This window comes from Gordonia sp. McavH-238-E (assembly GCF_022348225.1).
Classification (GTDB): domain Bacteria; phylum Actinomycetota; class Actinomycetes; order Mycobacteriales; family Mycobacteriaceae; genus Gordonia; species Gordonia terrae.
Window position 1 is genome coordinate 403,701 of record NZ_JAKRFE010000002.1, and the last position, 56,423, is coordinate 460,123.

Annotated in this window: 54 protein-coding genes (1 of these 54 only partly in view); 26 read left to right on the forward strand and 28 right to left on the reverse strand. The window is 68.0% G+C overall.

The genetic code is table 11. The features are described 5' to 3' along the window. Positions 1–128 precede the first annotated feature (128 nt). Together MHN80_RS03990 and MHN80_RS03995 are read right to left on the reverse strand one after the other, a co-directional pair. Positions 129–902 (reverse strand): hypothetical protein, encoded by a 774-nt coding sequence (locus tag MHN80_RS03990; RefSeq protein ID WP_239399677.1) that lies wholly within the window; start codon positions 900–902, stop codon positions 129–131. Next, positions 899–1,774, reverse strand: a complete 876-nt coding sequence (locus MHN80_RS03995) for an exodeoxyribonuclease III (protein WP_239399679.1) — start codon at positions 1,772–1,774, stop codon at positions 899–901. Before MHN80_RS03995 ends, MHN80_RS03990 begins: the two co-directional genes overlap by 4 nt. Positions 1,775–1,849: 75 nt before the next feature. On the opposite strand from MHN80_RS03995, the gene MHN80_RS04000 reads away from it, so the two are divergent. Next, on the forward strand, positions 1,850–3,499 hold the full coding sequence (locus MHN80_RS04000) for a helix-turn-helix domain-containing protein (RefSeq protein WP_239399681.1): 1,650 nt from the start codon (positions 1,850–1,852) through the stop codon (positions 3,497–3,499). Positions 3,500–3,508: 9 nt separating this feature from the next. Here MHN80_RS04000 and MHN80_RS04005 read toward each other — a convergent pair whose 3' ends face one another. Continuing rightward, complete coding sequence (locus MHN80_RS04005; RefSeq protein ID WP_239399683.1) at positions 3,509–4,657, reverse strand: HPP family protein; 1,149 nt, start codon at positions 4,655–4,657, stop codon at positions 3,509–3,511. A gap of 201 nt (positions 4,658–4,858) precedes the next feature. On the opposite strand from MHN80_RS04005, the gene MHN80_RS04010 reads away from it, so the two are divergent. The 3 genes from MHN80_RS04010 to MHN80_RS04020 all read left to right on the forward strand — a co-directional run bounded on the left by MHN80_RS04010 (position 4,859) and on the right by MHN80_RS04020 (position 8,272). Then, on the forward strand, positions 4,859–6,373 hold the full coding sequence (locus MHN80_RS04010) for an aldehyde dehydrogenase family protein (protein WP_004020601.1): 1,515 nt from the start codon (positions 4,859–4,861) through the stop codon (positions 6,371–6,373). A 49-nt stretch (positions 6,374–6,422) separates the two neighbouring features. Beyond that, complete coding sequence (locus tag MHN80_RS04015; protein ID WP_064571951.1) at positions 6,423–7,541, forward strand: NDMA-dependent alcohol dehydrogenase; 1,119 nt, start codon at positions 6,423–6,425, stop codon at positions 7,539–7,541. Between the two features lie 107 nt (positions 7,542–7,648). Then, entirely contained in the window at positions 7,649–8,272 is a 624-nt protein-coding gene (locus MHN80_RS04020) for a Pr6Pr family membrane protein (RefSeq protein ID WP_004020603.1), read from the forward strand. On the opposite strand, the gene MHN80_RS04025 is transcribed toward MHN80_RS04020, so the two are convergent. From MHN80_RS04025 to MHN80_RS04045, 5 genes are all read right to left on the reverse strand, one after another. Further along, a complete protein-coding gene (locus tag MHN80_RS04025) occupies positions 8,269–8,898 on the reverse strand; it encodes a TetR/AcrR family transcriptional regulator (RefSeq protein ID WP_239399685.1) in 630 nt (209 codons plus the stop codon). The two genes, MHN80_RS04020 and MHN80_RS04025, sit on opposite strands and share 4 nt — an antisense overlap. Before the next feature lie 13 nt (positions 8,899–8,911). Next, entirely contained in the window at positions 8,912–10,084 is a 1,173-nt protein-coding gene (locus tag MHN80_RS04030; RefSeq protein ID WP_004020605.1) for an acyl-CoA dehydrogenase family protein, read from the reverse strand. A gap of 57 nt (positions 10,085–10,141) precedes the next feature. Beyond that, positions 10,142–11,308 carry an acyl-CoA dehydrogenase family protein gene (locus MHN80_RS04035; protein ID WP_275447359.1) on the reverse strand — a complete coding sequence of 389 codons (1,167 nt, stop codon included), beginning with the start codon at positions 11,306–11,308 and terminating at the stop codon, positions 10,142–10,144. A gap of 49 nt (positions 11,309–11,357) precedes the next feature. Further along, positions 11,358–12,158: a TIGR03084 family metal-binding protein gene (locus MHN80_RS04040; protein WP_239399687.1), complete on the reverse strand. Its 801-nt coding sequence runs from the start codon at positions 12,156–12,158 to the stop codon at positions 11,358–11,360. A 449-nt stretch (positions 12,159–12,607) separates the two neighbouring features. Then, entirely contained in the window at positions 12,608–13,519 is a 912-nt protein-coding gene (locus MHN80_RS04045; RefSeq protein WP_239399689.1) for a PaaI family thioesterase, read from the reverse strand. Positions 13,520–13,622: 103 nt separating this feature from the next. Here MHN80_RS04045 and MHN80_RS04050 point away from each other — a divergent pair, with 103 nt between their 5' ends. The 3 genes from MHN80_RS04050 to MHN80_RS04060 all read left to right on the forward strand — a co-directional run bounded on the left by MHN80_RS04050 (position 13,623) and on the right by MHN80_RS04060 (position 16,896). Beyond that, positions 13,623–14,084, forward strand: a complete 462-nt coding sequence (locus MHN80_RS04050) for a hypothetical protein (RefSeq protein WP_239399691.1) — start codon at positions 13,623–13,625, stop codon at positions 14,082–14,084. A gap of 101 nt (positions 14,085–14,185) precedes the next feature. Then, positions 14,186–15,775: a fatty-acid--CoA ligase FadD1 gene (gene fadD1, locus MHN80_RS04055; RefSeq protein ID WP_239399693.1), complete on the forward strand. Its 1,590-nt coding sequence runs from the start codon at positions 14,186–14,188 to the stop codon at positions 15,773–15,775. After that, positions 15,772–16,896 carry a TIGR03857 family LLM class F420-dependent oxidoreductase gene (locus MHN80_RS04060; protein ID WP_239399695.1) on the forward strand — a complete coding sequence of 375 codons (1,125 nt, stop codon included), beginning with the start codon at positions 15,772–15,774 and terminating at the stop codon, positions 16,894–16,896. The genes fadD1 and MHN80_RS04060 overlap by 4 nt, the downstream gene beginning before the upstream one ends. Positions 16,897–16,912: 16 nt before the next feature. Here MHN80_RS04060 and MHN80_RS04065 read toward each other — a convergent pair whose 3' ends face one another. Then, entirely contained in the window at positions 16,913–17,776 is an 864-nt protein-coding gene (locus MHN80_RS04065) for a mycofactocin-coupled SDR family oxidoreductase (protein WP_004020612.1), read from the reverse strand. A gap of 268 nt (positions 17,777–18,044) precedes the next feature. Here MHN80_RS04065 and MHN80_RS04070 point away from each other — a divergent pair, with 268 nt between their 5' ends. Beyond that, positions 18,045–19,091, forward strand: a complete 1,047-nt coding sequence (locus tag MHN80_RS04070) for a phosphotransferase family protein (RefSeq protein WP_239399697.1) — start codon at positions 18,045–18,047, stop codon at positions 19,089–19,091. Positions 19,092–19,094: 3 nt separating this feature from the next. Continuing rightward, positions 19,095–20,099, forward strand: coding sequence for an NAD-dependent epimerase/dehydratase family protein (locus MHN80_RS04075; protein ID WP_239399698.1), 1,005 nt, complete (start codon positions 19,095–19,097; stop codon positions 20,097–20,099). 240 nt (positions 20,100–20,339) lie between these two features. Here the strand turns inward: MHN80_RS04075 and MHN80_RS04080 are convergent, their stop codons facing one another. From MHN80_RS04080 to MHN80_RS04115, 8 genes are read right to left on the reverse strand one after another with little or no spacing between them, the layout of a single operon-like run. Then, the gene (locus tag MHN80_RS04080; RefSeq protein WP_239399700.1) at positions 20,340–21,248 is read right to left on the reverse strand and encodes an SDR family NAD(P)-dependent oxidoreductase; all 909 of its coding nucleotides are present in this window, start codon (positions 21,246–21,248) and stop codon (positions 20,340–20,342) included. Then, positions 21,245–22,513, reverse strand: a complete 1,269-nt coding sequence (locus MHN80_RS04085) for a Stf0 sulfotransferase family protein (protein WP_239399702.1) — start codon at positions 22,511–22,513, stop codon at positions 21,245–21,247. Before MHN80_RS04085 ends, MHN80_RS04080 begins: the two co-directional genes overlap by 4 nt. A 6-nt stretch (positions 22,514–22,519) precedes the next feature. Next, positions 22,520–23,065, reverse strand: coding sequence for a hypothetical protein (locus MHN80_RS04090; protein WP_033206330.1), 546 nt, complete (start codon positions 23,063–23,065; stop codon positions 22,520–22,522). 53 nt (positions 23,066–23,118) lie between these two features. Continuing rightward, complete coding sequence (locus tag MHN80_RS04095) at positions 23,119–23,310, reverse strand: ferredoxin (protein ID WP_004022803.1); 192 nt, start codon at positions 23,308–23,310, stop codon at positions 23,119–23,121. After that, positions 23,310–24,677 (reverse strand): cytochrome P450, encoded by a 1,368-nt coding sequence (locus MHN80_RS04100; protein WP_033206296.1) that lies wholly within the window; start codon positions 24,675–24,677, stop codon positions 23,310–23,312. The genes MHN80_RS04095 and MHN80_RS04100 overlap by 1 nt, the downstream gene beginning before the upstream one ends. Then, positions 24,674–25,486, reverse strand: a complete 813-nt coding sequence (locus tag MHN80_RS04105; protein WP_239399704.1) for an SDR family oxidoreductase — start codon at positions 25,484–25,486, stop codon at positions 24,674–24,676. Before MHN80_RS04105 ends, MHN80_RS04100 begins: the two co-directional genes overlap by 4 nt. Next, positions 25,486–26,730 (reverse strand): cytochrome P450, encoded by a 1,245-nt coding sequence (locus tag MHN80_RS04110; RefSeq protein WP_239399706.1) that lies wholly within the window; start codon positions 26,728–26,730, stop codon positions 25,486–25,488. Before MHN80_RS04110 ends, MHN80_RS04105 begins: the two co-directional genes overlap by 1 nt. Further along, the gene (locus tag MHN80_RS04115; protein WP_033206302.1) at positions 26,730–27,311 is read right to left on the reverse strand and encodes a TetR/AcrR family transcriptional regulator; all 582 of its coding nucleotides are present in this window, start codon (positions 27,309–27,311) and stop codon (positions 26,730–26,732) included. The genes MHN80_RS04110 and MHN80_RS04115 overlap by 1 nt, the downstream gene beginning before the upstream one ends. A 64-nt stretch (positions 27,312–27,375) precedes the next feature. Between MHN80_RS04115 and MHN80_RS04120 the strand changes: the two genes are divergently transcribed. The 11 genes from MHN80_RS04120 to MHN80_RS04170 all read left to right on the forward strand — a co-directional run bounded on the left by MHN80_RS04120 (position 27,376) and on the right by MHN80_RS04170 (position 38,231). Then, entirely contained in the window at positions 27,376–28,842 is a 1,467-nt protein-coding gene (locus MHN80_RS04120; protein ID WP_239399708.1) for an aldehyde dehydrogenase, read from the forward strand. Between the two features lie 143 nt (positions 28,843–28,985). Beyond that, a complete protein-coding gene (locus MHN80_RS04125; protein ID WP_101822289.1) occupies positions 28,986–29,726 on the forward strand; it encodes an SDR family oxidoreductase in 741 nt (246 codons plus the stop codon). Next, complete coding sequence (locus tag MHN80_RS04130) at positions 29,723–30,604, forward strand: NAD(P)-dependent oxidoreductase (protein WP_239399710.1); 882 nt, start codon at positions 29,723–29,725, stop codon at positions 30,602–30,604. The genes MHN80_RS04125 and MHN80_RS04130 overlap by 4 nt, the downstream gene beginning before the upstream one ends. Continuing rightward, entirely contained in the window at positions 30,601–30,990 is a 390-nt protein-coding gene (locus MHN80_RS04135; RefSeq protein WP_101822293.1) for a carboxymuconolactone decarboxylase family protein, read from the forward strand. The genes MHN80_RS04130 and MHN80_RS04135 overlap by 4 nt, the downstream gene beginning before the upstream one ends. A gap of 8 nt (positions 30,991–30,998) precedes the next feature. Then, entirely contained in the window at positions 30,999–32,327 is a 1,329-nt protein-coding gene (locus MHN80_RS04140) for an alpha/beta hydrolase domain-containing protein (RefSeq protein WP_239399712.1), read from the forward strand. A gap of 136 nt (positions 32,328–32,463) precedes the next feature. Further along, positions 32,464–33,339 carry an ABC transporter permease gene (locus MHN80_RS04145; RefSeq protein WP_101822296.1) on the forward strand — a complete coding sequence of 292 codons (876 nt, stop codon included), beginning with the start codon at positions 32,464–32,466 and terminating at the stop codon, positions 33,337–33,339. 6 nt (positions 33,340–33,345) lie between these two features. Next, positions 33,346–34,107, forward strand: a complete 762-nt coding sequence (locus tag MHN80_RS04150; protein WP_101822298.1) for an ABC transporter ATP-binding protein — start codon at positions 33,346–33,348, stop codon at positions 34,105–34,107. Continuing rightward, positions 34,100–35,740, forward strand: coding sequence for an FAD-binding protein (locus MHN80_RS04155; protein WP_239399714.1), 1,641 nt, complete (start codon positions 34,100–34,102; stop codon positions 35,738–35,740). The genes MHN80_RS04150 and MHN80_RS04155 overlap by 8 nt, the downstream gene beginning before the upstream one ends. Further along, positions 35,737–36,087 carry a ferredoxin family protein gene (locus tag MHN80_RS04160; RefSeq protein ID WP_004021158.1) on the forward strand — a complete coding sequence of 117 codons (351 nt, stop codon included), beginning with the start codon at positions 35,737–35,739 and terminating at the stop codon, positions 36,085–36,087. Before MHN80_RS04155 ends, MHN80_RS04160 begins: the two co-directional genes overlap by 4 nt. A gap of 48 nt (positions 36,088–36,135) precedes the next feature. After that, a complete protein-coding gene (locus MHN80_RS04165; RefSeq protein WP_239399716.1) occupies positions 36,136–37,170 on the forward strand; it encodes an ABC transporter substrate-binding protein in 1,035 nt (344 codons plus the stop codon). Then, complete coding sequence (locus MHN80_RS04170; protein WP_239399718.1) at positions 37,167–38,231, forward strand: LLM class flavin-dependent oxidoreductase; 1,065 nt, start codon at positions 37,167–37,169, stop codon at positions 38,229–38,231. Before MHN80_RS04165 ends, MHN80_RS04170 begins: the two co-directional genes overlap by 4 nt. A 395-nt stretch (positions 38,232–38,626) precedes the next feature. Here MHN80_RS04170 and MHN80_RS04175 read toward each other — a convergent pair whose 3' ends face one another. The 4 genes from MHN80_RS04175 to MHN80_RS04190 are packed head-to-tail and all read right to left on the reverse strand — an operon-like array spanning position 38,627 to position 43,735. Beyond that, positions 38,627–39,805 carry an alpha/beta hydrolase gene (locus tag MHN80_RS04175; protein ID WP_239399720.1) on the reverse strand — a complete coding sequence of 393 codons (1,179 nt, stop codon included), beginning with the start codon at positions 39,803–39,805 and terminating at the stop codon, positions 38,627–38,629. Continuing rightward, positions 39,802–41,265 carry a wax ester/triacylglycerol synthase domain-containing protein gene (locus MHN80_RS04180; protein ID WP_239399722.1) on the reverse strand — a complete coding sequence of 488 codons (1,464 nt, stop codon included), beginning with the start codon at positions 41,263–41,265 and terminating at the stop codon, positions 39,802–39,804. Before MHN80_RS04180 ends, MHN80_RS04175 begins: the two co-directional genes overlap by 4 nt. A 3-nt stretch (positions 41,266–41,268) precedes the next feature. Further along, the gene (locus tag MHN80_RS04185) at positions 41,269–42,921 is read right to left on the reverse strand and encodes an AMP-binding protein (protein ID WP_239399724.1); all 1,653 of its coding nucleotides are present in this window, start codon (positions 42,919–42,921) and stop codon (positions 41,269–41,271) included. A 16-nt stretch (positions 42,922–42,937) separates the two neighbouring features. Then, positions 42,938–43,735, reverse strand: a complete 798-nt coding sequence (locus MHN80_RS04190) for a 1-acyl-sn-glycerol-3-phosphate acyltransferase (RefSeq protein WP_239399726.1) — start codon at positions 43,733–43,735, stop codon at positions 42,938–42,940. Positions 43,736–43,932: 197 nt separating this feature from the next. Between MHN80_RS04190 and MHN80_RS04195 the strand changes: the two genes are divergently transcribed. From MHN80_RS04195 to MHN80_RS04205, 3 genes are read left to right on the forward strand one after another with little or no spacing between them, the layout of a single operon-like run. Then, positions 43,933–44,574, forward strand: coding sequence for a PaaI family thioesterase (locus MHN80_RS04195; protein WP_004022619.1), 642 nt, complete (start codon positions 43,933–43,935; stop codon positions 44,572–44,574). Further along, complete coding sequence (locus MHN80_RS04200; RefSeq protein WP_239399728.1) at positions 44,574–45,614, forward strand: alcohol dehydrogenase catalytic domain-containing protein; 1,041 nt, start codon at positions 44,574–44,576, stop codon at positions 45,612–45,614. Before MHN80_RS04195 ends, MHN80_RS04200 begins: the two co-directional genes overlap by 1 nt. A gap of 44 nt (positions 45,615–45,658) precedes the next feature. Next, the gene (locus tag MHN80_RS04205) at positions 45,659–46,573 is read left to right on the forward strand and encodes an amidohydrolase family protein (protein WP_239399730.1); all 915 of its coding nucleotides are present in this window, start codon (positions 45,659–45,661) and stop codon (positions 46,571–46,573) included. Between the two features lie 20 nt (positions 46,574–46,593). Here MHN80_RS04205 and MHN80_RS04210 read toward each other — a convergent pair whose 3' ends face one another. The 4 genes from MHN80_RS04210 to MHN80_RS04225 form a co-directional block, all read right to left on the reverse strand. Beyond that, positions 46,594–47,307: an amino acid ABC transporter ATP-binding protein gene (locus MHN80_RS04210; protein ID WP_172622116.1), complete on the reverse strand. Its 714-nt coding sequence runs from the start codon at positions 47,305–47,307 to the stop codon at positions 46,594–46,596. Between the two features lie 91 nt (positions 47,308–47,398). Then, positions 47,399–49,225, reverse strand: a complete 1,827-nt coding sequence (locus MHN80_RS04215; protein ID WP_004022615.1) for an ABC transporter substrate-binding protein/permease — start codon at positions 49,223–49,225, stop codon at positions 47,399–47,401. Positions 49,226–49,804: 579 nt separating this feature from the next. Further along, positions 49,805–50,074 carry a DUF2277 domain-containing protein gene (locus MHN80_RS04220; protein WP_064570998.1) on the reverse strand — a complete coding sequence of 90 codons (270 nt, stop codon included), beginning with the start codon at positions 50,072–50,074 and terminating at the stop codon, positions 49,805–49,807. A gap of 63 nt (positions 50,075–50,137) precedes the next feature. Then, complete coding sequence (locus MHN80_RS04225; protein ID WP_004022610.1) at positions 50,138–51,112, reverse strand: NADPH:quinone oxidoreductase family protein; 975 nt, start codon at positions 51,110–51,112, stop codon at positions 50,138–50,140. A gap of 50 nt (positions 51,113–51,162) precedes the next feature. On the opposite strand from MHN80_RS04225, the gene MHN80_RS04230 reads away from it, so the two are divergent. Next, the gene (locus tag MHN80_RS04230) at positions 51,163–51,861 is read left to right on the forward strand and encodes a class I SAM-dependent methyltransferase (RefSeq protein WP_101822318.1); all 699 of its coding nucleotides are present in this window, start codon (positions 51,163–51,165) and stop codon (positions 51,859–51,861) included. A 21-nt stretch (positions 51,862–51,882) separates the two neighbouring features. Here the strand turns inward: MHN80_RS04230 and MHN80_RS04235 are convergent, their stop codons facing one another. The 3 genes from MHN80_RS04235 to MHN80_RS04245 are packed head-to-tail and all read right to left on the reverse strand — an operon-like array spanning position 51,883 to position 54,964. Then, positions 51,883–52,641 (reverse strand): SDR family NAD(P)-dependent oxidoreductase, encoded by a 759-nt coding sequence (locus tag MHN80_RS04235; RefSeq protein WP_239399732.1) that lies wholly within the window; start codon positions 52,639–52,641, stop codon positions 51,883–51,885. Next, a complete protein-coding gene (locus MHN80_RS04240; protein ID WP_239399734.1) occupies positions 52,638–53,591 on the reverse strand; it encodes an alpha/beta hydrolase in 954 nt (317 codons plus the stop codon). Before MHN80_RS04240 ends, MHN80_RS04235 begins: the two co-directional genes overlap by 4 nt. Next, positions 53,588–54,964: an NAD(P)/FAD-dependent oxidoreductase gene (locus tag MHN80_RS04245; protein ID WP_239399736.1), complete on the reverse strand. Its 1,377-nt coding sequence runs from the start codon at positions 54,962–54,964 to the stop codon at positions 53,588–53,590. The genes MHN80_RS04240 and MHN80_RS04245 overlap by 4 nt, the downstream gene beginning before the upstream one ends. A gap of 193 nt (positions 54,965–55,157) precedes the next feature. Between MHN80_RS04245 and MHN80_RS04250 the strand changes: the two genes are divergently transcribed. Then, positions 55,158–55,766 (forward strand): TetR/AcrR family transcriptional regulator, encoded by a 609-nt coding sequence (locus MHN80_RS04250; RefSeq protein WP_033206310.1) that lies wholly within the window; start codon positions 55,158–55,160, stop codon positions 55,764–55,766. Between the two features lie 113 nt (positions 55,767–55,879). Then, on the forward strand, positions 55,880–56,423 hold the 5' portion of the coding sequence (locus tag MHN80_RS04255; protein ID WP_239399738.1) for an LLM class F420-dependent oxidoreductase. Its footprint extends 314 nt past the window's final position; only the first 544 of its 858 coding nucleotides appear in the window; it begins with the start codon at positions 55,880–55,882; its stop codon lies beyond the right edge, outside the window.

The window sequence follows — 56,423 nt, forward strand, 5'->3', positions numbered from 1 at the left end:
CGCAACCAGCAGGTGAACGGGTCGTGCGCGATCGGCTCCGGCTGACGCTCGTACTCGGCGTACCTCTCCCACTTGTACACCGCGAAACCGCGGGCGTCGAGGGCTCCGGGGGCCGGCACTCGGCCGGGTCATGCAGGTCGCCCGGAACTCCTGAGCTGCTCGATCACCGCCACGGACCGGCTGTCGGGATCGCGCGGTCGGTGCGTCGGCGAGGACTGGCCACCGAACCACCGGTCGACGATCGTGGCCTGGCGTTCCACGTCACCCCGACGCAACGTCCGGTGAGTGTCACCGGCGTCGCGCAGGCCGTAGACGTCCTCACCGAGTTCGTACCGGGCCTGGTCGGCGAGCGCATCGGCGAGGAACTCCGCCGCCGACCGGGCGGTCGTGATCTGCCAGGCGTGCACCAGTTCGTGGATCAGCAGTTGCCCCGGCGCCCGATATGCCCCGGCCCCCTCACCGAGGACGGCGTCGAAGGCCGACCCGAGATTGCAGAGGATGCGTCCGTCGACCGCGGGCAGCGTGAACGCACGCCCACCGCGCCCGGCCAGGTCGGTGAGGACCACGGCGTGGAGCCAGGGCGCCGATCCGAACACCTCCTCGGCAATGCGGCGTTCGGCCTCGGTCAGGCCTCGGTACCGGACGCGACGTCGCACGATGCGCGACGCCACCACGCCCGCACCCAGCGCGGCACCGATCCCCAGCGGACCGAACCACATCGTCACCGCCGACAGATGCACCGCGACGAGCACACCGGCGGTGGCCGCGGGAGTGTCGCCCAGCCGCCCGGCACCGCACCGTCGCGCGACGGACAACATCGTGCCGAGCAGACGTCCGGACGCCCGGGCGGCCGCGATGACCGGCCCCCGCAGGAGCGGAGCAGTCGCCGATCGGGTGCTCACTCCGGTGTCTGCGGCAGCTTCACCTTCGCCGCACCGGGTTTCGCCGGGTTCGACGGCGGCGGGACCACCGGTCCGATGTCTCCGTCGGGAGCGTCGTCGAGATCGACGACGACCGGCGCATGATCGCTGGGTTTGCTGCCCTTGCGCGCTTTGCGGTCGATCCAGGCAGCGGCCACCCGCTCCGCTGCCGACGCACCGGCCAGGATCAGGTCGATCCGCATGCCCAGGTCCTTGTGGAACATGCCGGCGCGGTAGTCCCAGTAGCTGAAGACGCGGTCGTCGGGCCAGCGGTCGCGTACCACGTCGCGCAGGCCCATCGACGCGAAGGTCGCCAGCGCGGCCCGTTCCGCCGGGGTGACGTGCGTGTGTCCGACATACGCGTCGGGGTCGAACACATCGGTGTCGGCCGGCGCGATGTTCATGTCGCCGCACAGAAGCGTCGTGGCCGGGTCGTCGATCGCGCGGGCGAGCGCCGCCAGCCACTCGAGTTTGTAGCCGTAATGGTCCGAGTCCGGAGACCGCCCGTTGGGTACGTACAGCGAGTGGATACGGAGCCCCCCGCACACCGCCGACACCGCCCGCGCCTCCAGGGTCGACGGGTCGGGGTAGCCGGGCATGCCGTCGAATCCGATGCGGACGTCGTCGAGGCCGACCCGCGACAACAGCGCCACCCCGTTCCACTGCCCCTGCCCCGCGTGCGCGATCTCGTAACCCCGCTCGGCGAGGTCGGCGCCCAGCGACTCGTGGAAGGCGGCATCGGAGAGTTTGGTCTCCTGCAGACACACGACGTCGGGTCGGCGTTCGTCCAGCCACGGCAGCAGGCGCGGGATGCGCTGCTTCACCGAGTTCACATTCCAGGTCGCCACGCGCATGCGACCACGGTAGTACGACCCGATCGGGCACCGGGGAGCGCCGAGCGGCGACCCGACCTTCCCTTCGACGGTGATGTGTGTCACTTTGGTGACATCGACACACTGCACCGCACCTCCGACTCCACGCCCCGACGTGCCGTCATCGAGCACTCGTGGCGTCGGTCGGCGCTGTCGGGGGTACGCCCCGGGGACCGGACGCCGACGCAGGTCGAGGACATCGCCGCCGCCGATCCGCTACTCGATGCCGCACGTCCGGTTCTCGACGACGCCGCCGCCCGCCTCGCCGACACCGACGTCTCGCTGCTTCTCGTCGACCACGAGTGCCGGATGGTGACACGGGTCGCGTTCGGCACGACGGTGGAGCGCAGGCTCGATGCGATCGGCGCGTCGCCGGGCGTGCCGTTCGGCGAGGACGTCGTCGGCACCACGGCCCTCGGCACCCCGGCGGAGACCCGGGGCGGGATCGTCGTCAACAGCTCTGAGCACTACCTCGAACAGTTCAAGTCGATCAGCTGCTTCGGACAGCCGATCATCCACCCGGCGACCCGCAGGCTGGCCGGCATCATCTGCATGTCCGAGATCGCCGATCGCATCAACCCGCTCGCGATCCCCGTCGTCAACGGCATCGTCGCCGACATCGCCGACCGTCTGCTCGACCGTTCCCGCGCGCATCAGCGATGCGTCCTCGACGCATTCCAGCGCGCCGCCCCGCGCCGCGACCTGGCCGTCGCCGCCATCGGCGACGATCTCCAGCTCACGAATGCCCTTGCCGCCGAACTCCTCTCCCCCACCGACATCGGCGCCCTGCGGATCGTCGCGACCGATCCCGGGCTCCGCGCGACGGTGCTGCCGCTCACCCTGGTGTCGGGCGCCGAGGTGGAGATCGCGGTCGAACCCGTGCCGGGCGCCTGCGGCGCCGCCCTGTTCCGGTTCCGGCCGGTCAGCGATCCACCCACGACGCGGTCCGCGCCGCCGACGGCCCCGTCCCGCACCAGCGTCGCGATCACCGGGGAGCCGGGCACCGGACGCAGCACCCACGCGGCCGCGCTCGCCGCGGAGGCCGCCCCGTCGGCCGTGATCGTCGACGTGGCCGACGAGATCATCAGCGGACGCCGTCCGGACATCCCCGCGTATGTCGGCCGCGCCCGGTCGATGAATGCACCGCTGGTCATCGACGGTGTCGACCTGCTCGACGCACAGTCGGTCGCGCTGCTCGGGCGCGTGGCGGTGTCGAGCTCACAGGAGTCACCGCTGATCGTCGTCGGCGGCCCTCGAGACCAGGCCGGCCCGGGAGTGGCCGCCCTCGTGGCGCGGTGTGCCACGAGGATCGATCTCGCCCCGCTGCGTCATCGGACCTCGGAGCTCGCCGCGATCGCGAGCAGCGCTTTGACCGGCATCGATCCGGAGCTCTCGCTGTCCGGGCTGGCGACGGATGCGCTGCTGTGCGACGACTGGCCCGGCAACCTCACCGAACTCAACTCCGTGCTCCGGGAGGCGGCGGCGTCGTGCCGAGCTCGCGCCGCACGCGTCGTCGAGCCGTCCGACCTGCCACCCGCCTACCGGACGACCAGCCGGGCCGCGCACCTGTCCGGCCGGGAACAGGCCGAGCGCACGGCGATCGTCGAGGCGCTCGATCGGGCCAGGGGCAACAAGGTGCACGCGGCGAAGGATCTCGGCATCAGTCGGACGACGCTGTACTCGCGGATGCGCGCACTGGACATCTGAGCCGGCCGACTACTGCGGCACGGCACCGGGGGACACGGCACTGGGAGGCACGGCGCCGGGCGGCAGCGGGTCCCGCAGCGTCTGCCGAGCGAGCGCCGCGATGAGGTCGGTCCGGGTCACGATGCCGACCAGGGTCTGGCCCTCCAGTACCGGGACCGCGTCGCATCCGCTCTCCGCGAGCAGGGGCAGCAGGGCCCCGACCGGCGTTCCCGGGAAGGCGACGGCCGGTTCCGGCGACATCACATCCGCGGCGCGCAGCTCGACCCCGTCGGGACGCATCAGCCGGCGCACGAGATGGATCTGGAACACCACCCCGACGAACGTCCCCTCGCCCGAGATCACCGGCAGCGAGGTGAAGCCGTACTCGTCGAAGAGGGCCGCGACGTCCCGCAGCGAGGTCTCGGGGCCCACCGTCACCAGGTCTCGGGACATCACATCCGTCGCGGCGAGCGGACCCGCACGATGCCCGGCGGCCTGGAGCTCCGCAGCCCCGATGAGGCGTGCGAGGTCGGCGACACCGAGGTTGAGCGACTGCTCGTACCGATCGAGGATCCCGGTCAGTTCGTCTTCGTCGAGACCGAGTCGGGCGGCCGGTGGGGGCGCGGCGTCGAAGCGGCGATACGGATAACGCCGCCCGGTCAGCCGTGCGTACCCGGCGGCGAGGACGACCAGCAGGAGTGTGCCGGCAAGGACCGGCGCGAGGACGAAACGGAAGCCCAGCGACTGGATCGTCTCCGGACTGAGCGCAGCCGTCATCGCCACCGCACCGGCAGGCGGATGAACCGCATGACATCCGATCATCAGTGCCACGGACAGCCCCACCGCCAGCGCCACCCGGAGCGCCGGCAGCGGAACGACAAGTGTCGCAGCCACTCCCACCGCCGCCGACACCGTGTTGCCCACCACCGCGGGCCACGGCTGCGCCAGCGGACTGTTCGGTGCGGCGAAGACGAGCACTGCGGTCGCGCCGAACGGTGCGATCAGGAAGAGCCCGGTCCGCAGGTCCACCTCAGACGCGGCGAGCACCAGGCCGACGAGTCCGAGCGCGACCCCGGCGCCGGCCCCCGCCCGAAGCGCCTCACGGACCGAGAGACCCCCGGTCGCCGGACCGAGGCCACGCAGGGCTGCACCGACCCTGCCTGCTGGGCGCACGTTCACTCTGCTCCTCCGGAGGTCGCTGATTCGTCGGCGTCTCACGGTAGCGACGGCACCGATACCGGCCGCCGGGGCCCCTGTACAGCCCAGGTGTTCAGTTTCTGGACACGGCGGCACCTCGGAACGGTGAGAGAAATAAGTCAGGTCGCATATGACCCAGATCACTTCGACCAACCGCCGACTTCGTCCCGCTCAGGAGGCCTCATGACCGCCGTCGCACCCGACACCGCCCAGCACACCGCCCTGCACCCGCGTGTTCGCGACTTCATCTCCGCCGACCGCCCGATGCTGATCGGCGGTGACTGGGTGTCGTCGGCGTCGGGGCGCACCTTCGAGACCATCGATCCCGCCACGGCACGCCCGATCACCTCGGTCGCGCACGGCGACGCGGCCGACATCGACCGCGCGGTCCGCGCCGCGCGCCAGGCCTTCGACGACGGTCCCTGGACCCGGATGAAGCCCAATGAGCGCGAGCGCCTGCTCTGGCGGGTCGGCGACATCCTCACCGAACGCGCCGAGGAGTTCGGTCAGCTCGAGGCGCTCGACAACGGCAAGGCGGCCACCATCGCCGCCGCGGTCGACACCAACTGGTCCGCCGACATCTTCCGCTACAACGCGGGCCTCGCCACCAAGATCACCGGGTCCACGGTCGACGTCTCGATGCCGTTCGTGCCCGGCGGCGAATTCCACGCGTACACCCTGCGCGAGCCGGTCGGCGTGTGCGGCCTGATCGTGCCGTGGAACTTCCCGCTGCTGATGGCCGCGTTCAAGCTGGCTCCCGCACTGGCGGCCGGCAACACCGTCATCCTCAAGCCGGCCGAGCAGACCCCGCTGACAGCCCTGCTCCTCGGCGAGGTGTTCCAAGAGGCCGGCTTCCCGCCGGGAGTGGTCAACATCGTCACCGGTTACGGCGAGGCCGGAGCCGCGCTCGCCGCGCACGACGACGTCGACAAGATCGCCTTCACCGGTTCGACCGAGGTCGGCAAGAAGATCGTCGATGCCGCCAAGGGCAACCTCAAGAAGGTGTCCCTGGAACTCGGCGGCAAGAGCCCCAACATCGTGTTCGCCGACGCGGACTTCGAGAAGGCGGTGGCCGGGTCGGTGGCCGCCTGGATGTTCAACCACGGCCAGTGCTGTGTCGCCGGGACACGACTGTTCGTCGAACGGCCCATCTTCGACGACTTCACCGCAGCCGTCGCCGAGGCCGCGTCCCAGGCCAAGATCGGCCCCGGCCTCGATCCGACGACCGAACTGGGTCCGCTGGTCAGCCAGGAACAGTTCGATCGCGTGTCGGGATATCTCTCGGCCGGCCTCGCCGACGGGGCACGAGCACTGACCGGTGGAAAGCGTTGGGGCGATGAGGGATTCTTCATCGAACCGACCGTCTTCGTCGACGTCGAGCCGAGCTTCTCGATCGTGCAGGAGGAGATCTTCGGTCCCGTCGTCGCCGCCATGCCCTTCGACGCGGACACCGGTGTCGCGGCCGCCGCCAACGACTCCATCTACGGTCTGGCAGCGGGCATCTGGACCACCGACCTGTCCAAGGCGCATCGGACCGCTCGGCAGATCAAGGCCGGCTCGGTGTGGGTGAACCAGTACAACGGCTTCGACACGGCCATGCCGTTCGGCGGCTACAAGCAGTCGGGCTGGGGACGCGAACTCGGCTCGTCGGCCATCGAGCTCTACACCCAGACCAAGGCCGTCAACATCTCGCTCTGACCCCCACGTCGCATTTCCGCACTCCCGTAACACGTTAGGAGCACCACCCATGTCACTCACCACCAAGGCCGCCGTCCTCACCGGACCCGGAAAGCCGTTCGAGATCGTCGAACTCGACCTCGACGAGCCCCGCGAGGGCGAGGTGCTGATCAAGTACACCGCGGCCGGCCTGTGCCACTCCGATCTCCATCTCACCGACGGCGACCTCCCGCCCCGCTATCCCATCGTGGGCGGCCACGAGGGTTCGGGCATCATCGAGGCGGTCGGCCCCGGGGTCACCAAGGTCAAGCCGGGCGACCACGTGGTGTGCAGCTTCATCCCGAACTGCGGGACCTGCCGCTACTGCTCCACCGGCCGGCAGAACCTCTGCGACATGGGCGCCACCATCCTCGAGGGATCGATGCCCGACGGCACATTCCGATTCCACGGCGGCGGTGACGATTTCGGTGCCATGTGCATGCTCGGCACCTTCGCCGAACGCGCGACGATCTCGCAGCACTCGGTCGTCAAGGTCGACGAGTGGTTGCCGCTCGACAAGGCGGTCCTCGTCGGTTGCGGCGTTCCGTCCGGCTGGGGCACGTCGGTGTACGCGGGCGGTGTACGCGCCGGTGACACGGTGGTCATCTACGGCATCGGCGGACTGGGCATCAACGCGGTCCAGGGTGCGGTCTCGGCGGGTGCCAAGTACGTCGTGGTCGTCGACCCCGTCGCGCTCAAGCGGGACACCGCGCTGAAATTCGGTGCGACACATGCCTTCGCCGACGCCGCCGAGGCCGCGGAGAAGGTCAACGAGCTGACCTGGGGACAGGGCGCCGACCAGGCCCTCATCCTTGTCGGCACGGTCGACGCCGAGGTGGTGGCGAATGCGACCGCCGTGGTCGGCAAGGGCGGCACCGTGGTGATCACCGGTCTCGCCGACCCGACGAAGCTGACCGTGCAGGTTTCCGGAACCGATCTGACCCTCAACCAGAAGACGATCAAGGGCAGTCTGTTCGGCTCGGCCAACCCGCAGTACGACATCGTCAAACTGTTGCGCCTGTACGACGCCGGGCAACTCAAGCTCGACGAACTGGTCACGCAGACCTACACCCTCGACCAGGTCAACGACGGATACCAGGATCTGCGCGACGGCAAGAACATCCGCGGGGTCATCATCCACGCGGAGTGAGACCCGGTCGGTTCGCCCGAGGTGCCGTCTCCCTCGGGCGAACCGGCCACCCACCTCGACCGGTGAAGGTCCGGTCGTCGCGGGACGGAAGTGCTTGAATCATCGATGTGACCGCAACCTGGTGGATACGCCTGCTCCGCATCGCCTTCGCCGCACTGGGCGTCAGCGCTCTGGTGTACCAGGCCGCCCTGCGCCACGGCGACGCCGGATTCACCCTCGCGAACTTCTTCAGCTATTTCACGGTGCTGAGCAACATAGTCGCCGCGCTCGTCCTGCTCGCCGGCGGTCTCTTCGCGCCCAGCACGCCGATGTGGGAGTGGCTTCGCGGGGCGGCCACCACCTGCATGGTGATCACCGGCATCGTCTACGCACTACTGCTGCAGGGAATCGACGTCGACGTCACCTACGCCTGGGTCAACGACGTACTCCATCGCGTCATCCCGCTCGTGATGCTGCTGGACTGGATCGTGGTCCGCGCCCGCCGACTACCGGAGCGCGCGTGGCTGACCTGGCTCGCGATCCCGCTCGTGTACGGCGTCTACACACTGATCCGCGGCCCGATCGTGGACTGGTACCCCTACCCGTTCATCGACCCACGTGGACAGGGCTACCTGTCGATGACGATCTCGCTTGTCGTCGTGTTCGTCGGCATGGCGTTCATGTCGTTCGGTGTGTACTGGGCGGGCACCCGGGGTCGGCGACCCGACCGCGACGAGGCCGACGCGGGCTAGTCGCTCCCGAGCGCAGCGACGAGTTGCGCCGACCACGTGTCGACGACCAGTGCTCGCCGGGCCGAGTCGTCGGACAGCGTGTCCGCCAGGCCCAGTCCGCGCGCCATGTCGAGCGTCGCCTGCACGAGTCGAAAGCCGGTGTCGTCGTCCGGGGACACCCCCATCGCGGCCATCGTCCGCTGATGGGCCGCTCGGGCGAACTTCGCCTCCAGGGGCAGGATGAGCCGGCGCAGTGCGGGATCGGACGCGGCGGCGGCCCAGACCTGCAGGGCGGCTTTGAATTCGGTGCCGGTGTAGACGTCCACGGCCCGCTGGACGGCGCGGATGACCCGGCTCGGGGTCACCCCGTCCGCTCGCTCCGACGAGGCGTCGGGCGCCCCGCCGGTCGCACGGGTCATGTCCTCGAAGACCTGCTCGAGCGCGGCGGTGATGAGGGTCTCGCGTGTCGGGAAATGGTGTTGCGCAGCGCCGCGGGACACTCCGGCGCGTTCGGCGACCGCGGCCACGGTGGCGGCCGACCAACCGTCTGCGGCCAGCGCGTCGACCGTGGACCGCAGCAGGCGCTCGCGGGTCAGGCGCGAGCGTTCCTGCTGCGGCGAACGGGCATTCGCCGACGACGCGGTCATCAGACTCCGGACCTCAGTAGGACTTCGGCAGCCCGAGGCTGGTCTGCGCGACGAAGTTGAGGATCATCTCGCGGCTCACCGGCGCGATCCGGGCGATCCGGGCGAGACTCAGCATCGGGGCCAGTCCGTACTCGGTGGTCAGACCGTTGCCGCCCAGCGAGTGCACGGCCTGGTCGACGACCTTCACGCAGGCCTCCGCGGCTGCGTACTTCGCCATGTTGGCCGGTTCCGCGGCGCCCCAGTCGTCGCCGGCGTCGTACAGGGTCGCGGCCTTCTGCATCATCAGCTTGGCCATCTCGAGCTCGACCTTGCCCTGCGCGAGCGGATGCGCAATGGCCTGATGCGCACCGATCGGCGTCTTCCACACCGTGCGTTCCTTCACGTACGACACCGCCTTGTCGAGCGCGAAGCGGCCCATCCCGACGGCCGAGGCCGCGGCCATGATCCGTTCCGGGTTGAGGCCTGCGAACAGCTGACTGAGGGCGGCGTCCTCGGAGCCGACGAGCGCATCGGCCGGCAACCGCACGTCGTCGAGGAAGAGCTGGAACTGCTTCTCGGGATTCTGCAGTTCCATGTCGATCATGGTGTACGAGAAGTTCTCTGAATCAGTGGGCACGATGAACAGCGCGGGCTTGAGATTGCCGGTCTTGGCGTCTTCGGTGCGCGCGACGATCAGCACCGCCTGCGCCTGGTCGACGCCGGAGATGTAGACCTTCTGGCCGGTGAGCAGCCAATCCGAACCGTCCCGGCGGGCCGTCGTGGTGATCTGGTGAGAATTGGAGCCGGCGTCGGGTTCGGTGATGCCGAACGCCATCGTGATCGACCCGTCGGCGAGACCCGGCAGCCAGCGCTGTTTCTGCTCATCGGTGCCGAAACGGGCGATGACGTTGCCGCAGATGGCCGGTGAGACGACGAGCATCAGCAGCCCGGTGCCCGACGCGGCGATCTCCTCCATCACGATCGCGAGTTCGTACATGCCGGCACCGCCACCGCCGTACTCCTCGGGGAGATTGACCCCGATGAAGCCGAGCTTGCCCGCCTCGGACCACAGTTCGTCGGTCTTGCGGCCGGTGCGCGCGCATTCGCGGAAGTACTCCTGTCCGTACTTCGCGGCCAGTCCGGCGACCGCCGCGCGCAACTCGGCGCGTTCGGTGGTCTCCACGAACGGGTTGGTGTCCACGGTCATCTCGATACTCCCTGTTCTAGGCTTCGATGTACTTCGTACTGGCGGTTGTTCGCACGCTCAGGCCTGGTAGCCGAGCCGCTTGGCGGCCAGTCCGTTGAGGATTTCGGTGGTGCCGCCGCCGATCCCGATGATGCGCATGTCGCGGTACTGTCGCTCGACCTCGGTTCCGGTCATGTAACCGAGGCCGCCGTGCAGCTGAACGGCCTTGTTCGCCACCCATTCCCCGGCCTCGACCGCGGTGTTCTTGGCGAAGCACACCTCGGCGATGAGGTCGTCGGTGGAGGTGACCTTGCGTTCCACCAGGGCTCGCGTGTAGGTCCGCGCGATGTCGATGCGCCGGGCCATCTCGATCAGTGTGTCCTGCACCGATTGCCGGGCGATGATCGGTTTGCCGAAGGTCTCCCGATCACGCGCCCACTGCAGGGTGAGGTCGAGGCACCGTTGCGCGCTGGCGTAGGCCTGTACCGCCAGTCCGGACCGTTCGGTGACGAACGCGGTGGCGATCTGCGCGAATCCGGAGTTCTCGGCTCCGACGAGGTTGGTGACCGGCACCCGTGCGTCGACGAAGGACAGTTCTGCGGTGTCGGAACTGCGCCAGCCCATCTTGTCCAGCTTGCGGGTGACCGAGAACCCGGGTGTGCCCTTTTCGACGACCAACAGCGAGACGCCGCCTGCTCCCGGGCCGCCGGTGCGGACTGCGACGACGACGAAATCTGCCCGGACCGCCGAGGTGATGTACGTCTTGGAGCCGTTGACGACGTAGTGGTCACCGTCGCGCTCGGCCTTGGTCGTCAGATGGCCGACGTCGCTGCCCCCGCCCGGTTCCGTGATCGCCAGGCTGCCGATCTTCTCGCCTGCCAGCGTGGGCCGTACCCAGCGATCGATCTGGTCTGGGTCGCCGGCTGCGATCAGGTGCGGGAGCGCGATGCCGTGGGTGAACAGCGACGCGAAGACGCCGCCGGCCGCGCCGGCGTAATGCAGCTCCTCACCGAGGATCGTGCTGTCGATCAGATCGCCACCCGAGCCGCCCACCTCTTCGGGGACCCCGAGCCCGAACAGGCCCAGTTTGGCTGCCTCGACGTGCAGTTCACGCGGGATCGCCCCGTCCCGCTCCCAGTCGTCCTGGAACGGGAGGATGTGCTTGTCGACGAATCGCCGCACGGTGGAACGCAGTTCGAGACGTTCCGGGGTTTCCCAGATCGGATTGGCGATGGGCACGGGCATTCTCCAGTCGGTCGGGTCCGGGAGGTGGATGGGGTGGTTCGGTGCGGTATCAGGTCGATCGCGGTTCGCGTCCGCGGCCGGGCGGTCCCGCGAAACACTGTGCGATGCCGGACCATTCGACCGCGTCGTCGCCGGTGAGTTCGAGGTCGAGGTCGGCGAGCGCGCGGCGCTGCGTCACGAGTTGACAGAAGTCGAGTGCGGGTCCGCGGACCGCGTTCGGCGCGTCCGCCGGCCCCCAGGTCCACACTTCGCCCGACGGCGCGGTGAGCGCGTAGTGAAACGGTTCGGCCGGCGGGGTCCGACCGTTGACGAGGTAGGCGAAGTCGCGCGTGCGCACGCCGATGTGGGCGACGCCGCGAACCCGGTCGGTCGGCAACACGGTGACATCGAGCGCGTCGGCGATGTCCAGACCGTGCGCCCAGGTCTCCATGAGTCGTGCCGTGGCCATGGACGCCGCGGACATCGGCGGGCCGAACCATGGGACCTTCATGCCGGCCGGGACCTCACGCAGAGCATCGGCGAGACGCTCGCGCCCGGCTCGCCACCCCGCGAGGATCTCCCCGACCGGTGCGGCCGAACCGGCCTCGGCGGCGTCGTCGACGTAGGTCGCCACACTGCTCGCCGCCTCACCGAGCAGCTGGGCGAACCGGTCTGGATCGGTCACCGCGATCGCGGCAACCTCATCGGTCCACGCCAGATGAGCGATCTGGTGGGCGACGGTCCATCCCGGCGCAGGTGTCGGGGTGGCCCAGCCCGCTTCGTCGAGACCCGCGACGAGTGCGTCGAGCTGCGCGGATTCGGCCTCGAGATCGGCGACGACGCCGAGCACGGCCGCTTGTCCATCAGACATGCGATCACCCTCACACAGGTCCCCAAAAGAATCAAGCACGCTTGATTGTTTCTGGGGCCCACCCCTGGTCGAGCCGGCGACCCCAGCGACCCGAGCACAAGTAAGTGACCTCGACGGACGCGGCGGCCTCGCTTCGCTCGGTCGACGCTGCTCGGCCAGCAGATTAGCTCCACCAATGCCCGTCGATCGACGCCCCCACCGCTGGTTGAGCGCCCCCACCGCCGGTTGAGCAGGCAGCCCCACTGCTCGTAGATCGACGGCCCAACCGCTGGTTGAGCCGGCACCGAGCGAAGCCGCCGGGCCGAGCAAGCGACGAAGGAGCGCGTCGAGGTCGAGGCGCCGAGTCGAAACCACCTGGCGACCCGAGCACAAGAAAGTGACCTCGACGGACGCGGCGGCCTCGCTCCGCTCGGTCGACGCTGCTCGGCCGGCCCGAGACCCAGCTGCGATCAGCGGTAGTGGATGTCGACCGTCGCGCGGCTGAGCAGGACGTCGTCGTAGGAGGTCATCGTCGCCTCGAAGGACGAGATGCGCCGGCCGAGCTTGATCGGCGTCACCTCGACCACCACCTCACTGCCGTCGACAGCAGGTGAGCGGTAGAAGCCGATCGCCATGTCCCCGATCGAGTACTCCTGCCCGGCTCCCGCATGGAGATGCCCGGCGAACGATGCCGCCTGACCGGCGATGGTGGCGATGACGCCGCCGTGCATGGTCCCGAACATGTTGCCCATCCAGGGCTCGGTGGCACTGCGGAAGCGAATACCGGACTCACGGCCGGCGGGACCGTCGATCACCTCGACGCGGCCGTTGAGCATGTCGGTGAGTGGGCCGGGTTCGCGCATCTTCGACGCGATCTCGTCGACCACGGCGCGCCCGGACAACGCGGCCGGGATCGGCTCGGGCAGGGCGATGTCGTCGGCGTCGGCGCACTGCGGTGTCGGCAGGCCCAGCTCGGCAGCCGGCGTGGCACCGGTCGGCGCCCGACCGACGCGGACGTTTCGCGCGGTCCCGACACAGCAGAGGTCCCCGGCACCGGTGCGGATCTCGACCGACGTCGAGCCCCACGCGTCGTCGTGCATGACCACTTCGGCGCACGCCGCGAGCAGGTCCCCGATGCCCGCGCGCCCATGGGTCGACATGGACAGGCGCGCCTGGAGGGTCGCCGCGGCCGGGTCGTCGTGGACGCCATGAAACGGGATACCGCCACAGTGGTCGAACAGCACCGCGAGGGCCGGCAGCTCGATCAGTCCGCGATGATCGGCGAAACGCGGGCACAGCTGCTGCGAGGCGCGCACCCCGGACTCCGACACCGAGATGTCGCCGAGGTGAAATGCGGACAGTGGATCGTGCGGCTCGCTCATGAAATCCCTTGTATCAGCGATGTGCAGCCGATCTCACGTTGGAGAGTCGAATCTCACTCCCGTACTCTGGGTCCAGACGTGTCCAAAGTGACGGGAGAGACAGATGCGACGCAGGGCTGTGGCAACAATCGGGGCGATTGCGGCAGTGGGAGCGTTCGGCGCGGGAGCAGGAACCGCCTTCGCGGCACCCGCGGAACGACCCCTCAGCGTGGACCAGATCCCGAATGCCGGCGTCACCGTCGGCTCCAACGGTGTCACCGGCGGATTCGTGGCGAGCATCCTCGCCTCGGCCACCGAGCCGGGTGTCACCCTGATCTCCCTCAACACGACTCCCACCGAGGCCTGCGCCACCAACCTCAAGGACGCACGCGTCGGGATCACGTGGAAGAACACCTCGACCGGTGCATCCGGGGACGAGGTCTTCGCCGCATGCACCGACGGCCGGCCCTCCGATGGCGTCGACGTCGTGACCGGAACGGGTTCCATCGAGTTCAGGACGACGATCCTCGGCAAGGGCGATCAGACCTTCACGGTCGTCCCGGGCAGCGGCTCGTTCACTCGCTGATCAGCCCGGCCGGGGACGCTCACCGTCCCCGGCCGACGCATCAGTAGACAATTCCGCAAATCTGTACACACGTCGGGTGAACACGTTCTAGATTTGGCCGCATGGCCGAGACAGTCACCCAGCTCCTGCAGGCACGTGCCGACGACGACAACCTCGCGATCACCTACGAGGGTCGCCAGTGGACCTGGCGCGAATACATCCACGACGCCGGCCGGTATGCGTCGGCGATCCTCGGCGTCGCCGACCCGTCCCGACCGATGCATGTGGGGGTGCTCCTCGGCAACACCCCCGACATGCTGATCGCGCTGGCCGCGGGCGCACTCGGCGGTTACGTGACGGCCGGTATCAACAACACCCGCCGCGGCGACGGCCTCGCCGCCGACATCCTGCGTGCCGACTGTCAGATCCTCGTCACCGACGCCGACCACCGGCCCCTTCTCGACGGACTGGATCTGCCCGGCGTGACCGTGCTCGACACCTCCACCGCGCAGTGGTCGGACATGCTCTCCGGCGCAGGCGAATTGGTCCCGCATTCGGTGCCGGGTGCGATGGACACCTACATGCTGATCTTCACCTCCGGCACCAGCGGAAATCCCAAACCGGTGCAGTTCGCGCACATGATGATGCCCTTCGCGGGCCCGGTGCTCGCCGACAAGTACGACATCGGCCCGGGCGACGTCTGCTACCTGTCGATGCCGCTGTTCCACAGTGCCGCCCTCATGGGCGGGTACTGCGTCGCGCTCTGCGGCGGCGCCGCGATCGCGCCGGCCAAGTTCTCCGCATCGACCTTCCTCGACGACATCCGCCGGTACAACGCGACCTACATGAACTACGTCGGCAAACCGCTCGCCTACATTCTCGCGACCGAACCGAAGCCCGACGACGCCGACAACCCCCTGCGAGTGGCTTTCGGCAACGAGGCCACCGACCGCGACATCGACGATTTCTCCGAACGGTTCGGCTGTACGGTGTGGGACGGCTTCGGTTCCACCGAGCTGGCCATCATCATCACGCGCGAACCGGGCACCCCGCACGGATCGATCGGCAAGGGTTTTCCCAATGTGGCCGTGTACAACTCGGCGACGATGACCGAGTGTCCGCGAGCGGAATTCGACGCCAGCGGGGCGCTGTCCAACTCCGACGACGCCATCGGCGAACTCGTGAACATCGAGGGAGGCGGAATGTTCATGGGTTACTACAACGACTCCGAGGCGACCGACGAGCGACTCCGCAACGGGATGTACTGGTCCGGCGACCTCGCCTACAAGGATGCCGACGGTTGGATCTACCTGGCCGGACGAACCGGCGACTGGATGCGAGTCGACGGTGAGAACATCGCCGCGGGACCGATCGAGCGCATCCTGCTGCGCATCCCGGAGATCAACAGGGTTGCCGTGTATGCCGTTCCCGACGAGCACGTCGGCGACGCGGTGATGGCCGCCGTGGTGCTCCAGGACGATGCCGAACTCACCCCCGAATCCTTCGCCGAACAGCTCGCCGCGCAGGCGGACCTGTCGCCCAAGGCCTGGCCCTCGTTCGTACGCATCGCCGACGATCTGCCCTCGACCGCGACCAACAAGATCCTCAAGCGCGCACTCAAGGCAGAGGGGGCCACCGCGGGCGCGGGCACCCTGTGGGTCCGCGAGCCACGAACGCGCGTCTATCGAGAAGCCGTCGGCGCCAGCGCATGACGGACACCCAGATGTCCGAACACGATTCCCCGGCAGCCGAGGCGTCGTTGTTACCCGAGCTCGGCTACTACGCGCTCTCACGCCACCCGGTCGACCCGGCCGAGCTCGCGGAGGAGGCCCGGCTCGCCGATCGCGAGGGTTTCGGCGCCGCTTTCGTTTCCGAACGCTTCAACGTGAAGGACGCCGCCGTGCTGGCGGGCGGTCTCGCGGCAGCAACCCGTCGCATGGGCATCGCCACCGCCGCCACCAACCACAACACGCGGCATCCGATCATCACCGCGTCCATGGGCGCCACCCTCTCGACGATGACCGGCGGCAGGTTCGCCCTCGGTCTGGGGCGCGGGTTCGCGGCGCAGTGGCAGGTGCTCGGCGTGCCCGATGTGACCAGTGCCCAGCTCACCGACACGGTGGGTGTCCTACGGACGCTGTGGCGTGGGGAGATGATCCTCGGGCACGACGGCCCGCTCGGCAAGTACGACTACCTCAATCTGGGTGTCGCCGTGCCGCCGGTCCCCATCATGCTGGTGACCATGTCGCCCAACACCTTACGGCTGGCCGGCCACATCTCCGACGGCGTGGTGCTCCACACCTTCTTCTCCGACGAGGCGACCAGCACTGCGGTTCGGACCGTCCGCGACGCCGCCGAACAGGCCGGGCGGGATCCGGCGGCGATACGGATCTGGTCCGTGCTGGCAACTGTCCCCGACCATTTCGACGACGCGGACCGCCTACGTCGGCTGTACGGCCGACTCGCGACCTATCTACAGGGCTATCCGGATGTGCTGATGAGGGCCAACGGGTGGGACGCCGACGACCTCGACCGTGTCCGTGGCAGTGCGGCTTTCGCCGGAGCGCGCGGGCCGATCGACGCCACCGCGGCGGTCGAGGAACTGTCCGAGCTCGCCGGGGTCATCCCGGCGTCCTGGATCGCCGACAGCGCGGTCGGTGGCGCGAGGGACTGCGCTGCCGCGATCGCCCGGCAGTTCGAGCTCGGCGTCGACTCGGTCATCATGCACGGCGCGGCTCCGTCGGAACTGCTGCCGGTGGTCGACGCCTATCGGACTCTGCGACCCGACTTGCCTGCGCTGCCCGTGAATCCGGGTGCGATCCACGCCCCGTAGTTGCGCCGGCTCTCGTTCAGTCCGGAACGCCGGGCGGCACCGAGTTCAGGAGCGCACCGGCCTCCACCCGCATCTGTTGGCCCGTCACGAATCTGGCGGCGTCGGAGGCCAGATAGAGGACTGCTTCGGTGACGTCCTCCGGTGCGAGCAGATCGACCGGCATCGCGTGCAGCGCCGCGAACACGTCCTTGACGTCGTCATATGCCGGCTTGTCCAGGTCCGGTCGGAACAGGCGGTAGATCTCGTCGTGGTGGACCATCGCGGTGTCGACGTTTCCGGGATGAATCGCGTTGACGCGGATGCCCTTCGGCGCCAGATGACGCGCCAGGTCGTTGACGAGCCGAGCGACCGCGCGTTTGGAATGACCGTAACCGCCTGCGCCCGGCCCCGCCTGCGCGGACTCGAACGACGGCATGAACGCGGCCATCGATCCGATGCAGATGATGGACGCCCCCGACTCGAGGTACGGCAACGACAACTCAAGCGTGTTGATGATGCCGCCGAGATTGACCGCGACGGTGTTCATCCACGTCACAGAGGGACTCTGGGGCCCGAGCGGGCTGATCCCGGCGTTGGCGACGACGATGTCGAGTCGTCCGAACTCTGCCACCGCCTCGTCGATCGCGGCCTGCAGGGCGTCGCGGCTGCGCACGTCGGCGATCTTGGCGATGACCCGCCGGTCCGTGGCGTCGACCATCTTGGCGGTCTGCTGCAGATCGTCCGGCGTGCTCATCGCGTAGTTGACCGTGGTGATCTGGTCGCAGATGTCGACGGCGATGATGTCAGCACCCTGCTCGGCCATTCGCACGGCGTGGCTCCGCCCTTGACCTCGCGCCGCACCGGTGATCAGTGCCACCTTGCCGTCGAGTCTGGTGCTCACTCGGTTCTCCTCGATGTCGGGCCGTTCGCGGTCCGGGCGGCAGGCTCGGCGCGCCGTCCACGCATCCTAAACCGGAACCATCGTCCATGTGGCCGAATGGATTTCCGGGCCCGCACGCGGCCCCGTGGCTCGCCAGAGATCCGCACGACGCGGACCGGACGCATCGCTGGACACCAGTCCACCGACTGGGTAGTGTCGCACCAACGGTCGGACGTGAGCGCCATCACACTCGCTGCCATTTCCGCCGGCCGGTCGAAAGGATGCCCGCGTGCCCGAGATCGCCGAGATCCCCATCTGCGTCGAGGATCTGACTCCTACATGGTTGACGGAACTGCTGGCGAGCAACGGCCACCCGACGATCATCGAATCCATCACCGCAGAACCGGTGGGCACCGGACAGATGGCCGGCTCGTACCGGTTGACATTGAATCACGCTGGCGAGTCGGACATCCCGGAAACAATCGTCGCCAAGCTGGCAACCGGGGACGCCGCACAACGGGAGCTCGGCTCGGGTGTGTTCCGTAACGAGGTGCGCTTCTACCGGGATCTCGCTGAGGGTTTCACCGTGCCGACGCCCACCTGCTTCGCCACGACGATCTCCGACGCGGGAACCGAGTTCGTGCTGCTCCTCGAGGACATGGGCAGCGCCGTCCAGGGCGACCAGATCTCCGGATGTTCGGCCGCACAGGCCGAGTCGGTCGCCGCCGCGGCCGCGGGCCTGCATGCACCCCGATGGAACGACCCCACTCTCTTGGCGGAGATCCCGCTGCCCACCGCCTCCGATCGCGAGGTGATGGAGTCGATACTCGGCCCCATGGCCGAGCTGTATCGCGATCGGTTCGCGCCCGACGGTCTGTCGTCGTCGGCCATCGACTGGCTGGTCCGCGAGGCCGGCGATTGGCTCGTCGCACCATTGACGAACACCGCCCTCATCCACGGTGATCTGCGCGTCGACAACATTCTCTTCGGGCCGGTGGGCGAGGTCACGGTCATCGACTGGCAGACCATCACCACCGGCAACCCACTCCGGGACATCGCCTTCCTGCTGAGCACCAGCCTGACGACCGAGGACCGTCGCCGACACGAACGCGGCATCGTGGCGTCGTATCATCGCGCGCTGGTCACCGCGGGTGTCGAGAACTACACGCTCGACGAATGTTGGGACGACTATGTCGGCAACCTGATCCAGGCACCGCTCATCATCGTCTTCGGTTCCGCCGCTGCGCAACCCACCGAGCGTGGCACGGCGATGTTCGACGCCATGCTGTCCCGCAGCGCCGCCGCCATCGACGATCTCATCCCCGGCGGTCTCTGACCCGTGCCGTCACTCGTCATCGGCGGCAACGGATTCCTCGGCTCCCGCCTCGTGCGCCGACTGATCGACTCCGGCGACGACGTCCGCGTTCTGACCCGCTCGACGAGTGACCTCCGATCGCTCACCGGGCTCGACGTCGAACACGTCACCGGCGATCTGTTCGACGACGCATCCCTCGAGCGAGCCATGCGCGGTTGCGAGGTGGTGTTCCACTGCGCTGTCGACACCCGCGCATGGTTGCGCGATGCCACTCCGCTCTACCGCACGAACGTCGATGCGCTGCGGTCGGTGCTGGACGTCGCCGCCCGGCAGTCGTTGCGCAGGTTCGTGTTCACCAGCAGTATCGCCACCATCGGTCGGGTTCGGGGTCGCCCGGCGACCGAAGCCGATCGGTTCAACTGGTCGCGACAGGCACCCGATTACGTCAAGAGCCGCGTGGCGGCCGAGAACCTGGTGCTGCAGCGGGCCCGGGACGGCGCGGTGCCCGCGGTCGCCATGTGCGTGGCCAACACCTACGGCCCTGGCGACTGGCAGCCCACACCACATGGCGCGTTCGTCGCCGGTGCGGCACTCGGCAAGCTGCCGTTCAGCATTCGCGGGTGCCGCGCCGAGTCCGTCGGCATCGACGACGCGGCGTCGGCGCTCCACCTCGCGGCCGATCATGGCGAGGTGGGCGAACGCTACATCGTCTCCGAGCGCTCGATCGACACCGGCGAGGTCGTGTCGATCGCGGCGGCAACGGCAGATCGCCCACCCCCACGACTGGTGCTGAACAGGACCGCGCTCTATGCCTGCGGCGCGGCGGGTTCCGCGCGGGCCGCCCTGACCGGACGTCCCGTGCAGCTGACGATCCCGTCGGTTCGTCTGATGCACGTCATGTCCGAGATGGATCACGGCAAGGCCGAACGTGACCTCGGTTGGCATCCCCGGCCGGTCACCGACGCCATCGCCGATGGTGCCCGCTTCTGGCTCGAGCGCCGCGCGGGGCGAAAGGGCAGTGCCTTCTGAACCGAAGGAAGCGTACCCCTCTCCTCCTATCCGAAAGAACCGCCCCCTCTGCTCCCTGAGGTGTGAGGAGCGATAGCCGCCGGGCCGAGCAAGCGACGAAGGAGCGCGTCGAGGTCGACGAGCCTCGAAGGGCCTGGTGACCCGGGTTGTTGAGCCCTTCGTGGCTCGCTTCGCTCGCACCTCAGGGAGCAGGGTGTGTGGTTCTCTCGGCTTGGGGAGCAGTGTTCTGTATCCCTCGGATCACCGCTCAGCAGGCCGCGCCAGGATGCCGGCGAGTTCGTCCAGGCTGTAGGGCGAGGTGTCCTTGTGGTCGCGGTAGGCGACGAAGCCCGCCTGCTGCGACTCGAATCGGCCGATGAAACCTCCCGCAGCGCTGAAGATCTCACCGGTCACGTGCTCGGCCGCGTCGCTGGACAGGAACACGTACAGCGGTGCGACGTACTCGGGTGGGGCGGGATCGAGTGCCGCGTCACGCGTGAGATCGTCGAGTATCCCGCGCCGGTGGAGTCCTTCGATGTGGGCGACGTAGTCGTCACCCGAGGACAATCGCGACTTCGCGCCCGGCATCACCACATTGACGCGTACCCGGTGATCCCGGAGGTCGGCGGCTGCGGCGAGGGCGAGCGCGTTGACGCCACCCTTGGCGGCCGGATAACCACTGCCACCGAACATTCCGAGCGACGCGGCCGAACCCGTGAGCACGACCGACCCCGACCCCTGCTCGACGAACACCCTTCCCGCGGCCTGTAGGAGGTGGAAGGCGCTCATCAGATGCGCGTCGACCTGGGCGCGGAACTCCTCCGCGGAGATCGTCAGGACCGTCGACCCGGGTGGTTCGGCGATGCCGGCACAGTTGATGGCGATGTCGAGGGCGCCGAATTCCGTCAGTGCGGTCTCGACCATCGTCCGGGCCACCCCGTCATCGCCCGCGGAGCCGGGCACGCCCACGGCGTAGCCTCCGCCCCCGCGGATCTCGGCCACCGTGTCGGCGACGGCCTGCGAATCCCGGCCGTTGACGACGACCGAGACCCCCTGGCCCGACAGCGCGTACGAGACGGCGAGACCGATACCCCGGGTCGCCCCCGCGACAACGGCGACCCGACCCCCGAGTCCCGCACCACCGGGTGACCAGCCGTCGCCGGAGGTCACGCCGAGCTGCCCACCGGCGTGATCGGGAGCGACCGCCCGCGGTCGACGAATTCGAAACTCGCACCCCCGCTGAAGCGCGCGACGGCCACCTCGCCGTACTCCTTCTGCGGACTGTCCGCCTTGGTGATCCGGACGACGAGATCGCCGTCGGCTTCGATCGCATCCGCGACGACGAGGTACGGATCGACAGCGGTGGCGGCAGCCTGCAGTGGCTCGATGTGGTCGACATCGAGGATGGACGTCCAGCCGCCGTCGGTCATCGCCTCGGAATCCCGGGGGATGCGGACGACGACCGTGTCCTCGTCGGCCTCGGCGGTCAGCCCGGTGTACTGGGCCGGGCCGAAACACGGGTGCAGGGCGAGCACCTGCGCGAGACCGGCGGCGTCGGTGGACACGCCGAGCGCGACCCGAATCCGGTCGGCGGCGAGTCCGGCGATGCCGGTCAACTGCTTACGGAAGATCTCGATGGCCTGCGCGTCGCTCTCGGCGTACCGACGCACGCTGACCAGAAAGCCCAGCGACAACAGCTGGTGTTGCAGCGCAACCTCTTCGGCGACCCGCACCAGAGCCGACGTCGACCACTCCGCGAACTGCAGGTCCTCGACGAGCGGACCGCGGTAGTCGACCCAGCCGTCGGACGCGGTGGTGTCGATGGCCGACAGGACGAGTTGCCCCGCCCGGGTCTCGAACATGTCCACCGAATCCGGTGGCAGCGGCAACTCGTCACGATCCGGTTCGATCGTGACCGTCCACTCGCAGTGCGGCGTGCGATCGACCGGACGGCGCGGCGGCCGGTGGACCGGACGGATCCGCGCGCGCCGATTGGTGGCGATGGCCGTCGCGTCGAAGGTGGGGTCCTCGATGTCGTGACACATGGTGGTCACGTAGTCGTCACCGAGCGGTTCGACGTCGAGCAGGGCGCCGCAGTGATCGAGCACGAAGGAACCGTGGTACTCGTCGTCGATCCGGTAGCGGAAGTCCATGAACTGCGGCGGCGCACCGATGTCGAGCTGCAGACACTTGAACATGTCCTCGACGCCGTCGCCGTCGATCCCCAGAGCGCTACGCATCCGGTGCGTGTAGACCGGGCTGGCCGCCATCCACTCCTCGATGGCGACCTTCCCCATCACGTCCCGGCCGAAAGCACTGATGAGGTGCGCCATCCCGCTGCGGTCGATCATCTGGCCCGACAACAACAGTTCCGGTACGAGCACGGCGAGCTGATCCTGACTCAGACCTTGATAGGTCGGGGCTGTGGAAGTCATGTCAGCTCACCAGAACGCGACGGGGGCCTTGCCGAAGTCGTACCACCCCGGCAGGTTTCCGGGCGCCGACTTCTCCACTCGCTTCAGCATCGGCTCGCTCATCGCGTTGTTCTTCATCATCTCGATGAACAGCGCGGAAACGTTCCCGTAGTCGAAGAAGTCACGCTGCCAGCGGAACTGGAAGTTGCCGCCGTACTTGAACCAGCTGCCCTGGATGCCCTCGAGCGCGTAATGGCTGCCGTCCTCGCGGGTACCCTCGTAGATCTGCTTCCACAGTCCGATCATGTCGCCGGTCCGGTCATCGATGACCCAGGCCTGATAGGGATACTCCCACCCCTGCAGACCTTCCATCTCCTGGCCGAGGGCGAGCTCGCGGATCTCCTCGCGACCCACGGCCATGAAGTCCTTGTTGGGGCCGTAGTTCCACCCGTAGGTGGCGTCCTCGGTGTAGAAGTCGGCCAGGGGCTTCCAGTCCCCAGCCTTCTCGGCCTCGATGTTGGCGGCGAGCCACCGTTCTTTCATCTCGTCGAGTTCGGCACGGTCAAAAGACATGTGTTCCACCTTCATTCGGTCGTTCAGGTCGTGCGTGGGAAGTGATCGGGAATTCAGCCCTCGATGATCCGCAGGGCTTGGGTCGGGCAGTAGTGCACGCCGGCCTCGACCTCGGCGCGCTGGGATTCGTCAGGGGTCGCGTCGAGGATCTCCACATGGTCGGTGTGCGCGGCGAAGACCTCGGGCGCCTCGAGCTCACACATCCCATGCCCCTGGCAGAGGTCCAGGTCCACCTCGACGCGCATCACGCGTCCTGACGCTTGCGATAGGCGACGCGACAGGGCTGCTGCAATTGGACGACCATCTTGGAATGGTCGTTGCGGTAGCTCTCCGGGGGCTGGAGCATCTCGAACTCGTAGTTCTGGAACAGCACCGAGAAGATCGCCTTCAGCTGCATTATCGCGAATTGCGCACCGACGCAACGATGACGACCGGCGCCGAAGGGGATCCAGGTCCACCGATTGACCAGATCCTCTTGCCGCGGCTTGTCGTAACGGTCGGGGTCGAAGGCGTCCGCCTCGGGGAAGTCCTCGGGCAGCCGGTTGGAGATCGCCGGTGACACGGCGATCGACTGCCCGGCCTTCACCTCGAAGTCCTCGACGTGGAAGTCGTTCTGCACCACGCGCATGAGGATGATGAGCGGCGGGTGCAGCCGCAGCGCTTCTTTGAGCGCGTTCTCGAGCTGCGGCATCTGACGGGTGTGCGCGAAAGTGTATTCCGGGCGCTCACCGGGCGGGGTCTCGCCGTAGATCTCGTCGAGCTCCTCGTACACCCGTCGCATGTAGTCGGGATTGCGCAACAGTTCGATGAGGGTCCACGCGGCGGTGCCCGACGTCGTGTGGTGGCCCGCGAACATCATCGAGATGAACATGCCGGTGATGGTGTTCGCGTCGAAACCGACCTGGACGAGGACGTCCATCAGGTCCCGGTCTTCCTTGTTCTCGGTCGGATTCGCGATCCGCTCGTCCATCACGCCCTGGATGAACTCGACCAGTTCGGCCCGGGCCTCGTCGCGCTTGCGGAAGCTCTCGATGTCGGCCTTGTAGTCCACATACGCGATCGGGTCGGTGCCCTTCTCGAGGTCGTGGAACAGGTGGGCGATGTGCCCGCTGAGCCGCTCCCGGAACTTCCGACCGATGAGGCACGACGACGAGGTGTACAGCGTCAGCTCGGAGAAGAAGTCGAGCAGGTCGATCTCCCCCTCGTCGCCCCACTCGGCGATGATCCGCTCGACCTCGTTGGGGATGGTCACCGCGTGCTGCTTCATGTGCGCGCCCTTGAGCGCCGAGTTGTGGATCGCCTTCGACCGCTCCTCGGGACTCGTGTCGAACACGACGCCCTCACCGAACACCGGTGTCATGAACGGGTAGGCGGCCGCCTGGTCCAGATCCTCTTCGGGCGCGCGGAAGAACTCCTCACTCGCCGCCGATCCCGAGACCAGCACCACCTCGCGGTCGGCGAGCTGGAACATGCCGACGTCACCGCATTCCTCGCGGACGCGCCAGAACAGCGAGATCGGGTCGGTGGCGAGTTCGTCGAGATGTCCGTGTTCGCCCTCGCCACCCGAGACGCGATTCGGTTGTTTCAGGCCTGATTCGGTGATGGCGGTCATCCATCCGTCCCCTTCTCCTGTACTGCCTGTCGTTTCTTGTCGCTGACTGCGCCTTCGGCCTCCACCTCGACCGACCGCATGTGCGCCCCACGCGGCATGGTCACCATCGCCGCGACGGCCTGCGCGATGTGTTCGGGCGAGAGGAAATTGCCGTGGCGGGCCAGACCATGTGTGATCCAGTCGTTGAGCATGTTCTCGGTGGTCGTCGGATCCAGGTTCATCCCCATGCCGGTGAGGGTCTGTCCGGGACGGACGACCCCGGCCCGCACACCGGTCCCCTCGAGTTCGAGCTGGATGGTCGCGACGAGTCCGTCGATGCCGGACTTCGCCGCGACGTAGGCCGACGACCACGGCCGGGGGTGGATGGCGACGTCGGACCCGATGAACACGAAATCGCCCCGCGCACGGTCGATCATGCCGCCGATCACCGCGCGGTAGATCCGGTAGGCGCCGGTGAGATGGATGTTGATCTGATCCGCGAAGTGGTCGGTGCCGGTCTCGTAGGAGAGACCGACCGCGAGGTCACCGGCGCCGGCGACCACGATCTCCAGCGGCCCCAGGGCGGCCTCGGCCTTCGCCACGCAGTCGAGCACCGACTGCTCGTCGGTGACGTCGAGCGGCACTGCCACGGCCTCACCTCCGGCGGCGGTGATCGTGTCGGCCAGTTCCTGCAACTTCGCCACCCGGCGGGCGGCGAGGGCGACGGGATGGCCGGCCGCGGAGAGGAATTCGGCGGTGGCTGCGCCGATGCCCGACGACGCGCCCGCGACCAGGACCGGTCGCCGCTCGGGATGGGGTCGAAAAGCCATCAGCGCACCGTCACCTTCACCGGGAGCTCGGCGAAGCCGCGCACGTTCACCGAGTGGACCCGCACCGCCTTGTCGGCATCGATGTCCACCGCCCGGATCGATTTCACGACCTCGGTCAGGCCGATGTTCGCCTCCAGTCGCGCGAGGTGCGCACCGAGGCAGAAGTGCGCGCCCAGACCGAAGCTCATCAGGGCCTGGCTGCAGTCGCGGCCGATCTCGTACCGGTCGGCGTCGGCGCCGAACACCTCGACGTCGCGGTTCGCCGAACCGACGAGCAGGAGCACGCGGTCGCCCGCCGGGATGACGAAGTCGCCGTAGGGGGCATCTTCGATCACCCGCCGCACGACGATCTGCGTCGAGTTGTCGTAGCGCAGCGTCTCCTCGGTCCAGTCCGGGACGACGACTTTCGGGTCGGCGAAGACCTTGGCGAGCTCGTCGGGATTGCGCCAGCCCCAATACAGGGCATTGGCAAGCAGTTTGGTGGTGGTCTCGTTGCCCGCCACCACCATCAGGACCATGAACCCGACGATCTCGTCCTCGGTGAGCTTCGTCTTCTCACCGGTCTCGTCGTCGTCGATCTCGGCCGCGATGAGGGCCGAGACCAGATCCTCGCCGGGGTTCTTGCGGCGGTCGGCGATGAGCTCCGAATAGTACTTGTGCAGTTCGATGTACGCGTACACCGCCGCCTCGGGGAGGTCGAGGTCGCCGTCCTCTCGATGCAGCAGTAGGTCGGACTGGTGGCGCAACCGGGTGCGATCGGCTTCGGGCACACCCAGCAGTTCGGACACGACGTCCATCGGGAGCAGGGCGGCGAAGTCGTGCACGAAGTCGAATTCGCCCTTGTCCAGGCACTTGCTCCAGTGCTGGTGCGTGAGAGCGGTGATCCGGCCGGTCAGTTCGTTGACGCGGCGGGGCGTGAAGCCCTTCGAGACCAGTTTGCGGATCCGCATGTGCTTCGGGTCGTCCATGGCGAGGAACGACATCGACTTGTGCGCGTCGGGACCGTACGCCGAGGGGTCCATCGACACGCCCCAGCTGTTCGAGAGTCGTTGGGTGTCACGGAATCCGGCCCGGACGTCGGCGTGTCCGGCGAGCGCCCAGAAGTTCATCCCGCCGTGGTAGTAGACCGGGGCCTCCGCGCGGAGACGGGAATAGGTCGGATAGGGGTCCTCGTGGAAACCATAGGCATACGGGTCGAAGGGGAGCTCGCGCTCCATCCCCGGCACCGTCGTCGTTTCGGTCATCACTTCTCCATCAGTAGATGTGCGGCTGCGACAAGACGTTCGGAGGTCTGCTCGTAGGTCATGTGCCCCATGCCGGCGTAGACCAGCCCGCCGGAGTAGATCATCTCCAGTGCGTCGAGCAGCGGGCCCGGGTTCTCGGGGTCCTCTTCGAGAGCGGCGGCGAGACGACGCCGGATGAATGCGCCGATCCGCACGCGCAGGTGTTCGACGTCGGGGTCGCTGCCCAGCAGGGCCACGGTCACCGCACCACCGAGCTGGCCCTCGCCGGCCACGACCAGCGCGACCTCGCGGAGCACCTGTGCGACCCGCTCGCTCCGCGGCGCACCGGGATCCGGTTCGAGCACCCCGGCTGAGAGACGACGCCAGAACACCTCGGCGACGAGGTGACTCTTCGACGAGAAGTACGTGTACGCGGTGGCCGGCGCGACCCCGGCGATCTTGGCCACCGACCGCACGGTGAGACCGTCGAAACCCTCGGCGTTCAGCACGTCGACCGCAGCATCGGTGAGGCGTGTGACCGTCTCCGCCTGCTGCTGGGTCAGCCGGCGACGAGTGGATTCCTGAGACACGGGGCTGGACATGTGAGCCACGCTACACTAGCTTTGAACGCGAGTCCAGACACCTGTCCAGATGGAGTTCCAGCTCATGCCTCTTCGCCCCGTATCCGCGTCGGATCTGTTGATCGACGGCAAGCTCACCCCCGGGAGCGGCGGCGTCTTCGACGTCGTCAATCCCGCGACCGAGGAGGTCATCGGGCAGGCGGCCGACGCCACCGCGGCCGACATGGATGCCGCCATCGCGGCCGCGCGTACCGCGTTCGACACCACCGACTGGTCGCGCGATCACGCCTTCCGCGCTCGCTGTCTGCGTCAGTTGCGCGACGCACTGCTCGCCCACGGCGACGAACTCCGCGACCTCACGATCGCCGAGGTGGGGTGCCCGTCGTTCCTCACCCACGGCCCGCAGTTCGAGGGACCGGTGACGGATCTCGGCTACTTCGCCGACCTCGCCGAGAGCTACGAGTGGACCAGCGACCTCGGCACCGCGAAGCCGATGGGGTTGAAAAACCACCGCGAACTGCGCTCGGAGGCCGTAGGGGTCGTCGGCGCGATCACCCCGTGGAACTTCCCGCACCAGATCAACTTCGCCAAGATCGGACCCGCGCTCGCCGCCGGGTGCACGGTGGTGCTCAAGCCCGCACCCGACACCCCGTGGTGCGCAGCGCTCGTCGGCAAGGTGGTCGCCGAAGAGACAGACTTCCCGCCGGGCGTCCTCAACATCGTCACCTCGACCGACCACCAGCTCGGCGCCCAGCTCAGCACCGACCCCCGCGTCGACCTGGTCTCGTTCACCGGCTCGACCGCCACGGGCAAGAAGGTGATGGCAGCCGCCGCCGAGTCACTGAAAAAGGTGTTTCTCGAGCTCGGCGGCAAGTCGGCCTTCATCGTCCTCGACGACGCCGACATCGGATCCGCCTGCGCCATGGCCGCGTTCAACGTCGTCACCCATGCCGGCCAGGGGTGCGCGATCACGACGCGTCTCGTGGTGCCGCGCACCGCACTCGACGAGGCGATCACCGCGACCCGCGACGCGATGGCAGGGCTGCCCGCCGGGGACCCGACCGACGGCGGCACCATCTGCGGACCGGTCATCTCCGCGCGGCAGCGTCAGCGCATCGAGTCGTACATCGAACTCGCCACCAGCGAAGGGGGCACCATCGAGATCGGGGGTGGCCGCCCCGCCGACAAACCCGCTGGATTCTTCGTCGAGCCGACCCTGATCTCGGGACTGGACAACTCGGCGCGCGTCGCGCAGGAGGAGATCTTCGGGCCGGTGCTGGTCATCATCCCCCACGACGGCGACGACGACGCCATCCGCATCGCCAACGACTCGCCGTACGGCCTGTCCGGCATGGTCTACGGGACCGATGAGGAGCGGATCAACAAGGTGGTCAACGGAGTACGCACCGGGACGATGGGCGTCAACGGCGGCATCTGGTATTCCGCCGACGTCCCGTTCGGCGGTTTCAAACAGTCCGGAATCGGCCGCGAGATGGGCGTCGCCGGTTTCGCGGAGTACCTGGAGACCAAGGCCGTCGCCCGCCCCGCGTGACCCACCCCGCTCCCAAATCCGAAAGAACCGCAAACCACTGCTCCCTGAGGTGCGAGGAGCGCAAGCGACGAGCCTCGAAGGGCCTGGTGAGAGACCTTGCGAGCCACGAAGGGCCAGCCATCAACCATACAGAAAGCAGGACAATGAGTTCCAAGCGTTTCGAGAACAAGACCATCATCGTCACCGGCGCGGCCGGCGGGATCGGTGAGGCGTATGCACGTGCGCTCGCCGCGGAGGGCGCGAACGTCGTGGTCGCCGACCTCGCCGACGAGAAGGGCAAGCAGGTCGCCGCCGACATCGGCGGGCTCTACGTCAGCACCGATGTCGCCGACGAAGATTCCGCGAAGGCACTCGCCGCCGCCACCGTCGACGCCTACGGTTCGATCGACGGATTGGTCAACAACGCCGCGATCTACGGCGGGATGAAGCTCGACTTTCTCATCACCGTGCCCTGGGACTACTACAAGAAGTTCATGAGCGTGAACCTCGACGGCGCGCTCAACGTGACCCGCGCGGTCTACCCGCACATGACCAACGGCGGCGGCGCCATCGTCAACCAGTCCTCGACCGCCGCATGGCTGTACAGCGGTTTCTACGGTCTGGCCAAGGTCGGGGTGAACGGTCTGACCCAGCAGCTCGCCACCGAGCTCGGCGGGCAGAACATCCGTGTCAACGCGATCGCCCCCGGCCCCATCGACACCGAGGCCACCCGGACCACGACGCCCAAGGAGATGGTCGCCGACATCGTGAACCGGCTGCCGCTGAAGCGTTTCGGCACCCCCGAGGACCTCGTCGGGATGTGCCTGTTCCTGCTGTCCGACGAGGCCGGGTGGATCACCGGCCAGATCTTCAACGTCGACGGCGGCCAGGTCATCCGCTCATGAGTGAGTCGTCCCCCATCCGTCTGGGGTATGTCGGACTCGGCAACATCGGTGGGCCGATGGCCGGGAGTCTGGCCGCCTGGGCCGGCGGGCTGACGGTGTTCGACCTGTCGTCCGAGGCCATCGCGAAGGTCGTCGAGAAGGGCGCCACCGCTGCGGAATCGCTCGCCGACCTCGCCTCGACGACCGATATCATCGGCATCTGCGTCCTCGACGACGCCCAGGTGCGTTCGGTGATCACCGGGCCGGACGGACTGCTGGCGGCAGCTCGCCCGGGCACCGTCATCACCGTCCACTCGACGATCGCGCCGGAAACCGCCGTCGAGCTCGCCGAACAGTGCGCGGCACGGGAGGTCACGCTCCTCGACGCCCCGATCTCCGGTGGCGCGATGGGCGCGGCGTCGGGCCGCCTCGCGATCATGGTCGGCGGTCCCCGCGCCGCCTACGAGAAGTTGAAGGAACCGTTCGCGCTCACCGCGGACATGCTCGTCCATGCGGGTCCCGAGGTCGGTGCGGGCACCCGGATGAAGCTGGCCCGCAACCTGCTTCACTTCATCTCGTTCACCGCGACCACCGAGGCCGCGCGCCTGGCCGAGGCCGCCGGCATCGACATCACCAAGCTCGGCAAGGTCGTCCGCCATTCCGACGCCGTGACCGGCGGAGCCGGGGCGATCATGTTGCGCGACACCACCGCTCCGGTGCCGGCCGACGATCCCTGGTACGGCATCCTCACCGGCGTCCGTACCCTGGGCGAGAAGGACCTGGCGCTCGCACTCGCGCTCGGCGACGAGCTCGGCGTCGATCTACCTCTCGGGCGGCTCGCGTTGCGGGATCTGGCCGCGGGGCTCGGTGTCCCCCACCTCGAAGGAGAACCAGCATGACCCGATCCAACGTCTCCGACGACGCACCCGACGAGGCGCGCAGGCGTGGCCTCGCCAAGATGTCCGAGGTGTACGGCTGGGAGGTGAGCGACGGTCCCGGCGACTACTTCGCGCACACCGCCGACCAGGTGTTCGGCAACGTGTGGGCCCGGGAGGGCCTGTCCAACCGTGACCGCCGGTTGCTCCTGCTCGGTGCGCTGGCCGCGAGCAACAACATCGACGTCGCCGAGATCCAGGCCGGTGCCGCCCTCGGCAACGGGGAGCTCACGCCCGAGCAGCTCGAGGAGATCAGTCTCTTCCTCTGCTATTACGTCGGCTGGCCGCAGGGCACCAAGATGCACTTCATGTTCGGCGAGGTGATCAAGCAGCACCGGAAGAAGAAGTGAGCCGACTCATGCGTTTTCGTGTCCTGGGCGGCGGCAACGGATGCTCGTTGCTGAGCGCCTCACCCCTGCCCGACCTCGTCGCCGCCGGATACACCGACACCGAGTACGCGGCGTCCGGGACCGCCGACTCGGTCGTCGGCGAGACCGGCGCGCCGGCCGCCGGGTTCACGACCCGGATCGTCGTCCGTCGACCCGCGGACGCCGCGGCGTTCAGCGGCTGTGTCGTCGTCGAGTGGCTGAACGTCAGCAGTGGTGCCGACGCCGCACCCGAATACTCCTATGTGGCGGCCGAACTCGTTCGCGCCGGGCACGCATGGGTGGGCGTGTCGGCGCAGTACGTCGGCGTCGAGGGCGGGGCGGGTTCGGTCGGTGTGGACACCGGTGCCCCGCAGAGCCTGGCCACGAAGGACCCGGAACGGTATGCGGGCCTACGGCACCCCGGTGATGCGTACTGCTACGACATCTTCAGTTCCGTCGGGCGGGCCGTTCGCGAGACCGCCGCCGGCGGCCACCCGCTCGAGGGTCTGCCGGTCCCCACCGTGCTCGCGGTCGGCGAGTCACAATCGGCGATGGCTCTGACGACCTATGTCAACATCATCGGCCCGGATGCGGCGCCCTTCGACGGATACCTCATCCACAGCCGTGCGGCCGCCGGACTGCCCGCCGGCGCAGTCGGTTCGGGTATAGACGTGGCGACCGTCTTCGACCGCGAACCCACCACGATCCGCACCGACCTGGACGCACCGGTCTTCGTGGTGCAGACCGAAACCGACGTCCTGACCAACTTCCGCTATCACGCCGTGCGGCAACCGGACTCCGATCGGCTCCGCGTGTGGGAGATGGCGGGCACGGCCCACGCCGATCTCCACCAGGTCGGCGACTTCGAGGAATTCCTCGGCTGCCCCGACCCCGTCAACCGGGGCCAGCAGCGGTTCGTCCTGCGATCGGCGTTGCGACACCTTCGGTCCTGGGCCGAAGGGGGCGATCCGCCTCCGGTTGCCGAACCTCTGGCTCTCCGGGATGCCGGCGGCATCGACCCCGTCTTCGAGCTCGACGACATGGGCAATGTCCGGGGCGGGGTTCGCACACCATGTGTCGACGCGCCTACCCAGGTCCTCAGCGGGATCGTCGCCGACCCGGTCTCCCGGATCTGTCTGTTGTTCGGAACGACATCACCGGTCCCCGCCGCCGATCTGGTGGCGCGGTATGGAACGCGCGATGAGTACGAGAAGCACTACCGGAATGCCGCCGACTCCGCGATCGCGGGCGGATTCGTGCTCACCGAGGACCGCGACGAGCTGCTCTCCGACGCCCACCCGGAACTGATCCCGGACTGAACCCGAACCGACCGTCCGCCGATCACTCTCGGCGCGCGGTGGTTTGAAAATCACCATGACTCCAACGGTGCCGACGGGGTCGAGTTCTCAGTAGCGTCCCAGAAGTCCTGCCAGCCCCTCTCCCAGGCGGATTTCGATGACTCTAGAACTCACGACACCGGTCGGTGTCGCATCCGGCCCGTCCGCGGCCGGGCCCGTCGACGTGCCGTCCGACGGCCTGGCGGCACGGGCGCGTCGGCGACGGCTCACCCGTCACGCCGCGACTCGCACACTGCGCCAGTCCATCGGGCTGATCCTGGTGGTCGTCATCTGGCAGCTCGGTGCGCGCGGATGGCTCGGTACGACGACTCCCGCGCCCACCGAGGTTCTCGAGGCGGGGTGGGACCTGATCAGCACCGGTGAACTCTGGACCCACCTGGCCGCGTCGGGACGTCGCGTCGCGATCGGGCTGGCGATCGGAATCGCCATCGGCGCGGTACTGGGCGCGGCCGCCGGGCTTTTCAAGGTGGCCGAGGACCTGGTCAATGCACCGGTCCAGGTGCTGCGGATGATGCCCGCCGTCGCCCTCGTCCCGGTCTTCATCATCTGGTTCGGGATCGGCGACTCGTTCAAGATCGCCTTGATCATCGTCGCCCCGATCTTCCCCATCTATCTCAACTTTCTCGCCGGGATCCGGGGAGTGGACCAAAAGCTCGTCGAAGCCGCCGAATCGCTGGAACTGACGCGCTTCGAACTCGTTCGATATGTCGTCCTGCCGGGCGCACTGCCGCAGATCTTCGTCGGTCTGCGGCAGGCACTCGGCATCGGCTGGCTCGTCCTTGTCGTCGCCGAGATGCAGACCACTCCGGTCGGTTTGGGCTTCCTGATGAACGACGCCAAAGAGTACCTCCGGACCGATCAGATCTTCCTGGTCCTGGTCATCTATGCGGCACTCGGACTGCTCACCGACATCGCCGTGCGGCTACTCGAGCGCCGATTCCTGTCGTGGCGCAACGGATTCGAAGGAAGGTGAGGTGAGATGACGGAGAATCGCATCGACGGCGTCCGAGTCACCGGGGCCGCACGGGAATTCGACGGTCGGCGAGTGCTCGACCGTGTCGATCTGACCATCGAACGGGGCGAATTCGTCGCATTGCTCGGCGCGAGCGGTTCCGGGAAGAGCACGCTGCTCCGCGGTATCGGCGGTCTCGACCGCGGCTTCACCGGAACGATCGAGGCGCCATCGGCGAAGGCGATCGTCTTCCAAGAACATCGGCTCATGCCGTGGATGTCAGTGTGGCGCAACGTTGCCCTCGGGTTACGGGGCGGTGACACCGAGGCCCGCGCTCTGCGAGCACTCGACGAGGTGGGGCTCGCGGCCAAGTCCGACGCCTGGCCGTCCACCCTCTCGGGTGGCGAAGCCCAACGCACCGCGCTCGCACGGGCACTCGTCCGGGAGCCCGACCTGCTGCTGCTCGACGAACCCTTCGGCGCGCTCGACGCCCTCACCCGGATCAACGCCCAGCGTCTCGTGGCCCGCCTGTGGGAAGCACACCGTCCGGCAACGCTGCTCGTGACGCACGATGTCGAGGAGGCCCTACTCCTCGCGGATCGCGCGCTGATCCTGCGAGCCGGCCGGATCGCGCAGGACATCGTCGTCGATCTGCCACGGCCACGCCGGATCACCGACCCCGAGTTCGTAGCCCTCCGTTCGCAACTGCTCGCCGGACTGGGCGTCGGCGCAAGCAACGCCGAATCCACCGACCCCACACCGACACCCCGGGAGTTCACTCATGTCTGATGTTCTGACCCTGTCCACGGACGTGCTGGTGATCGGCGGCGGCCCCGCTGCCACCTGGGCCGCCATCCACGCCCGCGACGCCGGAGCCGAGGTGATCCTCGCGGACAAGGGCTACTGCGGCTCATCGGGGACGACGGCCCCGGCCGGGACCGGCGTCTGGTACGTCGCTCCCGACCCGGAGAAGCGCTCGGCGGCGAAGGCGAGTCGCGAAGCACTCGGCGGGTATCTCGCAGACCATTCCTGGATGGACCGCGTCCTCGACAAGACGTATGCGAACATGCACCGGCTGGGCACCGAGGGCCGGTACCCGTTCCCGGTCGACGAGCACACCGGGGAGCCCATCCGCACAGGGGTGCAGGGTCCGGAGTACATGCGTCGCATGCGCGCCTGGGTTCGACGCCGCGGCGTGCGGATCCTCGACCACTCCCCGGTCCTGGAACTCCTCACCGACAGCGAAGGGGCCGTTCGGGGCGCCGCCGGCCACCAGCGACAGACCGGCCGCGACTTCCGGGTCTCCGCCGGCGCGGTGGTCGTCGCGACCGGCGGATGCGCATTCCTGTCCAAGGCGCTGGGCAGCAACGTCGACACCGGCGACGGCGCCCTCATGGCGGCCGAGGTCGGTGCTTCGTTCTCGGGCATGGAATTCGCCAACGCCTACGCGATCGTCCCGAAGGGCTCCACGGTGACGAAGACCGCGTACTACGGCTACGCCACCTTCTTCCACGCCGATGGACGCATCGTCGAGGGCGCGGGGTCGACGAAAGGCCGTTCGGTGATCGCGCGAACTCTGTTGCAGGAGAGGGTTTACGCGCAACTGGATCGGGCGGACGAGCGGGTGGCGGCACAGATGCGTCTGGGCCAACCCAACTTCTTTCTCCAGTTCGACCGCCGTGGGATCAACCCGTTCACCGACCGGTTCGAGGTCGACCTGCTCGCCGAGGGCACCGTGCGCGGTACCGGTGGCATCGACATCGTCGACGACGAGTGCTGGACCGGGGTCCCGGGCCTGTATGCGGCCGGCGACGCCGCGACCCGGGAACGCATCTGTGGCGGTTTCACCGGCGGGGGCAGCCACAACTCCGCCTGGGCGATGTCGTCGGGCAGCTTCGCCGGTGCGGCCGCGGCACGCGCGGCCCGCGAGAACGGTGGGGCGATCCCGCTCGACCGGTTGACCGGTACCGGCACGGTCGGACTGGTCACCGCCGGACCGGGCGCCGCTCGGCGCGGGATCACGCCCGACGAGGTCGTGACCGCGGCACAGCGGGAGTTGATCCCCTTCGAGAAGAACTACCTGCGCCACGGGGACCGGATGACGCCCGCGCTCAGCGCACTGGACTCGCTGTGGGACGAGCTCTCCGGAGATGCCTACCGCGCCCGCACACCGGCAGGGCGCATACGTGCCCGGGAGGCCGCGGCGATCACCGCCGTCGGACGGTGGATCTACCGGTCCGCGCTCGCCCGCACCGAATCCCGCGGGATGAGCAAGCGCGCCGACCACCCCGACCTCGACCCGGCACTGGGCGATCACGTCCGCACCGGAGGACTCACCGATGTCTGGGTCGCGACACCCGGTTCGACCGCCCGCCGGCCCGACCACCCCGCTCCGCGGCTCGCCGTCGGTGTTCCCGCATGATCGAGCTCGTCGTCGCATCGGCGTGTATCGCCTGCGACAAGTGTGTGAATGCCTGCCCCACCAACGTCTTCGACACCGGGCCCGACGGCGTGCCGACGATCGCCCGGCAATCGGACTGTCAGACATGCTTCATGTGTGAGGCGTACTGCCCCACCGATGCTCTCTACGTGAGTCCGGAGTCGTCCCCGCTCGGCGCCGGCGACACCGTGCCGCTCGAGCTGGTCGGCACCTATCGGGAACGTCTCGGCTGGGGCAAGGGACGCTCGCCCGGAAGCCTGACCGCGGTCGGACCGCCCATCCCGCACGGAGACCCGCCACCCCGGCTCGTCGAGCAGCACACCGACTGACCGGCTCACCTCGTTCCCCCGCTCCCAGCTTCACAGAACAGAGAAACCATGCCCACCAGAACATCTTTCGGACCACCGCTGCGTCGGATCAGACGCGCGATCGCACTGCTGTCGGCCGGCGTGGCGCTGACGGCAATTGCCGCCTGCGGATCCGAAGACTCGTCGTCGGCGCAGCGCGACGTCATCGACACGCTCCGGATCGGGGTGATCGGTTCGAGCAACGTCATCGCCGGACCGGTCGGCTTCGCCCACAGTCGCGGGGAACTGCTCGGGGCCTTCGCACCGCTGGGCGTCAACAAGGTCGAGGTCTTCAGTTTCCCGAACGGACCCGACCTCAACCAGGCGCTGATCGGCGGACGTCTCGACGTCGCGAGCTACGGCGACACCCCCGCGCTCGTCGCTCGCGGCTCGGGGCTGCAAACCCGCCTGTTGACGATCAACCAGTTCGACAACGATGCCGGTGTGGTGGCCAAAGACCCGTCGATCCGTTCGCTGGCCGATCTGGCCGGCAAGAACATCGGCGTGCCGAAGGGGTCCTACATCGACCGCTATCTACAGGGCGCATTGGCCGAGCGGGGCATCACCGCGAATCTGATCCACCTGTATCCGGCCGATCAGGAGGCTCCGCTGAACTCTGGTGAGATCGACGGCGCGGCGCTGCCCGGCGTCATCCCGTCCGTGGCGCTGCAGACCTTCGAGGGCAAGGGGTTCCACCTCGTGGACTCGGTCTACCGGGACCATCCCGATCTCGCCGGCACCAGCGTGACAGTGAGCAGCGAGCAGTTCCTGGAGAAGAACCCGGAATTCGCCGCGACGTGGCAGCAACTGCACGCGTCGTCGGTCCGCTTCGCGAAGGCGAACTGGGACGAGTACCTGCGATTCGAGCTGGGCAACTCCAAGGCACCCGAAGCCGCGGTCCGTGCCGCGGCCAACCCGGAGGGTTATTCCGAGGAGGCGTTCCCCGCGCGCGCCGTCGAATTGCTCACCGGCACCAAAGCCTTCCTGGTCCAACAGGGCAGCATCGATGACGACTTCGAACTCGACTCCTGGCTCCAGCGTCCCACCCCGGGACCGAACCCGTGACCGGGCCTCGATTCGGTGTGTGGGCCAATGTCTACGGCACGTGGGCCTCGGCACATCATCCCGCCGACCCGGTAGACGCGTCCTGGGAGCGCAACCTGGCACTGGTCCGCCGCGCGGAGGAACTCGGGTTTCACAGCACACTGATCGCCCAGCACGTGATCAACCCGTTCTCGCCGGAATGGGATCAGCTCGAGACATGGACATCGGCAGCCGCACTCGCCGCGTCGACGTCCACGATCGAATTGATCGCCGCCATCAAGCCGCTGCTGTTCCATCCGGTGGTGCTGGCCAAACAGGCCGCCAACATCGAGGAGATCTCCGGTGGTCGACTGTCCCTGAACGTCGTCAACGCATGGTTCCGCCCCGAGCTCGAGAAGGCCGGGATCGCGTTCCCCGAGCACGACGATCGCTACGGGTACGGCGCCGAATGGTTGACCATCGTCCGCAGGTTGCTCAGCGGGGAGAGGGTCTCGCACGAGGGACGGTATTTCAGCATCGACGACTATCAGATCAACCCCACCGGACGTTTCCGGTCACGTCCGGACATCTACGTCGGCGGAGAATCCGATCCGGCCCGCGACCTGGTGGCGGCCCAGGGCGACGTGTGGTTCATCAATGGTCAACCGATCGAGCGGGTCCGAGAACTCATCGCCGACGTCGGCCGGCGCGAACGGACTGGCGCGCCTATCCGTTACGGACTGTCGGCCTTCGTGATCGCCCGTGACGACGCCGAATCCGCTCAGCGCGAGCTCGATCACCACTGGAAGCTGAACGAGCTCGATCAGCCCGTCCTGGCGAACATCGCCGGCGGTGCCGACGAGAAGGCGGTGATGTTCCAGACGTTCGCGCGCTACCCCGCGATCGGCACGAACGGCGGTACCGCAGCCGGGCTCGTCGGGTCCTACGACGAGGTGGCCGACCGGATCGCGGACTTCCATCGGGCCGGGATCGAGACGTTCATGCTGCAGTTCCAGCCCTTCGAGGCCGAGATGGAACGCTTTGCGGCGGAGGTGGTCCCGCGCGTGCACGAGCGCCTCGGAGCGGCTGCCGCGGCTCCCTGAGGTGCGAGCGAAGCGAGCCCACCCAGCCCCCTGAGGTGCGAGCGAAGCGAGCCCACCCAGCCCCCTGAGGTGCGAGCGAAGCGAGCCCACCCAGCCCCCTGAGGTGCGAGCGAAGCGAGCCCACCCCGCCCCCTGAGGTGCGAGCGAAACGAGCCTCGAAGGGCTCATCCCTCACCGGACCCTTCGAGGCTCGTCGCTATCGCTCCTCGCACCTCAGGGAGCAACGGACGCCCGAGCCCATACGCGCAACACCTCAGGGAGCAACGGACGCCCGAGCCCATACGCGCAACAACTTCGGGCAGCGGAGGGCGCCCGAGTGGCGCACTCACTCAACCTGATTCGTGACCGGGCGGGCCGATGGTCTTGTCTTCTTTCTGACGGGAACAGCGCTGCCCTCACATCAGCGAACGCAGGCCGGGTTCGTGGTCGGACCGAGAGGCCGAGGGCGGGGAGGCGCGCAGGAACTCGTCGGTGGCCTGCCGGATACTGCCCGAGATGGCGTGTCCGACATGACTACCGGAGTACCAGTGCACCCGACCGCCCCAATGGCGGTGTAGCTGTTGGGCGGCGGACACCGAGGTGACGCGGTCGTTGAGCGCCGCGACCACCATTCGCCGCTCGGGCGTCGGAATCGGTTCCACCGACAGCGGATTGATCACCGACGACACCGCGCGGACCGGTTCGCTGCGCATCAGCGAGGCCAGATGACGGCCCTTGGACCCACCGCGCTCCATGTGATGGGCGAGGGTGGCGTGCATCTCCAGCATCGGCACGACGGCGAGGACCGAACTGACGCGGGGATCCATCGAGGCGACCATGGCCGCGATCGGGCCGCCGAGCGACGTCCCCGCGATCGCGATGTCGGCGGGCTCCTGACCCTCGATCCAGGTGATCAGCGAACGGATCTCGGCGATCGCCCGAATCGTGATGACGGTGTTGACCAGCGGATCGAAGCCCGGGTAGGCGACCTTCTCGACTCGGCGGGAGCCATGTGCCGGGAGGACGGGGAACACCACGTCGTAACCCAGCTTGTTGTACAGGTTGGCCGCGCGGAACGCGTAGAGATCGTCGGCGCGCCCCTGCGCCGCCCCGTGGACCCAGATCAGCCAGCGACGACCGGCCCGGCGCCGCGAGAGCACACGCACCGAGGCGATCCCGTCGGCGTAGGGGTCGGCGGCGGCGATCGACTCCGGGAGGGGCACTGCCACCGAGTAGTCGATGTGATCGAACGAGGTGGTCCCGAAGGTCTTCCGGTCACGCGAGACGATGCCGGGCGGCCCGGGGTCGAGGTGGACCCCCGAGGGTCCCAACGCGGCCAACTCCTCTGCGACACCGGTGCATCGGTGTACGCACTGCTCCACGAACTCGATCGGCGGGATGTCCCGGATCACCGAGTTGATCGCGATGAACAGCTCGTCGACGGCGGTCTCCCCGACCATCCGCGGACCGCAGTCCGCCGCCGGAACGCCGGCCTCCGGATCGCCGCGACCGGCCGCACGCGAACTGCCGATCGCACGCGGCACCACCTTCGCGAACAACCCCAGCCGAGCTGCTCCGGACTCCCAGTCGATCAACTCGCCTCCTGCGCCATCGCGTCGTCGCTCTCGTTCTCGTTCTCGCCCACCGTCTGCCGTTCGAGCGCGTCAGCGGCTTCGACGGCCGCATCCGCCACCCGCCTCAGGAACCGGGCGGGGTCGGGCATCGACTCCGGCGTCGCGATGAGGCCCATGCTGAGCTTGCCGGCGTAGCTGTACGTGGTGAGGTTGACGTCGGCGGGAGCGATGGCCAGTGCGAACGAGATCCAGTCGACGACCTCGATGTCCCCGACCCACCGCGTGGTGCGCGGACCGGGCATGTTGGCGGTGGTGATGTTGTTCATCACCAGCGGTGCACGATTCGCGGCCAGACCGCGAAAGATCGGGCCGAGCCGTCCGGTGTAGGTGGCCAGGACGTCGGTGAGTTCGAATCCGACGGCGCGCCGGCAGTGCACGGTGGCGGCGCAGCTCGCCCCCGTGGCCGCGATCCGCTCGACCGGGTCGGCCAGATCCGACCGCAGATACGCCATGGCCGTGGCGATCTCGTTGCCCTGAACACGCGTCGAGGCCAGGTCCTTGCACACTCCGAAGATGGACACCGCGACTCCCGGTTCTTCGCCGCGAGCGATCAGTTCGGCCCGGATCGCCCCGGCGATGATCCCGTGCAGCGCACCGTTCACGGTCGTGCCGGTGGCGAGCGCGAGTCGCTGCACGGCGGCGAGCGGAATGTCCCCGGACGCACAGATCCGGTCGGCGCCGCTGCGCGCGTTGAAGCTCGTCCGACGGACCGTCAACGGTTTCGGGATGAGGTCGGCGTTGCCGGCCTTGCGTTTCGCCGAGAATGCGCGCACCAGGGCCGACGCCGCGGACGGCAGATCGCGGATCATGCGCCGGGACTCCGAGCGCGCTGCACGCGTGAGTTCGTCGTCGTCGTGATCGACCCGGGTGCGGTCGACCGGCGCCTGTCCGACGCGCTCGTCGGGCCCGGCGGTGGCGGCCATGAAGGTGTTCAGTGCGGCGAGTCCGTCGGCGACGGCGTGATGGACGCGCACCACGACCGCCTGCCGCCCGCCGGCGAGACCGTGAACGAGGGTCAGCCCCCACAGCGGTCGGCTGCGGTCGAGTTGCCGGACCGCGAGTTCGGACAGGATCTCGTCGAGCTCGGCACGTCCCCCCGGCGCGGCGACCCATCGCTCGTCCAGGTGCTGCCACACGTCGAAGTCGTTGTCGCGCACCCAGAACGGACGGGCGCCGTGTCCGCGCGCCCAGGCGAGCCGCTGGGTCGCGCGTGGGAACATCCCGAGGTGGTCGGGCAGTACGCCGGCGATCTCGGTCAGGCTGAGAGGGCGGCCCCGCCGGGCGGTGTCGAGAACCGCGACCTTGAGCGTGTGCATCGGGTTCGACGCCGACTCCATGTTGAGCATGAGCGCGTCGGGACCGGACATCCGTTCGGCGTCCGGAGTTCTGCTGGATCGGTCGATCTGCCTGACAGAATGCATGATTCAGCTCACCTTCCGTTGATTCGACGGGCCGGCATCGAGTTCGCGCTTGAGGATCTTGCCGGTGGCGTTGCGCGGCAGTTCGTCGAGGAAGTACACGTCGCGCGGGACCTTGAACCCGGCCAGTTGGTCACGGACCTGCTGCTGGATGTCGTCGGCGCCGATCTGCGCTCGCGGGGCCCGCACCACGTGGGCGACGAGTCGCTGACCGAATCTGTCGTCGTCGACACCGGTCACCGCGACCTCGAGCACCTCGTCGAGGGCGCCGATCACCTGCTCGACCTCGAGCGGGTACACGTTCTCCCCGCCCGACACGATCATCTCGTCGTCGCGACCGACGACGAAGAGCAGGCCGTTCTCGTCGAAGCGGCCGACATCGCCCGAGACCATGTGCCCGTCGCTGAAAGCCTTGGAGTCCGAACTGGTGTAGCCGTCGAAGCCGGAGTTGTTCGCGACCACGATGCGGCCGACCTCGCCGACGGGGACCTCTCGGTCGTCGTCGTCGAGAATGCGGACACTGGTACCGATGAGCGGTCGACCGGCGGTGTCCGGCGCGACGCGAAGATCAGCGGGGGTGGCGGTGGTGATGAGCCCGGCCTCGGTGGCGTTGTAGCTGTTGTAGACCACGTCGCCGTACCGGTCGAGGAATGCGACGAGTGCGTCGGAGCGCATCCGCGACCCGCTCGCGGTGGCGAAGCGCAGAGTCGGCATCGGATGGTCGTCGAGGACCTCGTCGGGGAGATCGGTGATGCGCTCGAGCATCACCGGTACGACGGCGAGGCCGGTCGCCGCGTGGTCGCGGACCAGTTCGAGCGTCGCCACCGGATCGAAGCGGCGGCGCATGATCATCGTGCACGTCATCGTCGCCGCGATCGCCACCTGCCCGAACCCCCACGCATGAAAGATCGGCGCCGCGATGACAGTCGATTCGCCTGCGCGCCAAGGAATCCTGTCCAGCATCGCCGCCAGGGAGGCGACGTCGGTGCTCCCGCCGCGACGCGCTCCCTTCGGCGTTCCGGTGGTTCCCGAGGTCAGCAACACGATGCGGCCGGCGCGAGCGGGCCGTCCGGGACGGGTTCCGCTGTTCGCACCGATCAGGCCGTCGACGGTGGCGCCCCGGTCCGACTCGCCCTCCGTCCACGCGTGGATTCGCCTCATCTCCGGAAGTCGCTGCGCCGCAGGCTCGACGACGGCGTCGAACTCGTCGTCGGCGATGAGGACGTCGGCCTGCTCACGGGCGAGTACGTCGGCGAGCTGGGGTCCGGCGAAGCCGGTGTTGAGGAGCACGGCATCGGCACCGAGCCGCGACGTCGCGGCGAGCGCCTCGATGAGACCGCGATGGTTGCGGCACAGGATGGCGACGGTGGTTACGGACGCGCCGGGGAGGTCACGGAGTCCGACGGCGAGTGCGTCGCAGCGGGCGTCGAGTTCACGCCAGGTGAGCTGTCCCGCCTCGTCGATGAGCGCGATGCCATCGGGATCGCGCGCCGCGGCGAGGCCGATCCCGCTCACCGGGGACGCACCGCCGTGCCGACGGAGGTTGAGCCCCATACGGATATAGCGGTCGACTCTCGACGAGCCGAGGAAGCCGCTGCGGATCAGGGTACGAACGAGCCACAACGCGGTGGTGACGCGCTCGCGGAGGTGCGAGATCATCGTCGTCTCCTCGTGGTCAGCCCAGAACCGGGAACCGGCGGGCGCGGGCGAGGTGGTCCAGTGCGTGCTGCATGCGTTTGCGGACCATCTGGTCCACCTCGTCGTATTCGGGGTTGTTGCCGAACTCGGCGGTGATGTCGATCGGGTCGAGAACCTCCGTCACCAGCTTCGACGGCAACGGGATGTTCGGCGGGAGGTGCGCGGTCAGACCGAACGGGAAACCGAAGGCAAACGGTGCCGTATCGGTACGGATCAGCTTGTCGAGTCGCAGGATTCGAGCGAGCGTGTCGCCACGATTGAGGAACAGCTGCGTCTCCTGCCCACCGATGGTGACGATGGGGACGATCGGCACGCCGGCCTCGAGAGCGGTGCGGATGTAGCCGGTACGACCGTGGAAGTCGATGGTCGCGCTCTGGCTGCTCGGGCGGAGAGCCTCCCATTCGCCGCCGGGGAACACGATCGTCGCAGCGCCCGCCCGCAGCGCGGCGACCGCGTTCTTCGGGTGAGCCGGGAGGAACCCGACCTTGCCGAAGATCTGTCTGCCCGCCCCGGTGAAGATGAGGTCGTGGGCGAGGGTGTACAGCGGCCGGTCCGCCCCGAATTCGTCGGCGAACGCCACGCTGATCACCGGGACGTCGAAGGCCATCAGTCCGCCGGAGTGGTTGGACACGAGCAGTGCACCGCCGTCGGGCACCTTGTCCATACCCCGCACCTCGGACCGGAAATAGGTTTTCGCGACGAGTTTCAGGACGGGCAGGACCCGCTTCACCCAGGTCTCGTCGCGTGCGGTGAGGTCGAAGGTCTCGGCGCTCATCGATCACATCTCCTGTGGGATTGCATCTGCGGTTCGCGCGGATCACCGCTTGATCAGCCGGGGCGAGCCCTCCGACCGGGGTCGATGTCCTCGGAACCGCAAAATGAGAACACGTTCTAGTGGTTGAATTAGAACACGTTCTACATAGCGTCGCCACACTTCGTTACCTATGCCACAACTGACTGATCGGTAGCCACATGGAGTTCATACTGGAGGACATCTCCGAAGCCGAGGTCGCGCGTCGCCGCGCGGTCTACACCCCGCTCACCGACACCGTTCGCGATCTCGTCGACGCGGTGATCCGCACCGAGGTGGCCGAGGAGGACCTCGACGAGGCGCGCCGGCGGATCGCCGAGGTGGTGGCCGACCTGCGCAGTCGGCAGATGGACGGCGCCTTCGGGGTGCGACACACGCGCGAGAACACCGGCATGGCCTGGGGAAACGCGGTCATCGGCGTCCGCAACGCGCTGGCGCCGCCGCTCGACGTCGTGCACGTGGCCGACGGGGTCCGGAGCGAATTCACGCTGGGCGCGGCCTACGAGGGTCCACCCGGGCAGGTCCACGGCGGGGTGTGCGCGCTGGTCCTCGATCACGTCCTGGGCAACGCGGCGAGTGTGGAGGGCCCCTGTTACACCGGCACCCTCACCGTCCGGTACGGGCGGCCGACACCGCTGGGCGCGCTCGTCGCGCAGGCGTGGGTGACCGAGCAGAACGGACGCAAACGCATCGTCCGCGGCACGATCTCGGATGCCGACGGGGTGACCTGCGAGGCCGAAGGTGTGTTCATCGTGCCCCGGTCCGCGGCCGACGTCCCGTCGGTGCGCTGGTCGGCGGGCTGATGCGCGCCGCGGTGACCGCCCCGGGAGAGTCCGGCGCGGGCGACTTCCTCTCGGGCGGATTCGTCGTCGACGACCGACCCGACCCCACCCCCGGTCCCGGCGAGCTGGTGCTGCGCGTGGCCGCGAACGGCATCTGCGGTTCCGATCTGTCGACCGCGCCGCTGCTACCGAGCGGGACGATCATGGGTCACGAGTTCGCCGGCGAGGTCGTCGGTGTGGGACCCGAGGACCCGGACGTCCCCCACTCCTTTCGAGTCGGCGACCCCGTGGCCGCCATGCCGGTGATCGGGTGCCATCGGTGCCGCGCCTGCCTCACCGGTGACGTCGCCCGCTGCCCATCGGCACGAACCCTGGGACTCGGCATCCTGCCGGGCGGGCTCGCCGAGTTCGTCGCGGTCGGGGCGGCCGAGAGCGTGCTGCTCGACGGCATCGACCCGGTCGACGGCGCGCTCGTCGAACCGCTCGCAGTCGGATTGCACGCCGTCACCCGCGCGTCCGTCCGTCCCGGCGATCGGGTGCTGGTACTCGGCGCGGGACCAGTCGGTCTCGCTGCGCTGCACTGGCTGTCACGCGGAGTGGCCACCGAGCTGGTGTGCTCCGACCCGTCCCCGGGCAGGCGGGCGGCGGCACTCGATCTCGGCGCGTCCGCGGTGTGCACCCCCGACGAACTCCCCGCCCAGGTCGAATCGGGCTTCGACGTCGTCATCGAGTGCGTGGGCAAGCCGGGGATGATCGCCACTGCGCTGGACGCGGTCGCGACTCACGGCACCGTCGTCATCGCGGGCGTCTGCTTGAGCGACGACTCGTTCATGCCGGTCGCCGGGGTCGTGAAAGAGACCACGATGTACTTTGTCTCGTACTACACGGCGAGCGAGTTCCGCACCGCCGCAGCCGAGTTGAGCAAAGGCGCGATCGGGTCGTCGACGCTGGTCAGCGAGATCGTCGGGCTCGGCGAGGTGGACCGTGTCGTCCGGGAGCTCGCCGCGCCCAACGACCACCGGAAGGTGCTCATCGCGCCAGCGATGCCGGGCGTCCGCTGATCGGGACTCGCGGCCGGCGCCACACCCGGCGTACGGTCTCTGGGGTGAACAGTGCCGTTCCCGTGACCCCCGAGCCGTTCAGTACCGACGAGGCGCAGCGGGTGCGCGCGATCTGGTCAGACCTCGACCTGCCCGGCATCGTCGACGTGCACACCCACTTCATGCCGCGCCCGGTCATGGACAAGGTCTGGGCCTACTTCGACTCGGTCGGGCCACTGGTCGGACGCGAGTGGCCGATCACCTACCGCGCCGACGAGGACGTCCGGGTGTCCACGCTGCGGGACTTCGGGGTGCGGGCCTACTCGTCACTGGTGTACCCCCACAAACCGAACATGGCCGAGTGGCTGAACGGCTGGGCGCACGACTTCGCCGCGGGCCATGACGACTGCCTGCACACAGCGACGTTCTATCCGGAGGAGTCCGCCCACACCTATGTCTCCCGCGCCATCCAAGCGGGAACCCAGGTGTTCAAGTGCCACATCCAGGTCGGCGACTTCTCCCCCACCGATTCGCTTCTCGACGGCGTGTGGTCCCAGATCGCCGATTCGCAGGTCCCGGTCATCATCCACTGCGGGTCGGGGCCCGCGCCCGGCACCTTCACCGGACCCGAACCGATCCGCGAACTGCTGCACCGGTTTCCGTCGTTGCCGCTGATCGTCGCGCACATGGGGATGCCCGAGTACACCGCATTCCTCGACCTCGCGCTCGAGTACCCGAACGTGCACCTGGACACCACGATGGCGTTCACCGATTTCGCCGAGGAAGACGCCCCGTTCCCGGCGGACTACCTGCCGCGACTGGCCGACGCCGGCGAGAAGATCCTGTTCGGCAGCGACTTCCCGAACATCCCCTACGGCTACACCCACGCCATCGAGGCGCTCATCCGCCTCGACCTCGGGGCCGACTGGCTCCGAGACGTGTTCTACCGCAACGGCTCCAGGCTCTTCGGGATCGGCTGACCCAGGCGGCCGGCGAGCGCTTACAGGACCTGGGACAGGAAGGTCCGCAGGCGGTCGGACTTCGCGTCGTCGAAGACTTGTTCCGGCCGGCCGGTCTCGACGACGGCTCCGTGATCCATGAACAGCACGTTGTCGGAGACGTTGCGCGCGAAGCCCATCTCGTGGGTGACGACAACCATGGTCATCCCCTGGGTGGCCAGGTCGGCCATCAGCGCGAGGACACCCTTGACGAGTTCGGGGTCGAGGGCGGACGTCGCCTCGTCGAAGAACATGACCTCGGGGGTCATGGCGAGCGCACGCGCGATGGCCACCCGCTGCTGCTGGCCGCCCGAAAGGCGTGCCGGGCGCACGTCGGCCTTGTTCGTCAGCCCGACGATCTCGAGCTGCCGCAGGGCGACCTCACGGGCCTCGTCCTTGCTCAGGCCCTTCAGCTTCCGCGGTCCGAGTGCGACGTTGTCGACGACGCTCTTGTGGGGGAAAAGGTTGAAGTGCTGGAACACCATGCCGATCCGGCGTCGGAGCTCGTCCGGGTTGTCCTTGAGCACGGACCTACCGTCGAGCAGGATGTCCCCCTGATCGGGTTCGTGTAGCCGGTTCAGCACCCGCAGGAGGGTCGACTTGCCCGATCCCGACGGCCCGATGACGGTCGTGGTGGTGCCGGCATCGACCTGGATGCCGACGCCCCGCAGCACGTGCTGCTTGCCGAACGACAGGTGCAGATCGGTGCCGGTCAGCGAGACGGCCTTCCGCGGGGTGGGCGCGGGCGAACCCGACGACGAGGCATTCGAGGCCTGGGAGTCGGACTTGTGGAGATCAGGCACGGGCCTATCCCTTCTCGACGACGGTCGGGGGCAGCGGGTCGTCCTGGACGTCGGCCGGTCGTCCGGTGCGCAGACGCCGGTCGATGTAGTTGACCAGGTGCGTCAGCGGGATGGTCAGGATCAGGTACATGATGCCCGCGGCGACGAGCGGCGAGAGGTTGCCCGTCTGCGCGTTCAGATCGCGGCCCACGGCGAACAACTCGCGCTGACTCGCCAGCAACCCGAGGAAGTACACCAGCGAGCTGTCCTTGATCAGACTGATGAACTGGTTCATCAGTGCCGGGAGCACCCGTCGGACGCCCTGCGGCACGACGACGAGCCGCATCGACTCGCGATAACTGAAGCCGATGGCCCGTGAGGCCTCGAGCTGACCGTCGTCGACGCTCTGGATCCCGGACCGGAAGATCTCACCGATGTAGGCCGCGGCCAGCAGGGCCAGCGCGACGGCACCCAGCCAGTATGGGTTGTTGCCGGTGATGCCCTTGACGACCGGGCCCACGCCGAGACCGACGATCAGGATGACGACCACCGCGGGCAATCCGCGGAAGATGTCGGTGTAGACCCGCGCCGGCCAGCGCAGCCAGCGCGAGCGCGAGATGCCGCAGATCGCCAGGATCATCCCGAGGATGGTGCCGAGGACTCCCGATACCAGCGACAGGATCAGGGTGTTGACCAGACCGGTCTTGATCAGCTCCGGGAATGACTCCTTGTAGAGATCCCAGTTGAAGAACGTGTCGCCGAGCTGCTGGAGCGTGCTCTTGGGCGCGGTCTCCTCTGCGGGCCCGGCCTTCTCGGCGTTCTCGGCCGCGATCGCGGCGATGTCGGGGAGCTCGGGCGTGGGAGCGGCCTTGCTGCCGGGCTTCCAGCCCTCGGGCAGTTCGCGGGGCACCCAGTCGACGTAGAGCTTCGCGTACGTGCCGTCGGCGATGATGGCGTCGAGTCCGGAGTTGAGGGCCTCGGTGAGCCGCGGCTTGTTCTTGCCGACCGCCCAGGCGACGAAGTTGTTGACGCTGAAGGTGTTCTCGACGATCGCGGTGCCATCGCCTTCACGAACCGCACCCTCGGCCTGCTGAGACGGCGCGACCCAGGCGTCGACCTGGCCGCTCTTGAGGTTCGCGTAGGCGGTGGCGTAGTCGGGGAACTTGACCGGGTCGAGTCCGAGCGTGTTGACGACGTAGTCGTCCTGCACGGTGCCCTGGACGACGGCGATACGTGTGGACGCCGACAGGTCACCGAAGCTCTTGATGGAACCACTGGTCGGCGCGACGAGGGAGAAGTAGCCGAAGTCGTAACCGTTGGTGAAGTCGACGGTCTTGCGACGGTCGTCGGTGGTGGTGATCGACGACGATCCGACGTCGAAGCGGTTGTTGGCCACCTGCGACAGCAACCCCGCGAACTCGGTGCCGTTGAACTCGATCTGCAGACCCAGCTTCGCGGCGACGGCCTTGAGGAGTTCGTTGTCGAAGCCGGTGAAGTTGCCCGCGCTGTTCACGCAGATGCTCGGGCCCGCGTCCGACAGGGTGCCGACGGAGATCTTGCCGGGCGACAGCAGCTCCAGTTGGCCGACGTCGATCTGGTCAAGCGGTGTGGTCGACGCCGTGGTGTAGCGGTCTTCCCCGCCCTGATCCGCGGCGGCGAGGTTGACCGGAGCCGCCGACGCCGACGCGAGGCCGGCCGGTGCGCAGCTGTCGGCCGGAGCGGCCTGCGCACGGGGTGCGGGTCCGCCGAGGATGGTCAGCAGTCCGACGATGGCGGCCGCGAGGGCCAGCGCGACGACGCGGACGGCGCGCGGCGCGTCCCGTCGGGCGCTACGGGATCTGTGGTTGGACACCGTGTCGACACTATCCGCACGCGCAAGAGGTGTCCCAAATTTTTGCCCGCCGGTGAGTTTAACCCGGTTGACCAGGGGGTCGTCGTCGTAGCGGCGCCTGCGAGGCGTGCGTCGAGCGCGACCGTCGGCCACGTCCGCCCACGCCGATCGTCGAGGACGCCGTGCGGAGTGACCCCCGAGGATTCTCTATCCGGATGTACGAATTGCTTGTCGGAAAGCGGTGCTCGTGCTACCAATGATACAGGGATTCGGGATTTGTAACATCATTCTTCGCCGCGCCGGAAATCAGCCCCCTCTTGAATCTCTGGCGCCCATCCCGCTATCCCACAGGCCGTCGACGTGCGGTTTTGTTGCGGCCTGCGTCCACTGTCGAATTCGAAGTGAAAGCGGGAAAAATCATGCTGTCTGCACTCTTCTACGCAATCGAGGCTTTCGACAACCTCTTGTGGGACATCGCCGAAACAATTGTCACCGGGAGCGACGAAGCCGCCGGCTCGTAGTCCCCCATCCAGTCAGGACGAGTTCAGCAGTGGGTATCGCCGGGCGATACCCACTGCTGAACCTCGACGGAGATCGCGATCAGCCTCGCGCAGCGATGCGTGCCTGGACTTCGGGCCGACGCAGCGGGGGCACTGTCTTCGGCGGTTGACGACGCTCCGGCAGGACGTCGAGCAGGGTCCGCGTCGCCGCGGTGACCGCGGTGACCGCCGCCTCGAACGCCTCGACGTTCGCCGCCGACGGATGGCGGACCCCACTCACCTTGCGCACGTACTGCCGAGCCGCGGCCTCGATCTCGTCCCCCGTCGCCGGCGGTTCCAGACCACGGAGTTCGGTGATGTTGCGGCACATGGCAGATCCCTTCGGTCGGATGCTGGTGCGGGTCGCCGCCGGGGCCGAACCGAGGTGGGGACCTCAGTCACCGATCTTGACGACCGCTTTGCCCAGGATCCGCCCTTCGGCCAGATCGGTCAACGCCTCGGGCAGCTGATCGAGCGTGTAGGTCACATTCACCTGCGGGGACATGCCGTCCGCGATCATCTGGGACAGCTCCTCGTGCAGGGTCGCGGGGAGGTTCAGCTCCGGGTGCGTGCGCACGTACTCGCCCCACGCGGCACCCACGACCGCGATGTTGCGGAACAGGACGCGGTTGAGCTTGACGGTCGGGATACCGCCCGCCGCGAAGCCGACCACCACGTACCGGCCGTCGGGCGCCACCTGGCGCAACGCCTCGTCGAACACCTCACCGCCGGACGGATCGATCATCACGTCGACACCCTTGGGGAAGATCTCCTTGAGCGCGGTCCCCCAGCCCTCTTCGAGCTGGACGATCTCGTCCGCCCCGGCACTGCGCAGCAGTTCTTCGGCACCCTTGCGGTGGACGATCGCGACGACCTTCGCGCCGAGCGCCTTGGCGACCATGATCGAGGCGGTGCCGACGCCACCGGCAGCACCGAGCACTCCCACGACCTCACCCTTCTGCAGGTGGGCGCGGGTCTTCAACGCGAACAGGGCCGTCTGGTAATTGATGCCCATCGCCGAGCCCTGCTCGAAGCTCAGCCCTTCCGGCAGCGGGAGCAGCTGTTCGGGTGCGGCCGCGACCTGTTCGGCGAAACCCCCCACGATCGACGCGACGAGGACCTTGTCACCGACCTTCACCGTCGATCCCTCGGGCGCCGAGCGCACCACCCCGGCCACCTCGGTTCCGGGCGTGAACGGCGTGGGGACGCGGAGCTGATACTTGCCCTGGCTCATCAGGACATCGGGGAAACACACCCCGCATGACTTCACATCGACGAGGACCTGACCGTCGGCGGGTACAGGGTCCGGGACGTCTTTCAGTTCGAGTCCGGAGGGGCCTGTCTCTGCATTGAGTACCTGAGCTTTCATACGGCTCACCCTACGCGGCGGCGCTCACAGACCCGATAGGATCTGGTGCCATGTCACACCCCACGGCCCAGCTGCCGAGCGCACCGTCCCCCGAACGTCTCCGAGTCGCCGAGGAGGCCCCCGGGTTCATGCCGCTCGACGAGGCGCAGACACTGTTCGAGATCGCCGGAGAGTATCTGTCGCAACCGGATTCGACGAAGGTCGGCGTCGAGATCGGTACATACTGCGGCAAGTCGACGGTGTTCCTCGGTTCCGCGGGCGAGGCACACGGCGCCGTCATCGTGACCGTCGATCACCATCGCGGTTCCGAGGAGCACCAGCCCGGGTGGGAGTACCACGACGAATCGCTCGTCGACGCGCACACCGGCACGCTGGACACCTCGGCACGCTTCCGCCGCACCATGTTCGACGCCGGACTCGACCAGACCGTGGTGGGGGTGCTGGCACCGTCGACGGTCGCGTCGAGGGTCTGGGGCACGCCGGCCGACTTCGTGTTCATCGACGGCGGCCACAGCATGGAGGCCGCACAGAACGACCTCGACGGCTGGGCGCCATGGGTGCGCATCGGCGGCGCCCTGCTCATCCACGACGTCTTCCCCGACCCGGCCGACGGCGGGCGGCCGCCGTACGAGATCTACTGCCAGGCACTGGAAACCGGGCAGTTCACCGAGGTCAGGGTCGAGGGATCGCTGCGCGTGCTGCGTCGCGATTCGGGTGATGTCGGTGCGCCGCTGACACCGAAGGTCTGACGCGCTGCGCCAGTGCGGGCGCTAGGCTTCCGCGGCCAGCGCCCGCACCTTGCCCAGCACGTCGGGATAGCGCTTCAGGTGCGCACCACCGTTGACGTCGAACGCGGCGCCGGTGATCCATCGCGCCTTGTCGGAGGCGAGAAATGCGATGGTGTCGGCGATCTCGGACGTCTCACCGCTGCGGCCCAGCGGGGTGTTGTCGAGATAGTCCTCGGTCAGACCGGGGACGAAACCGATCCCCTCGGTCAGCGGGGTCATGACCAGCCCCGGTGACACCGCGTTGACCCGGACCCCACGCTCGGCGAGTTCGAGGGCGGCGACCTCGACGAGCATCAGCACACCGGCTTTCGAGGCGCAGTACGCGCCCATCCCCGCACCGGGTTGCCGACCGTTGAGCGACGCGATGCAGGTGATCGACCCACCGTCGACGATCCGTCGGCCGGCGTGTTTGACCACCAGGAACGTTCCGGTGAGACAGACGTCGACGGTGTGGCGCCACGCACTCAACTCGAGGTCGGTGAGCGGTCCGGGGTCGGAGAGTCCGGCACAGTTCACCGCGGTGTCGAACTCGCCCACATCCTCGAAAACGGCTGCGACCGAGTCCTCGTCGGTGACGTCCAGCCGGACCGCGCGCACCGCATCGCCTCGTTCGGCGGCGACCGCCTCGGCGCGCACGAGGTCGACGTCGGCGACGACCACCTCTGAACCGGCATCGGCCAACGCGTCGACGGTGGCGAGGCCGATACCCGAGGCGCCGCCGACGACGATCGCCCGACTCATCGGGCCCCGGCCTCGACGGGGTGGCCCTTGGTAACCAGATGCCGTGTCAGGAAACCGATCTCGTGTTTGACGCAGGGTTCGAACCAGTCGTTCCCGGCGAACACGTCGAAGTGGTCGCACGGGTAGTGCCGCACCTCGGCGCGTGCCTTGAAGGCCGTCTTCGACGCGGCGTATGGCGGTGCGACGGAGTCGAAGTCGGCGATCTGGAACAGCACCGGAGCGGAGACCCGATGCGCATACTTGTCCGCGCGGAAGCCCCCGATCTCCAGGCCGACCGAGGCGTCGACCTCGTTGCGCCAGGACGGGCCGGCAATCGCCTGGTAGCTCTCCTGATAACCGGGCGCCGTCAGCGCGGCGCCGGTGTCGCCGGGTTGCCCCACGACTCGCATCATCCTCGGGGCACGTCCGAGGCGTCGCGACACCGCACTGGCCACCGCGGTCGCGGTCGACTTCGCGATCGCCGCCCCGCCGTTCTGCGCGTAGGCGACCCGGCCGGCGGCCGGCCCGTTCACGAAGGGGATGACGGCGATCACCGCGGCAACGTCTTCGCGGTCCGCGGCCACGGTCAGTGCATGGCCACCGGATTGCGAGACACCCCACAGGATGATCCGACCGGGATCGACGCCCGGCTGTTTCTTCGCGGCCACGATCGCGGCACGGTAGTCATCGGCCTGACGTTCCAACGAGATCTGTTGCCGTGGTTCTCCTCCCGACAACCCGAAGCCGCGATAGTCGAACGCCAGCACCGCCAGGCCCGCCTCGGCGAAGCGCTGGGCGTAGGGGCCCAGACCGGAGTCCTTGGTCCCGGCGAAGCCATGGGCCATCACGACGACGGGCCGTGTGCCGTCGACCTCGAAGGGCGACGATGCCGCGCCCGGTAAGAACCAGGCGTCGCACTCGGCGTCCGACGAGGAGAAGCGCACGGTGGTCGCACCGTCCGGTGTGCTCATGCCGAGGCTCCCTTCGAGACCAGTTCGGAAGCGACGCCGGCCCATTCGGTCGGCCCCTGCTGCTGGGCCCGGCGGATGCCCGCCGGGATCTCCTTGGTCCGCATGTTGTGTTCGTACAGATAGTGATCGAGCTGCTGGGTGTGCCGCGGGCGATCGAGCATGTGGCCGGTGTAGTAGTGCATGTCGGCCTCGATCGTCTGCTTCATCTCCGGCACCGACGGGAGCCGGTAGTGACCTGTGGCGTACGCGCCGATCAGGCGGGCCTGACATTCGACGAACGGGAACAGCGTCGGGACCGCTTGCGCGAAACCGGCGAAGACGAGGTCGTCGATCCCCGGGTAGAACATCCGCTTGTACAGGTCGATCCGATTGTCCGGGGCGCTGATGAACTCGGGATCGAAGAACGGGAAGGTGATGTTGTATCCCGTTGCGTAGATGATGATGTCGAAATCATCGGAGGTGCCGTCGTCGAAGTGAACCGTCGACCCGTCGAATCGGTTGATGTTGGGCTTGGGGATGACATCACCGGAGCCGAGCCGGAGCGGCAGCTCGACCGACTGGGTCGGATGTGCTTCGAAGAACTTGTGATTGGGCGTCGGTAGTCCGTAGTCCTCGGGACGTCCTGCCGTCACGGGCTGCATGACCTGGACGAACTTCCGCTGCCACGACGTGGGCAGGTACGGCGTCGACCGGTAGTACTTGTCGGCCGGTTTGCCGCCGAAGTACTTCGGGACGATCCATGCACCCGACCGCGTGGACAGGGTCAGCTTGTTGTCCAGTGCCTTCGACGACAGCTCGACGGCGATGTCGGCCGCGCTGTTGCCGAGTCCGACGACCAGGATGCGCTTGCCCATGAAGTCGTGCGGGGTGCGCGGGTCGATGTAGTGGTGGGCGTGCATCTCGATGCCGTCGAACTCGCCCGGGAAGTCCGGCCACCGGGGGTCCCAGTGGTGCCCGTTGGCGACGACGAGCAGATCGAACCGGCGTCGCTCGCCCAGCTGGGTCTGCAGTTCCCAGCCGCCGCCGTCGAGTCGGGTCGCGTGTTCGATGCCGTTGGTGAACTCGATCGACGAGTAGAGGTCGAAGGCCTCCGCGTACGAGTCGAGATAGGCCTTCACCTGGGTGTGGTGCGGGAAGTCCGGGTACTCGTCGGGCATCGGGAAGTCCCGGAACGACAATTGGTGCTTGGAGGTGTCGATGTGCAACGAGCGGTATGCGCTGCTGTGGCCGTTCGGATTGCCGAACGCCCAGTTGCCGCCGACCCGGTCGGAACTCTCGAAGCATGTGTACGGAACGCCGTAATCGGTGAGCATCTTGCCTGCGGTCAGACCGCTGATGCCGGCCCCGATGATCGCGGTGGTTGGTAAAGGCACACTGCCCCCTCGTCGGACACGTCGTGGTTCGGTCGTATGGGTCTCGGTCATGCGTGTAGACACATTCTGGTTTGTGTCTACACGATGCGACGTATCGTGTACACAGAATCCGCGAACTGTCTACGACGCCGTCGTCCGTTCGCCGGAACCGCCGACGAGTACGCAGCAGTGCGCGCAGACCGTGACCGCAGGAGTGTCCGTGACCGAAGCCCCGACCACCACGGTCCAGGACCGCCTACTCGATGCGACGGAGAAGCTGCTCGCCGACAAGGGGATTCGCGCGACGACGATGCAGCAGGTGGCCGAGACGGCCGGGGTCTCGCGCGCGTGGCTCTATCGGCACTATCCCGACAAACCGTCCATGATCGGTGCCACCATCGTGCGCCTCACCGAGTCCTTCTGGCGGGACGCACGCGCCGAACTCGACGGGATCGACGACTTCGCGGGCCGGCTCACTGCCGGTGTGCGGATCGGCCGCGGCGCGTACGACGACCCCGGAACCCTGCTCATGCGGCTGCGCACCGACGAACCGACCGAGTTCGCCGAATGCGCCGGCGTGGGCGTCGTCAAGCTCGTCCCCGACCTCGCCGCGTTCTGGTTCCCGTTCGTCGAGCACGCCGCGCACCGGGGCGAGATCCATCCTGGACATGACCTGCGCGAGGTGTCCGAATGGGTTGCCCGCGTGCTGATCAGCCTGGGTACGTCGCCGGGTGAGACCGTCGACATCGACGACGCATCCCAGGTCCGACGACACCTCGAGGTCTTCATCCTCCCCGGGTTCCGCACCGATCCACGCCACTGACCGCGTCCGAGCCCCGGTCCTCCTCTGGTCTGAGTGACGCCGATCACCTAGACTGGTGTCCAGTCAACCGTCCGGCCATCCCGGGCGGCCGAACGACGCCGTCGGAGGGCACCATGGATTTCGGGATCGTGCAGTTCACCAGTGATCGCGGATTGAAGCCGCACGTCCTCGCCCCACTCATCGAGGACGCGGGATTCGCTTCCTACTACGTTCCCGAACACGGGCACATCCCCACCAGGCGCGACGCGGCGCACCCGCGCACCGGTGACGAGACCCTGCCCGACGAGCGGTACATGCGCACGCTCGACCCGTGGACATCGCTGGCCGCCGCCGCCGCGGTCACCGAACGCATCCGTCTGGCCACGGCGGTCGCCCTTCCGGTGCAATCGGATCCGATCACGCTGGCCAAGACCATCGCGACCCTCGATCACCTCTCGAACGGACGGGTGACCCTCGGCGTCGGATTCGGCTGGAATCTCGACGAACTCGCGGACCACAACGTGCCGCCGAAGCGCCGGCGCACCATGCTGCGCGAGTATCTCGAGGCGATGTCGACGCTGTGGTCGGAGGAAGAAGCCGAATACGACGGCGAATTCGTGCAATTCGGTCCCAGCTGGGCGTGGCCCAAGTCGACCCAGGCGCACATCCCGGTCCAGG

Excerpts from the sequence above, each read along its gene's own strand:
- MHN80_RS03995 (WP_239399679.1), bottom strand. The coding sequence starts at position 1,774 with ATGCGCGTGGCGACCTGGAATGTGAACTCGGTGAAGCAGCGCATCCCG.
- MHN80_RS04010 (WP_004020601.1), top strand. The coding sequence starts at position 4,859 with ATGACCGCCGTCGCACCCGACACCGCCCAGCACACCGCCCTGCACCCG.
- MHN80_RS04015 (WP_064571951.1), top strand. The coding sequence starts at position 6,423 with ATGTCACTCACCACCAAGGCCGCCGTCCTCACCGGACCCGGAAAGCCG.
- MHN80_RS04025 (WP_239399685.1), bottom strand. The coding sequence starts at position 8,898 with ATGACCGCGTCGTCGGCGAATGCCCGTTCGCCGCAGCAGGAACGCTCG.
- MHN80_RS04030 (WP_004020605.1), bottom strand. The coding sequence starts at position 10,084 with ATGACCGTGGACACCAACCCGTTCGTGGAGACCACCGAACGCGCCGAG.
- MHN80_RS04035 (WP_275447359.1), bottom strand. The coding sequence starts at position 11,308 with ATGCCCGTGCCCATCGCCAATCCGATCTGGGAAACCCCGGAACGTCTC.
- MHN80_RS04040 (WP_239399687.1), bottom strand. The coding sequence starts at position 12,158 with ATGTCTGATGGACAAGCGGCCGTGCTCGGCGTCGTCGCCGATCTCGAG.
- MHN80_RS04045 (WP_239399689.1), bottom strand. The coding sequence starts at position 13,519 with ATGAGCGAGCCGCACGATCCACTGTCCGCATTTCACCTCGGCGACATC.
- MHN80_RS04050 (WP_239399691.1), top strand. The coding sequence starts at position 13,623 with ATGCGACGCAGGGCTGTGGCAACAATCGGGGCGATTGCGGCAGTGGGA.
- fadD1 (WP_239399693.1), top strand. The coding sequence starts at position 14,186 with ATGGCCGAGACAGTCACCCAGCTCCTGCAGGCACGTGCCGACGACGAC.
- MHN80_RS04060 (WP_239399695.1), top strand. The coding sequence starts at position 15,772 with ATGACGGACACCCAGATGTCCGAACACGATTCCCCGGCAGCCGAGGCG.
- MHN80_RS04085 (WP_239399702.1), bottom strand. The coding sequence starts at position 22,513 with ATGACTTCCACAGCCCCGACCTATCAAGGTCTGAGTCAGGATCAGCTC.
- MHN80_RS04090 (WP_033206330.1), bottom strand. The coding sequence starts at position 23,065 with ATGTCTTTTGACCGTGCCGAACTCGACGAGATGAAAGAACGGTGGCTC.
- MHN80_RS04095 (WP_004022803.1), bottom strand. The coding sequence starts at position 23,310 with ATGCGCGTCGAGGTGGACCTGGACCTCTGCCAGGGGCATGGGATGTGT.
- MHN80_RS04100 (WP_033206296.1), bottom strand. The coding sequence starts at position 24,677 with ATGACCGCCATCACCGAATCAGGCCTGAAACAACCGAATCGCGTCTCG.
- MHN80_RS04105 (WP_239399704.1), bottom strand. The coding sequence starts at position 25,486 with ATGGCTTTTCGACCCCATCCCGAGCGGCGACCGGTCCTGGTCGCGGGC.
- MHN80_RS04110 (WP_239399706.1), bottom strand. The coding sequence starts at position 26,730 with ATGACCGAAACGACGACGGTGCCGGGGATGGAGCGCGAGCTCCCCTTC.
- MHN80_RS04115 (WP_033206302.1), bottom strand. The coding sequence starts at position 27,311 with ATGTCCAGCCCCGTGTCTCAGGAATCCACTCGTCGCCGGCTGACCCAG.
- MHN80_RS04120 (WP_239399708.1), top strand. The coding sequence starts at position 27,376 with ATGCCTCTTCGCCCCGTATCCGCGTCGGATCTGTTGATCGACGGCAAG.
- MHN80_RS04125 (WP_101822289.1), top strand. The coding sequence starts at position 28,986 with ATGAGTTCCAAGCGTTTCGAGAACAAGACCATCATCGTCACCGGCGCG.
- MHN80_RS04130 (WP_239399710.1), top strand. The coding sequence starts at position 29,723 with ATGAGTGAGTCGTCCCCCATCCGTCTGGGGTATGTCGGACTCGGCAAC.
- MHN80_RS04135 (WP_101822293.1), top strand. The coding sequence starts at position 30,601 with ATGACCCGATCCAACGTCTCCGACGACGCACCCGACGAGGCGCGCAGG.
- MHN80_RS04140 (WP_239399712.1), top strand. The coding sequence starts at position 30,999 with ATGCGTTTTCGTGTCCTGGGCGGCGGCAACGGATGCTCGTTGCTGAGC.
- MHN80_RS04145 (WP_101822296.1), top strand. The coding sequence starts at position 32,464 with ATGACTCTAGAACTCACGACACCGGTCGGTGTCGCATCCGGCCCGTCC.
- MHN80_RS04150 (WP_101822298.1), top strand. The coding sequence starts at position 33,346 with ATGACGGAGAATCGCATCGACGGCGTCCGAGTCACCGGGGCCGCACGG.
- MHN80_RS04155 (WP_239399714.1), top strand. The coding sequence starts at position 34,100 with ATGTCTGATGTTCTGACCCTGTCCACGGACGTGCTGGTGATCGGCGGC.
- MHN80_RS04160 (WP_004021158.1), top strand. The coding sequence starts at position 35,737 with ATGATCGAGCTCGTCGTCGCATCGGCGTGTATCGCCTGCGACAAGTGT.
- MHN80_RS04165 (WP_239399716.1), top strand. The coding sequence starts at position 36,136 with ATGCCCACCAGAACATCTTTCGGACCACCGCTGCGTCGGATCAGACGC.
- MHN80_RS04180 (WP_239399722.1), bottom strand. The coding sequence starts at position 41,265 with ATGCATTCTGTCAGGCAGATCGACCGATCCAGCAGAACTCCGGACGCC.
- MHN80_RS04185 (WP_239399724.1), bottom strand. The coding sequence starts at position 42,921 with ATGATCTCGCACCTCCGCGAGCGCGTCACCACCGCGTTGTGGCTCGTT.
- MHN80_RS04190 (WP_239399726.1), bottom strand. The coding sequence starts at position 43,735 with ATGAGCGCCGAGACCTTCGACCTCACCGCACGCGACGAGACCTGGGTG.
- MHN80_RS04195 (WP_004022619.1), top strand. The coding sequence starts at position 43,933 with ATGGAGTTCATACTGGAGGACATCTCCGAAGCCGAGGTCGCGCGTCGC.
- MHN80_RS04200 (WP_239399728.1), top strand. The coding sequence starts at position 44,574 with ATGCGCGCCGCGGTGACCGCCCCGGGAGAGTCCGGCGCGGGCGACTTC.
- MHN80_RS04220 (WP_064570998.1), bottom strand. The coding sequence starts at position 50,074 with ATGTGCCGCAACATCACCGAACTCCGTGGTCTGGAACCGCCGGCGACG.
- MHN80_RS04225 (WP_004022610.1), bottom strand. The coding sequence starts at position 51,112 with ATGAAAGCTCAGGTACTCAATGCAGAGACAGGCCCCTCCGGACTCGAA.
- MHN80_RS04230 (WP_101822318.1), top strand. The coding sequence starts at position 51,163 with ATGTCACACCCCACGGCCCAGCTGCCGAGCGCACCGTCCCCCGAACGT.
- MHN80_RS04235 (WP_239399732.1), bottom strand. The coding sequence starts at position 52,641 with ATGAGTCGGGCGATCGTCGTCGGCGGCGCCTCGGGTATCGGCCTCGCC.
- MHN80_RS04240 (WP_239399734.1), bottom strand. The coding sequence starts at position 53,591 with ATGAGCACACCGGACGGTGCGACCACCGTGCGCTTCTCCTCGTCGGAC.